This is a genomic window from Limnohabitans sp. 2KL-1 (assembly GCF_003063435.1).
In the GTDB taxonomy this organism is placed as follows: domain Bacteria; phylum Pseudomonadota; class Gammaproteobacteria; order Burkholderiales; family Burkholderiaceae_C; genus Limnohabitans_A.
Genome location: NZ_NESL01000001.1, coordinates 56,325 through 113,995, shown reverse-complemented (window position 1 = coordinate 113,995; position 57,671 = coordinate 56,325). Strand labels below are relative to the sequence as shown.

52 protein-coding genes (1 of these 52 only partly in view) are annotated in these 57,671 nt (G+C 60.7%); 23 read left to right on the top strand and 29 right to left on the bottom strand.

Going from position 1 to position 57,671, the window contains the following annotated elements; translation table 11 throughout:
* Positions 1–130: 130 nt before the first annotated feature.
* Positions 131–1,066 carry an alpha/beta hydrolase gene (locus tag B9Z47_RS00520; protein ID WP_108329317.1) on the top strand — a complete coding sequence of 312 codons (936 nt, stop codon included), beginning with the start codon at positions 131–133 and terminating at the stop codon, positions 1,064–1,066.
* Positions 1,067–1,078: 12 nt separating this feature from the next.
* On the opposite strand, the gene B9Z47_RS00515 is transcribed toward B9Z47_RS00520, so the two are convergent.
* Positions 1,079–1,678, bottom strand: coding sequence for a hypothetical protein (locus tag B9Z47_RS00515; protein ID WP_108329316.1), 600 nt, complete (start codon positions 1,676–1,678; stop codon positions 1,079–1,081).
* 239 nt (positions 1,679–1,917) lie between these two features.
* Here B9Z47_RS00515 and phaP point away from each other — a divergent pair, with 239 nt between their 5' ends.
* Positions 1,918–2,475: a TIGR01841 family phasin gene (gene phaP / locus B9Z47_RS00510; protein WP_108329315.1), complete on the top strand. Its 558-nt coding sequence runs from the start codon at positions 1,918–1,920 to the stop codon at positions 2,473–2,475.
* Positions 2,476–2,564: 89 nt separating this feature from the next.
* Positions 2,565–3,353 (top strand): enoyl-CoA hydratase/isomerase family protein, encoded by a 789-nt coding sequence (locus B9Z47_RS00505; RefSeq protein ID WP_108329314.1) that lies wholly within the window; start codon positions 2,565–2,567, stop codon positions 3,351–3,353.
* Positions 3,354–3,512: 159 nt separating this feature from the next.
* On the opposite strand, the gene B9Z47_RS00500 is transcribed toward B9Z47_RS00505, so the two are convergent.
* From B9Z47_RS00500 to sucC, 8 genes are all read right to left on the bottom strand, one after another.
* Positions 3,513–4,340 carry a DMT family transporter gene (locus tag B9Z47_RS00500; RefSeq protein WP_108330005.1) on the bottom strand — a complete coding sequence of 276 codons (828 nt, stop codon included), beginning with the start codon at positions 4,338–4,340 and terminating at the stop codon, positions 3,513–3,515.
* Positions 4,341–4,567: 227 nt separating this feature from the next.
* Positions 4,568–5,497: an OmpA family protein gene (locus B9Z47_RS00495; protein WP_158271592.1), complete on the bottom strand. Its 930-nt coding sequence runs from the start codon at positions 5,495–5,497 to the stop codon at positions 4,568–4,570.
* Between the two features lie 311 nt (positions 5,498–5,808).
* The gene (locus B9Z47_RS00490; RefSeq protein ID WP_108329312.1) at positions 5,809–6,462 is read right to left on the bottom strand and encodes a response regulator transcription factor; all 654 of its coding nucleotides are present in this window, start codon (positions 6,460–6,462) and stop codon (positions 5,809–5,811) included.
* Between the two features lie 191 nt (positions 6,463–6,653).
* Positions 6,654–8,117, bottom strand: coding sequence for a PglL family O-oligosaccharyltransferase (locus B9Z47_RS00485; protein WP_108329311.1), 1,464 nt, complete (start codon positions 8,115–8,117; stop codon positions 6,654–6,656).
* Between the two features lie 59 nt (positions 8,118–8,176).
* A complete protein-coding gene (locus B9Z47_RS00480; protein WP_108329310.1) occupies positions 8,177–8,659 on the bottom strand; it encodes a pilin in 483 nt (160 codons plus the stop codon).
* A gap of 138 nt (positions 8,660–8,797) precedes the next feature.
* Positions 8,798–9,508, bottom strand: a complete 711-nt coding sequence (locus B9Z47_RS00475) for a TerC family protein (protein ID WP_108329309.1) — start codon at positions 9,506–9,508, stop codon at positions 8,798–8,800.
* Between the two features lie 130 nt (positions 9,509–9,638).
* Positions 9,639–10,535, bottom strand: coding sequence for a succinate--CoA ligase subunit alpha (sucD, locus tag B9Z47_RS00470; protein WP_090142737.1), 897 nt, complete (start codon positions 10,533–10,535; stop codon positions 9,639–9,641).
* Positions 10,536–10,613: 78 nt separating this feature from the next.
* The gene (gene sucC, locus B9Z47_RS00465) at positions 10,614–11,774 is read right to left on the bottom strand and encodes an ADP-forming succinate--CoA ligase subunit beta (RefSeq protein ID WP_108329308.1); all 1,161 of its coding nucleotides are present in this window, start codon (positions 11,772–11,774) and stop codon (positions 10,614–10,616) included.
* 186 nt (positions 11,775–11,960) lie between these two features.
* Here sucC and argC point away from each other — a divergent pair, with 186 nt between their 5' ends.
* Entirely contained in the window at positions 11,961–12,884 is a 924-nt protein-coding gene (gene argC / locus B9Z47_RS00460; protein ID WP_108329307.1) for an N-acetyl-gamma-glutamyl-phosphate reductase, read from the top strand.
* A 306-nt stretch (positions 12,885–13,190) separates the two neighbouring features.
* Here the strand turns inward: argC and B9Z47_RS00455 are convergent, their stop codons facing one another.
* Entirely contained in the window at positions 13,191–13,751 is a 561-nt protein-coding gene (locus B9Z47_RS00455) for a YaeQ family protein (protein WP_108329306.1), read from the bottom strand.
* 188 nt (positions 13,752–13,939) lie between these two features.
* Positions 13,940–15,340 carry an adenylosuccinate lyase gene (gene purB, locus B9Z47_RS00450; RefSeq protein WP_108329305.1) on the bottom strand — a complete coding sequence of 467 codons (1,401 nt, stop codon included), beginning with the start codon at positions 15,338–15,340 and terminating at the stop codon, positions 13,940–13,942.
* A 124-nt stretch (positions 15,341–15,464) separates the two neighbouring features.
* Here purB and B9Z47_RS00445 point away from each other — a divergent pair, with 124 nt between their 5' ends.
* The gene (locus tag B9Z47_RS00445) at positions 15,465–16,079 is read left to right on the top strand and encodes a glutathione S-transferase N-terminal domain-containing protein (protein WP_108329304.1); all 615 of its coding nucleotides are present in this window, start codon (positions 15,465–15,467) and stop codon (positions 16,077–16,079) included.
* Positions 16,080–16,191: 112 nt separating this feature from the next.
* Here the strand turns inward: B9Z47_RS00445 and B9Z47_RS00440 are convergent, their stop codons facing one another.
* Complete coding sequence (locus B9Z47_RS00440; protein ID WP_108329303.1) at positions 16,192–16,878, bottom strand: FadR/GntR family transcriptional regulator; 687 nt, start codon at positions 16,876–16,878, stop codon at positions 16,192–16,194.
* 294 nt (positions 16,879–17,172) lie between these two features.
* On the opposite strand from B9Z47_RS00440, the gene B9Z47_RS00435 reads away from it, so the two are divergent.
* The 6 genes from B9Z47_RS00435 to B9Z47_RS00410 are packed head-to-tail and all read left to right on the top strand — an operon-like array spanning position 17,173 to position 23,493.
* On the top strand, positions 17,173–18,045 hold the full coding sequence (locus tag B9Z47_RS00435) for a fumarylacetoacetate hydrolase family protein (RefSeq protein ID WP_108329302.1): 873 nt from the start codon (positions 17,173–17,175) through the stop codon (positions 18,043–18,045).
* A 56-nt stretch (positions 18,046–18,101) separates the two neighbouring features.
* A complete protein-coding gene (locus B9Z47_RS00430) occupies positions 18,102–19,088 on the top strand; it encodes a tripartite tricarboxylate transporter substrate binding protein (RefSeq protein WP_108329301.1) in 987 nt (328 codons plus the stop codon).
* Between the two features lie 53 nt (positions 19,089–19,141).
* On the top strand, positions 19,142–20,110 hold the full coding sequence (locus B9Z47_RS00425) for a tripartite tricarboxylate transporter substrate binding protein (protein WP_108329300.1): 969 nt from the start codon (positions 19,142–19,144) through the stop codon (positions 20,108–20,110).
* A gap of 2 nt (positions 20,111–20,112) precedes the next feature.
* A complete protein-coding gene (locus tag B9Z47_RS00420; protein WP_108329299.1) occupies positions 20,113–20,586 on the top strand; it encodes a (2Fe-2S)-binding protein in 474 nt (157 codons plus the stop codon).
* Positions 20,583–22,790, top strand: coding sequence for a xanthine dehydrogenase family protein molybdopterin-binding subunit (locus tag B9Z47_RS00415; protein WP_108329298.1), 2,208 nt, complete (start codon positions 20,583–20,585; stop codon positions 22,788–22,790). The genes B9Z47_RS00420 and B9Z47_RS00415 overlap by 4 nt, the downstream gene beginning before the upstream one ends.
* Before the next feature lie 13 nt (positions 22,791–22,803).
* Positions 22,804–23,493 (top strand): substrate-binding domain-containing protein, encoded by a 690-nt coding sequence (locus B9Z47_RS00410; RefSeq protein ID WP_108329297.1) that lies wholly within the window; start codon positions 22,804–22,806, stop codon positions 23,491–23,493.
* Positions 23,494–23,516: 23 nt separating this feature from the next.
* Here the strand turns inward: B9Z47_RS00410 and B9Z47_RS00405 are convergent, their stop codons facing one another.
* The 9 genes from B9Z47_RS00405 to B9Z47_RS00365 all read right to left on the bottom strand — a co-directional run bounded on the left by B9Z47_RS00405 (position 23,517) and on the right by B9Z47_RS00365 (position 31,549).
* Positions 23,517–23,951, bottom strand: a complete 435-nt coding sequence (locus tag B9Z47_RS00405; protein ID WP_108330004.1) for a nuclear transport factor 2 family protein — start codon at positions 23,949–23,951, stop codon at positions 23,517–23,519.
* 19 nt (positions 23,952–23,970) lie between these two features.
* Positions 23,971–24,741, bottom strand: a complete 771-nt coding sequence (locus B9Z47_RS00400; protein ID WP_108330003.1) for an SDR family oxidoreductase — start codon at positions 24,739–24,741, stop codon at positions 23,971–23,973.
* Between the two features lie 146 nt (positions 24,742–24,887).
* Positions 24,888–25,481 (bottom strand): DUF3833 domain-containing protein, encoded by a 594-nt coding sequence (locus B9Z47_RS00395; RefSeq protein ID WP_108329296.1) that lies wholly within the window; start codon positions 25,479–25,481, stop codon positions 24,888–24,890.
* 34 nt (positions 25,482–25,515) lie between these two features.
* Positions 25,516–26,895, bottom strand: a complete 1,380-nt coding sequence (locus tag B9Z47_RS00390) for an MFS transporter (RefSeq protein WP_233253599.1) — start codon at positions 26,893–26,895, stop codon at positions 25,516–25,518.
* On the bottom strand, positions 26,892–27,530 hold the full coding sequence (locus tag B9Z47_RS00385; RefSeq protein ID WP_233253598.1) for a chalcone isomerase family protein: 639 nt from the start codon (positions 27,528–27,530) through the stop codon (positions 26,892–26,894). The genes B9Z47_RS00390 and B9Z47_RS00385 overlap by 4 nt, the downstream gene beginning before the upstream one ends.
* A gap of 5 nt (positions 27,531–27,535) precedes the next feature.
* Positions 27,536–28,795 carry a cyclopropane-fatty-acyl-phospholipid synthase family protein gene (locus B9Z47_RS00380; RefSeq protein WP_108329295.1) on the bottom strand — a complete coding sequence of 420 codons (1,260 nt, stop codon included), beginning with the start codon at positions 28,793–28,795 and terminating at the stop codon, positions 27,536–27,538.
* A 17-nt stretch (positions 28,796–28,812) separates the two neighbouring features.
* A complete protein-coding gene (locus B9Z47_RS00375; RefSeq protein ID WP_108329294.1) occupies positions 28,813–29,589 on the bottom strand; it encodes a DUF1365 domain-containing protein in 777 nt (258 codons plus the stop codon).
* Positions 29,586–30,905, bottom strand: coding sequence for an NAD(P)/FAD-dependent oxidoreductase (locus tag B9Z47_RS00370; protein WP_108329293.1), 1,320 nt, complete (start codon positions 30,903–30,905; stop codon positions 29,586–29,588). Before B9Z47_RS00370 ends, B9Z47_RS00375 begins: the two co-directional genes overlap by 4 nt.
* Before the next feature lie 20 nt (positions 30,906–30,925).
* Positions 30,926–31,549 carry a glutathione peroxidase gene (locus B9Z47_RS00365; RefSeq protein ID WP_108330000.1) on the bottom strand — a complete coding sequence of 208 codons (624 nt, stop codon included), beginning with the start codon at positions 31,547–31,549 and terminating at the stop codon, positions 30,926–30,928.
* An 87-nt stretch (positions 31,550–31,636) separates the two neighbouring features.
* Between B9Z47_RS00365 and B9Z47_RS00360 the strand changes: the two genes are divergently transcribed.
* From B9Z47_RS00360 to B9Z47_RS00345, 4 genes are read left to right on the top strand one after another with little or no spacing between them, the layout of a single operon-like run.
* Entirely contained in the window at positions 31,637–31,834 is a 198-nt protein-coding gene (locus B9Z47_RS00360) for a DUF2256 domain-containing protein (protein WP_108329292.1), read from the top strand.
* A gap of 2 nt (positions 31,835–31,836) precedes the next feature.
* Positions 31,837–33,426: a cryptochrome/photolyase family protein gene (locus B9Z47_RS00355; RefSeq protein WP_108329291.1), complete on the top strand. Its 1,590-nt coding sequence runs from the start codon at positions 31,837–31,839 to the stop codon at positions 33,424–33,426.
* A 27-nt stretch (positions 33,427–33,453) separates the two neighbouring features.
* A complete protein-coding gene (locus B9Z47_RS00350) occupies positions 33,454–33,879 on the top strand; it encodes a nucleotidyltransferase substrate binding protein (protein WP_108329290.1) in 426 nt (141 codons plus the stop codon).
* On the top strand, positions 33,876–34,199 hold the full coding sequence (locus B9Z47_RS00345; RefSeq protein WP_199226231.1) for a nucleotidyltransferase domain-containing protein: 324 nt from the start codon (positions 33,876–33,878) through the stop codon (positions 34,197–34,199). Before B9Z47_RS00350 ends, B9Z47_RS00345 begins: the two co-directional genes overlap by 4 nt.
* Positions 34,200–34,214: 15 nt before the next feature.
* Here B9Z47_RS00345 and B9Z47_RS00340 read toward each other — a convergent pair whose 3' ends face one another.
* Entirely contained in the window at positions 34,215–35,111 is an 897-nt protein-coding gene (locus tag B9Z47_RS00340; protein WP_108329289.1) for a LysR family transcriptional regulator, read from the bottom strand.
* 84 nt (positions 35,112–35,195) lie between these two features.
* Between B9Z47_RS00340 and B9Z47_RS00335 the strand changes: the two genes are divergently transcribed.
* Positions 35,196–36,203, top strand: coding sequence for a sodium-dependent bicarbonate transport family permease (locus tag B9Z47_RS00335; protein ID WP_108329288.1), 1,008 nt, complete (start codon positions 35,196–35,198; stop codon positions 36,201–36,203).
* Between the two features lie 39 nt (positions 36,204–36,242).
* Here the strand turns inward: B9Z47_RS00335 and B9Z47_RS00330 are convergent, their stop codons facing one another.
* The gene (locus B9Z47_RS00330) at positions 36,243–36,944 is read right to left on the bottom strand and encodes an SDR family oxidoreductase (RefSeq protein ID WP_108329998.1); all 702 of its coding nucleotides are present in this window, start codon (positions 36,942–36,944) and stop codon (positions 36,243–36,245) included.
* A 166-nt stretch (positions 36,945–37,110) separates the two neighbouring features.
* Between B9Z47_RS00330 and B9Z47_RS00325 the strand changes: the two genes are divergently transcribed.
* Positions 37,111–37,542, top strand: a complete 432-nt coding sequence (locus B9Z47_RS00325; RefSeq protein ID WP_108329287.1) for an SgcJ/EcaC family oxidoreductase — start codon at positions 37,111–37,113, stop codon at positions 37,540–37,542.
* A 36-nt stretch (positions 37,543–37,578) separates the two neighbouring features.
* On the opposite strand, the gene B9Z47_RS00320 is transcribed toward B9Z47_RS00325, so the two are convergent.
* From B9Z47_RS00320 to glnE, 5 genes are all read right to left on the bottom strand, one after another.
* Positions 37,579–38,226, bottom strand: a complete 648-nt coding sequence (locus B9Z47_RS00320; protein WP_108329286.1) for a hypothetical protein — start codon at positions 38,224–38,226, stop codon at positions 37,579–37,581.
* A 264-nt stretch (positions 38,227–38,490) separates the two neighbouring features.
* A complete protein-coding gene (locus tag B9Z47_RS00315; RefSeq protein WP_108329997.1) occupies positions 38,491–41,586 on the bottom strand; it encodes an efflux RND transporter permease subunit in 3,096 nt (1,031 codons plus the stop codon).
* Between the two features lie 12 nt (positions 41,587–41,598).
* The gene (locus B9Z47_RS00310) at positions 41,599–42,705 is read right to left on the bottom strand and encodes an efflux RND transporter periplasmic adaptor subunit (protein WP_233253597.1); all 1,107 of its coding nucleotides are present in this window, start codon (positions 42,703–42,705) and stop codon (positions 41,599–41,601) included.
* A 102-nt stretch (positions 42,706–42,807) separates the two neighbouring features.
* Positions 42,808–45,474, bottom strand: coding sequence for a TonB-dependent siderophore receptor (locus tag B9Z47_RS19085; protein WP_158271591.1), 2,667 nt, complete (start codon positions 45,472–45,474; stop codon positions 42,808–42,810).
* Positions 45,475–45,753: 279 nt separating this feature from the next.
* Positions 45,754–48,480, bottom strand: coding sequence for a bifunctional [glutamate--ammonia ligase]-adenylyl-L-tyrosine phosphorylase/[glutamate--ammonia-ligase] adenylyltransferase (glnE, locus tag B9Z47_RS00300; RefSeq protein ID WP_233253596.1), 2,727 nt, complete (start codon positions 48,478–48,480; stop codon positions 45,754–45,756).
* Between the two features lie 79 nt (positions 48,481–48,559).
* Here glnE and B9Z47_RS00295 point away from each other — a divergent pair, with 79 nt between their 5' ends.
* The 4 genes from B9Z47_RS00295 (at position 48,560) to B9Z47_RS00280 (ending at position 56,159) form a co-directional block, all read left to right on the top strand.
* Entirely contained in the window at positions 48,560–52,693 is a 4,134-nt protein-coding gene (locus B9Z47_RS00295; RefSeq protein ID WP_108329995.1) for a YhdP family protein, read from the top strand.
* Positions 52,694–52,865: 172 nt separating this feature from the next.
* Complete coding sequence (locus B9Z47_RS00290) at positions 52,866–54,899, top strand: sensor histidine kinase (protein WP_199226249.1); 2,034 nt, start codon at positions 52,866–52,868, stop codon at positions 54,897–54,899.
* A 49-nt stretch (positions 54,900–54,948) separates the two neighbouring features.
* Positions 54,949–55,614, top strand: coding sequence for a response regulator transcription factor (locus B9Z47_RS00285; RefSeq protein ID WP_108329282.1), 666 nt, complete (start codon positions 54,949–54,951; stop codon positions 55,612–55,614).
* Between the two features lie 137 nt (positions 55,615–55,751).
* A complete protein-coding gene (locus tag B9Z47_RS00280; RefSeq protein ID WP_233253595.1) occupies positions 55,752–56,159 on the top strand; it encodes a C40 family peptidase in 408 nt (135 codons plus the stop codon).
* Between the two features lie 10 nt (positions 56,160–56,169).
* On the opposite strand, the gene B9Z47_RS18630 is transcribed toward B9Z47_RS00280, so the two are convergent.
* On the bottom strand, positions 56,170–56,349 hold the full coding sequence (locus tag B9Z47_RS18630) for a hypothetical protein (RefSeq protein WP_199226261.1): 180 nt from the start codon (positions 56,347–56,349) through the stop codon (positions 56,170–56,172).
* On the opposite strand from B9Z47_RS18630, the gene B9Z47_RS00275 reads away from it, so the two are divergent.
* Complete coding sequence (locus B9Z47_RS00275; protein WP_233253594.1) at positions 56,348–57,502, top strand: murein transglycosylase A; 1,155 nt, start codon at positions 56,348–56,350, stop codon at positions 57,500–57,502. The genes B9Z47_RS18630 and B9Z47_RS00275 overlap by 2 nt on opposite strands.
* A protein-coding gene (locus B9Z47_RS00270; RefSeq protein ID WP_108329279.1) for a YkgJ family cysteine cluster protein crosses the window boundary here: on the top strand, positions 57,499–57,671 show its 5' portion. 127 nt of this gene lie beyond the right edge of the window; only the first 173 of its 300 coding nucleotides appear in the window; its start codon is at positions 57,499–57,501; its stop codon lies off the right edge, out of view. Before B9Z47_RS00275 ends, B9Z47_RS00270 begins: the two co-directional genes overlap by 4 nt.

The window sequence follows — 57,671 nt, the reverse complement described above, 5'->3', positions numbered from 1 at the left end:
ACACCGGGCAAAAGCTGCTGGCGGCATTCGCGCAGGCGGAGCCAACCCCAATGGGTGTCGCCCATTTGCCCATTCGGAGTCTGGGTGCCCGCCCATAATCCGCCAATCTTCAGCCCTCCCGGAGTGCCCCATGCTCGACCCACAAGCCCAAGCCCTGATGACCCTTTTGAGCGAAAAGGGCATTCCCCCGGTTTACACACAAACGCCGGTGGAGGCGCGGGCCGCCTACCGAGCGCGTCGCAGCTTCACCCAGCCCGATGCGCCCGAAGTGGGGCGTGTGCAAGACCTGCATTTCAGCCATTCGGGCGTTGACATTGGGGTGCGGGTGTACCACCCGACCGATGCCACGCAATCCCTGCCCGCGCTGGTGTACTTGCATGGCGGTGGCTGGACCATTGGCGATCTGGACACGCACGATGTGCTGTGTCGCTCGCTGTGCCAGCAAGCCGGTGGCGTGGTCGTGTCGGTGGACTATCGCATGGGCCCCGAGCACAAGTTCCCGGCGGCTTACGACGATGCGGTGGCGGCCTGGCAGTGGGTAGCGTCGCAATCAAAAGTGCTGGGCATTGACCCCGGCCGCATCGCCATCGGTGGCGACAGCGCAGGCGGCAATCTGGCGGCGGCCGCGTGTCTGGGCTTGCGCGATCTGGGCTGCAAGCCCGCCTTGCAGTTGCTCATCTACCCCAGCACCGTGATGGCCCCAGACACTGCTTCTTACAAGGCCAATGGCCAGGGTTACTTGCTCACACGCGAATCCATGGCCTGGTACTCGGGCAATTACCTGCGCAGTCCGCAGGACGCCCAGGACTGGCGCGCCTCGCCGCAGTTGGCCACCAGCCATGCCAACTTGCCTGCGGCCATGGTGCTGACGGCGGGCTTTGACCCTTTGCGCGACGAAGGCCTGCTGTACGCCGATGCCCTGAGCCGGGCCGGCGTGGCATCGCAATACATTTGCTTTGAGCGGCAAATCCATGGCTTCATCACCATGGGCCGGGTGCTGCAGGAAGCCCATGCCGCAGTGGCGTTGTGTGCCCATGCGCTGCGCATGGCCTGGGCTGTCGTCTGAGCTTGAAGATTCTCAGCCCTGCACCAAAGCCAGATAAGCCTGCCGGGTTTCGGGGCTGACGGCCTCCAGCGCCTGCTCATAACGGGTCTGGTGCTGCGCCACCATGCGGGCCGAAGCGATGGTCTTCGATTTGCAAAACCAGTGGCAGCTGTGCTGCATCAGGAACATCTCGCCCATCAGACGAAAGGCGCGCTCTTTCAGGCTCACGCCTTGCACATTGGCCACGGCCCGCTCGATGCCCTGGGCATGCACTTCCAGCATGCGGCGCATGTCGAACGTTGCTTTGGTCGAAAGTTGGTCAATGAAGGGCACCGCATATTTGAACGCCCGCGTCACGGGCGCAGGCAATTTGGCAAATTCACGCGCCAGATTCTGGAACTCGGCCGACAGTTGCTGTTCGGCCTGTGCTTGCAAGCCCAGGATTTGTTGCTGTCGCTCAGGCTGTGCCTCACCCAGCGCCCGCATGTAAGCGCCGGTGAGCTGCTCCATGTGTTTTTCGATCTGGTAGGGCCGCAATTGCTCGGCAAGCAAAGCTGTTCGTTTGCGCTGACCCAGGCCGTTGAGCCAATGGATACCGATGGCCAAAATGAACAGCAGACTGATGAATTCCATACATGCAATGTGTTCGGACCGAATTGGCCACAGTCCCAAGTGTAGTGAGCTTGGCCGCATCGGTTCCCCAAAACCCTTGTGTCAGCCGTGAATCACGAAGCGCCTGATCCACACAGCGCGCTCTCGCACACAGGCTGACCAATTGGAGTGTGGACTCTAAAGTGCTTACTTTTACTTGCCATATCACCCCCGCACTGTTCAAATTGCTGCATTGCAACAAAACTTTCCAAGGGTAAACCATGAACTTCAATACTGAACAATTCGCCGCCACTCAACAAGCCAACCTGAACGTGGCTGCTGGCTTGTCACAAACTGCTTTCGCTGGTTTCGAACGTCTGGTCGAATTGAACATGGCCGCAGGCAAAGCAGCCGTGGGTGAGTCTTTCGCCAACATGCAAGCCCTGATGGCCGCCAAAACCCCTCAAGATTTGGTGGCTGCACAAGCTGCCTTGGTGCAGCCCGCCTTTGAAAAATCGGTGTCTTATGGCCGTCACCTGACGGACATCGCCAACAGCACCGGTGCCGAATTCACCAAAGCCATCGAAAGCAAAATGGCTGAGTCCGAGCAAGCTGTCAAAAGCTTGGTTGAAAACAGCCTGAAAAACGCCCCCGCCGGTTCCGACGCCGCCGTGGCCGTGATCAAAACCGCTTTCGAAGCCAGCCAGAACGCGGCCGAAACCCTGAAAAAAGTGGCCAAACAAGCCGCTGACAGCGCCGAAGCCAGCATGAAGGCGGCCACCGCGCAAGCCGAAGCATCGGTGAAAGCCGCCATGTCCAAGGCCAAGACCAAGGCCTGAGTGACCATTGGATGAGCTGACCGCCAACCGGTTGGCTTTCTAAAATCAGGGTGTCTTTGGACACCCTTTTTTGTTTTTGGACTGCGCCCATGTCACTTGCCTCGTTACCGCCTTGCGCCCCCATTCTGCACATCGAAGGTGGGGTGGCCACCATCACCTTGAACCGGCCCGCCCAGCGCAACCGACTCGAAAACGCCGACCTCAAGACTTTGTTGGCACATTTTGAAACCGTCAACCGCACCGCTGCGGTGCGTGTCCTGGTGCTGACGGCCAACACCGACAACCAGCCCAAGCCTGTGTTTTGCGCCGGATACGACATCAGCGGCTTTGACGATCCCGGCCACGGTTCGACTTTTTTTGAAACCATTCCGGAAACTCTTGCCGCATTACGTCCTGTGACCATTTGCGCCCTGAATGGCAGCGTCTACGGAGGCGCCACCGATGTCGTACTGGCTTGTGACTTGCGGGTGTGTCTGGAAGACATCGAGTGGCGCATGCCCGCTACCGCACTGGGGCTGCATTACTACCCGAGCGGTTTGCAGCGCTATGTGGCACGTTTTGGGATGGCGGGTACCCGTCGCGCTTTTCTGACTGCACGGCCTTTCACGGCACGACAACTGGAGGCCATGGGTTTATTCGAGGCCTTGGTCAGCCCCACCCAATGGGACGCCACCTTGCAGGCGCTGGTGCGAGACATTCTGGCCTTGGCACCTTTAGCGGTCCAGGAAACCAAGAAATCTCTCCATGAAATCGAGACCGGCCAAGCCGATGTGGCCCGTTTGCGCGCGCGCGAGCACATGACGAGCAACAGCCTCGACTTCGCTGAAGGCAGGGCTGCTTTTGCGCAACGCCGTCAACCGCAATTCGAAGGCCGTTGACTGCGCCTTGCAACCAGTCACACGAGGCCGCCCCTTTCGGGGCCAATCCATGTGCAGCTGCGCCATGCACCATGAACACCAAAGGTTTTTTGCCACGAGGCTTGGTGTCACGCGCCATGACCCAGCCGATTCCACTGACACTGCTGGCAACGGGTTGCGTCAGCGCTGACCTGCCGTCCAGGCTGTGCCCATGGAAGCCATCATGACCATCACGATCGCCAAACCCTGCATGGCCGTTAGATGCTCCGCAAGCACCAGCCAGCCCGCCAATGCGCCCACAGCAGGCTCCAGACTCAGCAAAATACTGAACGTGTTTTTAGGCAGATGGTTCAATGCGAACATCTCCAAGGCATAGGGAATGGCACTCGACAACAAGGCCACCGCCAAGCCAGCCCACAGCCATTGCGGGTCTAACAAGGCGGTACCCGCATGCACCACACCGAACGGGGCCACCACGAATGCAGCCGCCAACATGCCCAAAGGGGTGGCAAGACTGCCATAGCGCAATGCCACACGTTGACCAAAAACAATGTAAAGCGCCCAACACATGCCGGCAGACAGTGCGAACAGCATGCCCCAAGGATCCAACGCCGTGGTGGCATCGGAGCCAGGCAAAGGCAACAACAAACCCAGGCCTATGGCCGCCAAGGCAACCCATAGCCAGTCACTGGGTTTTTTAGAGGTCCATACCGCAACGGCCAAAGGTCCCGTGAACTCGATGGCGATCGCCACGCCAAAGGGAATGGTCTTGATGGCGCTGTAAAACAACAGGTTCATCGCCCCCAAAGTCACCCCATAGAGTCCCAGCGGCCATGCATCTGCCCACACCCACTTTCGACGCCACGGCCTGAAAACGACCATCAACATCAGCATCGAAAACACTATCCGGTAGGCGGTCGTGCCTTCAGCACCCAGTGCAGGAAACAAGCTTTTGGCAAATGAAGTTCCCACCGCCAAGGACACCAAGCTGCCCAACAAGGCCAGCATGGCCCACATCCGCAAGTTCAAAAAAGCCTCTTTTCAATTCGATTTGGCCATGACACTTTAGCGCCTTGAGTGACGACCGTCTGTCCCGAATTTTCAAAATGCCGTTGAGCGCATGACACCGACGGGTTCACACCTCAGTTTATGCAGAAGGCAACCACTTCAAAAAGAAAGGCCGCTTGAAGCGGCCTTTCTTTCAGGTGGCACCGGAATATTCCGGCTTACCGCAATCAGCGCTTGACGCCCGTGATTTCGGCCACAACACGCCGGTTTGGCTGGTTGCAGGCAATGGCACGTGCGGTGGCGACACGTTCGCAGCCAGTCTTGACCAGTTCTTTGAAACTTCTTCCTTCAGAGGTCAGCCGTCCGGGTATTTTCATTGTTCTTTCAATGTATTGACGCACGGTATCTGCACGCTCTTTCGCAAGCCGGTCGTTGATCGCCGCAGATCCCAGTGGGTCGGTATGACCGACCAAATGAATGCGGTCTATCCGTTCATACTTTGTTTGAATACGGGAAACCATCTCGTCAATGGTGGCTTGTCCTTGATGGGTCAATCCCGCCATGTCCGATTTGGCAAATGCAAACAACACATCAACCATCAACACGTACTGATCCTGGGGCTGCATGACCGCTGCCTGCGCAGGGGCAGCGACACTGTCCACCTTGCAATCTTGCGCTTGGGTGACACGGGATACCGTGTGCACTTGCAATCTTGATTGTTTCAAGTCTTTCGACGCCTGCTCAACCGACACAGGTTTCAGGACCGGACGGCCTTCATCTTCGGTCACCAGAAGGTATTGTGTTTGTCCCTTGAGCAATCGCGTGGCTGTGACGGTGTCGTATTGATCGCGGGCTTTTCCACCCACCCGGTATTGACGGGCACCGACCTCCACTTCGCCCGTATCCAGACACAAAAAGTTGAACCCATCGGGTATCAGGGAGGTGTGGTACTGACCATTCACGAAGATGCTGGTTGCCCCTTCGAGCCGGGCGCTTTCACGGGTACGGTACATCACGATGCGGCCTTGACTTTGTCCCACGCCTTGTGACAAGGCATACAAACCCGACAGAACCTCGATTTTCGTATTGACGCCCTCTTGTTTGGTTTCAATGGTGACTTGTGCCTGCGCGGCCTGCACAGCCAACAAAGCGGCCAAGCCAAAGGCAAGCACCAGCTTGGACTTGCAAATCAGCAAGGCTGAATGCAAAGCAAGGCACGCATTTGCTCGCTGTATGACCACTGGGAAACGCGTGTTTTTGGGAGGATTGGAGTGCATGGATAAACGTCAGAATTTGGTGTTCATATTACTGAATAAAACCCGTTTGGATGCTACCCAATTGGCTAAGCCTAATGTATTTGACGTATTCAATCGTGAAAAATAGCTTTTTTGTTCGCATCAATGCCGCATGATGGGGTCATCTGCCGAACGGCTGAGTTCAGACCCGATCCAGCGGGCCTTCATGCCGTTCAGTGGTCGGCTCTTTGCACCGGTATGGATGCCATGATTTTGGGCAGATCAAGTCCTTTGCACTGACCCATGAGTTCAGCCGCATTGTTGACTGCCAACTTTTGATAAATGGTGGCTCGGTGCTTTTTGGCCGTACCGGGCTGTATGCCGGTCACTTCACCGATGGCTTTGTTGGTCAGCCCTTGAACAATCAACATGAAAACCTCTTTTTCACGTCTCGACAAGCCTGCCAATGAGCGTTTGAGGTTGTCGGTATGGATGAGTTCCTGATTTCTTTGGCTGTCAATGTCCAGTGCTTTGTCGATGACATCGCACAGCTTTTCGCGTGTAAAGGGCTTGAGCAGGAAATCCACGGCGCCCAGACGAAAAGCCTGGATGATTTCATCCCTGTCGCTTTCACCACTGATGAACACAATGGGCGTTTTTCTGCCTGCGGCGTCCAGTCGACCTTGAAGTTCCAAACCACTGAGGCCGGGCATGCGCATGTCCAGCAACACCACCGCAGGCGACATATTGCTGGATTTGTCCAGAAAACTTTGGGCGTTATCGTAATGATCGACCGTGTAGCCCAGCATGCTGAGCATGTCACTCAGGTAAAACCGCATGTCATGGTTATCGTCCACCAGATAAATGTGACCAAGCCTTTTTTTCATCGTGAATGACTTCAAAAACGGATAAATTCATCAAAATGAACAAATTTATTCGACTACCTAATTGGATAATTTTTAGTACATCATGCCACATTTTTAGACCATCATATGCATGGTTTATTTTGAATGAACTGCACGGGTTCTGTGCTGCGCAGGCACTTGACGGTCTGATCTGCAAACACACACGGTGCTGCTCAGCGTTGGCGGCTTAACCAGGCTTGGTATTTTTTCGGATCGACTTCTTGATAACGCTCTTTGTGCACGAGAAACAACTCTTCTTCTTGCAACCAGTGGGCGCTTTCCAGCAACTTTTCAATCACCCGCGCTTCGGGGGCTGTGTGCAGGGCGCGCTGGCTGGCTTCGAGCAGCCAACGGGCATTGTCCTGGCTCAAGCGGGTCGTGGTGACTTCTGCAAACAACGCCGCACCAGGGAAAAACCAGCTTCTTTGCGCTGCATCCAAAGGGTTGTCTCTCCAGACACTCCACCGTTGGTGTGCAGGCAAATAAATTTGACGCACTTGCGCATAGTCGTAAGCCACGAAAGCCAGCAAAGCCAAGAGGACCAGGGCGGTCGGACGTGGCCAGACCACATTGCGAACGGCCAAGGCCATACGCCCACCCAACAGCCACAGCGCAAGCACCACCGCCACCTGAAATGGCCCGTACCAAAGCGGGTATTCCAACATGCTGTGCAAACCGATGACCCCCAGCACCCCCCACGCCAACTGCATTTCCGTCCCTGAATGCCGCCAAGGCCGGGCGCGCAGCACGAGCCATGCCAGACCCACGAACACCATCAGGGCCGCAGGGATGCCCCAAACAAAGGCCACATGCAAGGGCAAATTGTGGGCATTTCCCAAGATGTCACAAAATCGCGGCCCCGTGTACGAGGTGATGTAGTGCGCATAACGAAGCTCATCCCAACCCCAACCCGTCCAAGGTTTTTGGTCGATCAGATGAAGCACATTGGACCAAAGAACCTGACGCTCACCACAGCCGTCCAGATTGACCATTCGGGTCAGTGCGCTGCCTGTCAATTGGCCTGTCAGATGCCCAAGGAGCTGCGGCAAGACCAAGGACGCCAGCAAATAGACCACCAACGTCGCTGCGCTCAGAATCCAAGTCGATGTGCCTGCTGGGGCCCGCCGGTGCAAAACCATCCAGAACACCAGAAACAACGCCTGAAGCAAGCCCGTGCGCGATGCAGTAGCGGCCAGCCCCAAAGCCAGCACAACCAGCATCCACAAGGCATGTTTGCGGGACAAGCCCCATGCATGCCACGCCAACACGGCGAACATGCCCATGGTCAACAAAGTAGCTTGCTGATTGCGCTGACGCAAATTACCGAATGCATCCCCTGAATAAACCGGCACATGCATGACAGATGCAAACGCATCCGCCAGCCCGAAAAACTGCACCAATCCGATCAAGCTGCTCAACAATGCGGCAATGGCCCAACTTTGAGCAACAACCCCGGAACTCAAATGACGCCAGTGCAGCATGACCAACGCCAAAGCAGCCCAGCTGATCAACCAAGGCACCAGGTTAGACAAAGGCCCAGGCGCAAAACTGTGGACCCAAGGGAACACCAAAAGCGCCACGAGCACGCGATGCTCGAATGTTGTGCTCAATACACGCAAGGGCTGCATCTGCTGCATGGGTTCAGCACGTGAACAAACGCCCGGTTAAACCGGGCATTGGAAGGCTGGAAAGTGTTTCAGCTGGCCTTGCACGAAGCCGGCAGGTATTTTTGCGGCAAGCCATTGGTGGCCGCAGGACCACAGCGCCAACTGGCAATGGCTTTGCCGCCATCGGTGCTGCCATTGATGGCGGTGTCACCCGTTTGCAGGGGCGTGAGGCTGATGGCGTTGGCTGAAGCCGATGTGCTGCCACGCAAGGCCTCATGATTGCCCACCACGGTGATGATGCCATTGCCATCCACACTGATGCTGGTGACATATTTGCTGGATTGGCTGGCACACACTTTCGGCAAACCGGCGGATACATCGGCTGAAGAGGCTGAGCCGATGGCCTCGTTGACCGCGGTTTTACAACCATTCACGGCCAACAGCATTTCGGAAACTTTGGCCCGTATGCTGTAGTCTTGATACGCTGGCAGCGCCAAAGCGCCCAAAATGCCAATGATCGCAATGACGATCATCAACTCGATCAATGTCAGTCCTTGTTGCCTTTTTTGCATGGCACTTACTCCCCTGAAGAATGGTCATTGATGGTAATCCATTCAACGATTGAACTCCAGTGCTGTGGATCGAGCCAATGTGGCGACCTCATCATGGACTGCTTTTGCGACGGCAAGCAGCCCATGATTCGGACAAGATCAGGCCGTGTCTGTGGAGGGCGTGCGGCGCGACAAGATGAATTTACCCAGCGCCAGCACCAGCAAAGCACCTGCAATGCCCAAACCGTAGCCCCAGGCCTTGTCTTGCGGCAGGTAGGCCACCAGGCCAGGATCGGTCTGGATCATGGTGCCTGCAATCCAGCCCAGCAGCATGCCGCCGGCGGTGATGATGATGGGGAAGCGGTCCATGAGTTTGAGCACCAACTGGCTGCCCCAAACGATGATCGGGATGCTGACCAGCAGGCCGAAAATCACCAAAGGCATCTGGTGGTCGGCGTTGCCCGAAGTTTGGGCGGCACCGGCGATGGCGATCACGTTGTCCACGCTCATGACCAAGTCGGCAATGATGACGGTCTTGACCGCGCCCCAGAGCTTGTCGCTGCCCTGGATGTTGCTGTGGTCGTCATCTTCATCGGGGGTCAGCAATTTCACGCCAATCCAGATGAGCAAGAGCGCCCCCACAAACTTGAGGAAGGGGATGGCCAGCAGCGTGAGCGCGAAAAAGATCAGGATGACGCGCAAAACAATGGCACCGGCAGTGCCCCACATGATGCCTTTCGTGCGTTGGTGATCCGGCAACTGGCGGCAAGCCAGCGCAATCACCACAGCGTTGTCGCCACCCAGCAGGATGTCGATCATGATGATCTGGCCCACAGCGAACCAGAAATGAGCGGTCAAAAATTCTTCCACGGTGTTCCTTTGACGCCGGTTCAGGACCAGCGAGTCATGATTTCAAAAAACGGAAAGCCGGATTGTCCCGCAGGACATCCGGCTTTGGCATTGTGGCTAACCACAGCCGCCATCTAAAGCGGCCTGAAGTTTACTTCAGCTGAGCTTTGAGCAATTTGCCCAGTTCAGACGGGTTGCGTGTGACGATGAAGCCGCACTCTTCCATGATGGCCAGCTTGGCATCGGCCGTGTCGGCACCGCCAGAGATCAGGGCACCTGCGTGGCCCATGCGCTTGCCGGGAGGGGCCGTCACACCAGCGATGAAGCCCACAACAGGCTTCTTCATGTTGGCCTTGCACCACATGGCTGCTTCGGCTTCGTCTGGACCGCCGATTTCGCCAATCATGATGACGGCGTCGGTGTCTGGATCGTCGTTGAAGGCCTTCATCACGTCGATGTGCTTCAAACCGTTGATCGGGTCGCCACCGATACCGACGGCGCTGGATTGGCCCAGGCCCACTTCGGTCAACATCGCCACGGCTTCATAGGTCAATGTGCCCGAACGGGACACGACGCCAATGCGGCCTTTGCGGTGGATGTGACCGGGCATGATGCCGATCTTGATTTCGTCAGGGGTGATCAGACCTGGGCAGTTGGGGCCCAGCAGCAGCGTGCGCTTGCCGCCAGCGGCTTCCTTGGCCTTCATTTTGTTGCGCACTTCGAGCATGTCACGGACTGGAATGCCTTCGGTGATACAGATCGCCAAGTCCAGGTCGGCTTCCACGGCTTCCCAGATCGCAGCGGCAGCACCGGCTGGTGGCACGTAGATCACGGACACGGTCGCGCCAGTTTGGGTGGCGGCTTCCTTGACGGATGCGTAGATCGGGATGTTGAAGATGGACTCGCCAGCCTTCTTGGGGTTCACACCCGCGACGAAGCAATTCTTGCCGTTCGCGTATTCCTGGCACTTTTCAGTGTGGAACTGACCGGTTTTGCCGGTGATGCCTTGGGTGATGACTTTGGTGTCTTTGTTGATGTAGATGGACATGTAGGTTCCTTGGTTGAGCGTTGGGCGTTCTGCGTTGGGCGTGAAATCACGCTCTGCGCTGAACGCTCAACCTTGAATTCACTTGACGGCTGCGACGATGGCGGTCGCGGCTTCGGCCATGGTGTCGGCAGAGATGATCGGCAGACCGGATTCGGCCAGCATCTTCTTGCCCAGCTCGTCGTTGGTGCCCTTCATGCGCACGACCAATGGCACGGACAGGTTCACGGCCTTGCAAGCGGTGATCACGCCGGTGGCGATGGTGTCGCACTTCATGATGCCGCCGAAGATGTTGACCAAAATGCCTTTGACATTCTTGTTGGCCAGCATGATCTTGAAGGCTTCAGTGACTTTCTCGGCTGTCGCGCCGCCGCCCACGTCCAAGAAGTTGGCAGGCTCGCCGCCGAACAACTTGATGGTGTCCATGGTGGCCATGGCCAGGCCAGCGCCGTTGACCAGGCAACCGATGTTGCCGTCCAGGCTGATGTAGGCCAGGTCGAACTTGGAGGCTTCGACTTCGGCTGGATCTTCTTCGTCCAGATCTCGGTAAGCCACGATTTCAGGGTGACGGAACAGCGCGTTGGCATCGAAGTTGAACTTCGCATCCAAAGCCACGACGTTGCCTTTGCTGTCGCGGTTCAGTGGGTTGATTTCGACCAACGACGCGTCGGTTTCCATGTAGCACTGGTACAGCTTCTTGAAGATGTCCACGGCTTGTGCGGTGGAGTCAGCAGGCATGCCGATGGCGTCCGAAATCTTCTTGGCTTGTTCGTCGCCCAGACCGGTCAAAGGATCGATGAACTCGGTGATGATTTTCTCGGGGGTGGAGTGAGCCACTTCCTCGATGTCCATGCCGCCTTCGCTCGAAGCGATGAAAGCGATCTTTTGGGTGGCGCGGTCGGTGACCACGGACACGTAATATTCTTTGTTGATGTCAGCGCCATCTTCGATGTACAGGCGACGGACTTTTTGGCCTTCTGGGCCGGTCTGGTGGGTCTTGAGCTGCATGCCCAGGATCTCGCCAGAAATGCGCTTGACGTCTTCAATGGTTTTGGCCACTTTGACGCCGCCACCCTTGCCACGGCCACCGGCGTGGATCTGGGCCTTGACCACCCAAACCGGGCCGCCCAGCTTCTGAGCGGCTTCGACAGCCTCTTGAACGGTGAATGCCGGAATGCCGCGTGGAACGGGCACACCGAATTGACGCAAGATTTCCTTGCCTTGGTACTCGTGAATCTTCATGAGGTCTTCTCTCAGAGGGGTGGTAATTCGACCGGTCCGCCGGGGTGCCTGAATCAAACAAGGTCCGCCAGCAGGCTCTGGACACTGCAGACAGCGACTGTATCATGCTGCATTGCACCAATCCTGAGCCTTGCGTCTTACATTGACTTGACGTTGGGCACCGGAATCCTTGAGAAAGTAATACCCATGGCCAAAATATTCATCGACGGCGAAGCTGGCACCACAGGTTTGCAAATTCGCGAGCGGCTCGCTTTGATGCCTCAAATCGAGGTGCTCAGCATCGACCCGGCCCGTCGCAAGGACCCCGAAGCCAAGCGCGAGTTGATGGCGGCGGCCGATTTGGTGGTGCTGTGCCTGCACGACGATGCGGCCATCGAGTCGGTGGCCATGATCAACAGCCTGCCCGGGCGCAAGCCGCGCATCGTGGACGCCTCCACAGCGCACCGCTGCCATCCCGATTGGGTGTTTGGCTTTCCTGAACTGGCGGCAGACCAGTTGGCCGCTGTGCGGCAGGCCGAGCGCGTGGCCAACCCCGGTTGCTATGCCACGGGCGCAATCGCCATCTTGCGGCCTCTGATTGATGCCGGGTTGTTGCCTCGGGATTTTCCGGTCTGTTTGCCATCGGTCAGCGGCTATTCCGGCGGTGGCCGCAGCATGATTGAAGACTACGAAGCGGGCCGCGCGCCCTTGTTTGAAGCCTATGCCCTGACGCTGAAGCACAAACACATCCCTGAAATCATGCGCTACAGCGGCTTGACCACGCGGCCCTTGTTTGTTCCCGCCGTGGGCAATTTCCGCCAAGGCATGCTGGTGCAATTGCCGCTGCACTTGGACACTTTGCCGGGCAAGCCGACCAGCGGTGACCTGCAGGCGGCTTTGCAAGCGCACTACGCCGCCAGCCAGGCCGCAGGCGGCTGGGTGAGCGTGGAGCCTGCCACCGTCAACCAGAAACTGGATGCCACGACCCTGAACGACACGAACAAATTGGAAATTCGCGTGTTCGCCAACGAAGAAGCACGCCAAGCCGTCGTGATCGCCCGCTTGGACAATCTGGGCAAAGGGGCCAGTGGCGCAGCGGTGCAGAACATCACGTTGATGCTCGGTTTGTGATCGACCAGCGTGAGCGGCCTGGCGTCATCAGCACGTTTGGCCTTTCGCACCACCCAAACGCCAAGGGCGCAGGGGGGTGATTCACCTTTGCAAGCGGGGTGAGCTGCCGCAAAACAGATGTGAAGCAACGCACAGTCATGGGGGCCACATGCGCCGATACTGGGGCCATGCGAAACGAAGAGCCCTCTGACGGCTCTCCCCAGCTTGATACGCTCCTTCGGGAGTCCGAAAAAGCAGGATGGTTTCCCTGGTCACAGGGAGGTTCATTGGGGGGAGCCCTCAGAGGGCTTTTTCATGCGCCCCGCGTCACTTCCAGCGGATCAACTCGATGTGCACGCTGCCCTTGTCGCTGCTGAAGGTGACGCTGCCTTCTTGCACCGTGGCCTGCAACTGCATGCTGCGTTCGGCCAGTTTGGCCAGCTCTTGTGAACGCTCGGTGGGCACGCGCCAGACCTGCAGCTTGTCCAGGCGCGTCAGCTTGGTTTCGATGCCCTTCCACCAGACTTCGGCCGCGTGGTTGAAGCAATACAGCAGCACCTCGTCGGCCTTTTGGCAGGCTTTCATGATGGGCTTGTCTTCGGGTTGACCGACTTCGATCCACATGCGGGTCTGGCCGGTGAAGTCGCGCAAGCTGACGTCCGGATCGTCCGGGTCGGACAAGCCTGCGCCAAAAGCCAGCTTGCCGTCTCCGTTGCACACCGCCTGCAATTTGTAGGCGTTGATGGCCAGCGCCAGCAGGCGGATCATCATGCGCTCGTCGGTCTCGCTGGGGTGGCGCGCCAGCGTGAGCTGGTGGTCTTCGTAATAGCTGTGATCGATGTCAGCGATCGACAGGTTGGCTTTGTAGATGGTGGATTTGAGGGCCATGAATTTCAGTCTTTGCGGGCCAACATTCGCCAACCCAACAGCTGAACACCGTTGCGCAGGACAGATGTTTCGCCGCCGTAAATCAGTCAAGAGGGCTTTGGCCCATTTCTATACAAATTGAAGATCATTTCTTCAATTTGTACAGGTCCAGAAATAGCTCTGCGAATTTTCCGTTTTGTGGGGATACCTCAAACCCGGCGGGCCAGCTCAGCGGCCTTGCCGACATAACTGCCGGGTGTCATGGCGAGCAAACGGTCTTTGTCGGCTTGCGGGATCTCCAGGCCCTGGATCAGGCCATGCAGATCGGCCGCAGTGACGGTCTTGCCCCGGGTGACCTCCTTGAGCTTTTCGTAGGCACCCTGCACGCCATAGCGGCGCATCACGGTCTGGATCGGCTCGGCCAGCACTTCCCAGGCAGCGTCCAGATCAGTGGCCAGCGCTTCTTCGTTCAACTCCAGCTTGTTCAGGCCCGTCATGAGCGAGGCATAGGCCAGCGCGGTGTAGCCCAGGCCCACGCCCATGTTGCGCAGCACGGTGGAGTCGGTCAGGTCACGCTGCCATCGGCTGATGGGCAGCTTCTCGCTCAGGTGCTTGAGCACGGCATTGGCCAGACCCAGGTTGCCTTCGGCGTTTTCAAAGTCGATCGGGTTGACCTTGTGCGGCATGGTCGATGAACCAATCTCACCGGCTTTGAGGCGCTGCTTGAAGTAGCCCAGGCTCACATAGCCCCAGATGTCACGCGACAGGTCAATCAAGATGGTGTTGGCGCGTGCCACGGCATCGAACAGCTCGGCCATGTAGTCGTGCGGTTCGATCTGGATGCTGTAGGGCTGGAACGTCAGACCCAAGCCCCACTGACTGGCCTGGGTTTCGCCCAGCTCGGGGGTCTCGACCACTTGGCGCGCAAAGGCTTCCCAGTCAAAGTCGGGCCAGGCCGACAGGTGGGCGTTGTAGTTGCCCACCGCACCGTTCATCTTGCCCATGAGCTGAACAGCTGCGATTTTTTCGCGGCAGCCCTTCAGGCGCATCACCACATTGGCCATTTCCTTGCCCACGGTGGTGGGGCTGGCGGTTTGGCCATGGGTGCGGCTGAGCATGGGCACTTCGGCAAACGCGTGGGCCATCTCGCGCAGCTTGGCGATCAAGCCATCCAGACCCGGCAGGATGACCTGGGCGCGTGCGCCCTTGAGTTGCAGGGCATGGCTGGTGTTGTTGATGTCTTCGCTGGTGCAGGCAAAGTGCACGAACTCGGCGGCTTTTTCCAACTCGGGGCGGTCCTTGAACTTGGATTTGATCCAGTACTCCACAGCCTTCACGTCGTGGTTGGTGGTCTTTTCAAATTCCTTGATAGCCACCGCATCCGCTTCGCTGAAGTTCTTGACCAAACCCGTCAGGTAGCTGCGTGCACCGGGCGACAGGGGTTTGAATTCGGCAAAGCCCGCATCGGACAAAGCGATGAACCAGGCGATTTCGACCTGAACGCGGCGGTGCATGTAACCCTGCTCGCTCATGAGCGGGCGCAGGGCATTGAGTTTGCTGGCGTAACGGCCATCCAGCGGCGACAGGGCAGAAATAGGGGAAAAATTCATCGCTCGATTGTAATTCCCGCGTCGCCGTGGCTCGACAGCAACGCACATTGGCAAAGCCACCGGCCAAGTCCTTCGGGCATCACCTAGAATCGACTTTCCGTTTTTCCTGCACTCTGCATCTGATATGAAACTCATCGGCTCCGTCACCAGTCCCTATGTTCGCAAGGTGCGCATCGTCATGGCCGAAAAGAAACTGGACTATCAGCATGTGACCGAAGACGTCTGGTCGGCTCAGACGACCATCCACCATTCCAACCCATTGGGTAAGGTCCCCTGCCTGATCATGGAAGGCGGTGAAGCCGTCTTCGATTCGCGCGTGATCGTGGAATACCTGGACACCTTGTCGCCCGTGGGCAAATTGATTCCCTCAGCCGGGCGCGAACGCGCTGAAGTCAAGACCTGGGAGGCCCTGGCCGATGGCTTGTTGGACGCCGCCTTGTTGGCGCGCATGGAAGCGGTGTGGACCGAACGCGAAGACAGCCAGCGCTGCCAAGCATGGATTGACCGCCAACTGGACAAAATTCAGCATGCACTGCGCGCGATGAGCAATGGATTGGGTGACAAGGCATTTTGCTCGGGCATTCATTTAAGCCTGTCCGACATCGCTGTCGGTTGTGCCGTCGGTTATCTGGATTTCCGCTTTCCCCAGATCGACTGGCGCACGCCTTATCCCAACCTGCACAAGCTGTACGACAAGCTGTCACAGCGCCAAAGTTTCATCGACAGCCTGCCCGGCTGATCCGGCAGCAGTGCAGCTGCTGCACATGCCCATACACATGGGCAGCCAAAGCATGCTTTCGCAGATCGGTCAGCCAAATCTTGCGCACCCAAAGCGCTCAAGCGACCGCTGTTCAGTAGTTCAACAAGTTCCGCCGCACATGGACCAAATGCTCGATCGCCAGGGCTTTGGCCTGCACCGGATCTCGGTCCTTGATGGCCTGTAGCAAGGCCCGGTGCTCTGACTGGTAAGCGAGGCGACGCTCGGGGGTGAGGCTGCGTTTTTTCAGCATGCCCCATTCGCCCTGGGCACGGGCCTGGTTCATCAGCTTGAACAAATTGGCCACAAAGCTGTTGTGCGCAGCGCGGGCGATGAGCTCGTGGAACATGCCATCCCACACCTCGAACTCTTCCACACTGGTGGCCGCTTCAGCGCGGTCGCAACAATTCCCCATCTGCTCGAAGTCGGCGGGCGTGGCATGGCCGATCACCATCTCGATGATGGCCGGCTCCAAGGCCATGCGCGCCTCCATCAGTTCAGCGGGACTGGTCTGCCAGGCGGCATCCGGCAAGGCAACTGGCTCGGTGGGGCGCACGCCGCTGAAAGCCACGGCCTTGTCCGTGACATAGGTGCCACTGCCCACGGTTTGGGCAATCAGGCCCTGGGCTTTCATGTCGGCCAAGACCTTGCGCACCGTGCTGCGGCTGATCTGGTATTGCTCGCCAAATTCACGCTCGGTCGGAAGACGCTCGCCGGCTTGCCATTGGCCGCTGTGCAGCTGATCCAGCAGGGCGGCGCGAAAGAGATAGGAGGAGTCCACGGCAATGGGTCTGGCACAAAAACCAAATCATACCAATATTGCACACCAAAGAGAAACCAGTCCGCCATCCGACAAGCGCGCCAGACCACCCAAAGGATTGACCAAAACACCGAAAAAAACCTCAAGAAAACATCACACTGAACCCTTTTAATTCGTGAAAACCCTTGGGTAGATTGTCCGGTATGCGTCTTGACTGTCTGGTCATTTTCTTTATCATGGTTCATATTGGTTGAAATTAAACCAATTTGTCATTGTCATGCGGGCGCCCGGGCGTCCCGCCCCCAGGAGAACACTTTGCGCATCGCCACTTTTGTCCACCATGGAAAACGCCACGTCGGCCAGGTCTCGGCCGACGGCCTGCAGGTCACGCCCTTTGCATTGACCGAGGCCCAAGCCGAACGCGGTGCCCAGCCACTGATCGAAGCCATGGTGGCGGGTCAGCCCTTGCCCGCTTTGAGCGGTGCCCCGCTGGCCGTGGCCTCGGTCAAGCTCGAATCGCCTTTACCGGTGCCCCGTCGCAACGTGTGGTGCGTGGGTCGCAACTACCATGCGCACGCCAAGGAGCTACAAGCTTCTGTCTTCAAGGACAGCAACAGCGACACCAAGGCTTGGCCCATCGTCTTCACCAAAGTGCCCGAGTGCGTGGTCGGACCAACCGACGATGTGCAACTGCCGGGCGCGGCCGTGTCAGAGCAGATCGACTACGAGGCCGAGTTGGCTGTGATCATTGGCCAAGGCGGCAAAAACATTTCTCAGGCCGATGCCATGAAGCATGTGTTCGGCTACACCGTGGTCAACGACGTGACCGCCCGCGATGTGCAGATGCGCCACCAGCAATGGGACATGGGCAAGTCCTTTGACACGTTTTGCCCCATGGGCCCCTGGATCGTGACTGCCGACGAGGTCGATGGCCGCAACACCCGGGTGCGCTGCTGGGTCAATGGCGAACTGCGCCAGGACGGCCCGACCGAGAACATGATTTTTGACATCCCGACCCTGATCGAGACCATCTCGCGCGGCATCACGCTGTACCCGGGCGACATCATCGCCACCGGTACCCCGGCCGGTGTGGGCATGGGCCTGAACCCACCGCGCTACATCGCCAAGGGCGATGTGATCCGCGTCGAGATCGACGGCGTGGGACAGATCGAAAACCGTTTCGTTTGACCGCCAAAGCACTGGCAGGACAAAGCCCGGCGCTGCGCCGAATGAGGAGACACCCCATGACAAAACGTCCACTGATCCAGCTGGCACTGAGCGCCACCTTGGGCGCCTGGCTTGCCTGCGCCAGCCTCGGCGCCATGGCCCAGGCTTACCCCAGCAAACCCATCACCATGGTGGTGCCGTTTCCCCCTGGTGGCGTGGCCGACACGGTGGGCCGGCCTGTGGCCGAAGCCATGTCACGCCACCTCAAGCAAAGCATCGTGGTGGAGAACAAGGGCGGTGCGGGCGGCGGCATTGGCATGGCGCAGGTGGCCAAGTCCAAGGGCGATGGCTACACCGTGCTCATGTCGCTGTCTTCTTTGGTGGTGCTGCCTGAGGCGGACAAGATCCTGCAACGTGCACCGATGTTTCAGGTCAACCAACTCAAACCCATTGCCCGCTTCACCGCCGACCCCACCGTGCTGGTGGTGCGGGCCGACAGCCCTTGGAAGACCTACGCCGAATTCATGGCCTATGTGAAGTCCAACCCCGGGAAGATTTCCTTCGGTTCGTCGGGCAACTACGGCACCATGCATGTGCCCATGGAGCAGCTCAAGGCCGCCACCTCGACCTTCATGCTGCATGTGCCCTACACCGGCGCTGGGCCTGCGGTGCTGTCCTTGCTGAGTGGCCAGATCGAGGCCTTGTCCACGGGACCGGCCAGCGTCAAGCAGCACATCGCCTCGGGCCGCCTGCGTGCCCTGGCGCATTGGGGCGAGGGTCGTTTGGCCAGCATGCCCGAAGTGCCCAGCTTCAAGGAACTGGGTGTGCCCATCCAATACTCGCAGTGGTCGGGCCTGTTCGTGCCCGCCGACACGCCGACTGCCGTGGTGGACAGCTTGCGCCAGGCCGCACGGTTTGCCGCACAAGATGCCCGCGCGGTGGCCGCCTTGACGTCGGCAGGCACCTCGTTCATGTTCCAGGACGCCCCCGAATTCGAGCGCTTTGTGCAAGCCGATGCCAAGGACATGAGCGCCTTGGTCACCCGCATTGGCAAGGTCGATTGATCCACAGAGATCAACACGCTGATGCCCTTTCCTTTACCCACCGGAGACAAGACATGATCCCCCTGCCCAACACCCTGAAACTCGCTTTGCTCACGGTGGCCCTGGCCTCTGGCCTGGCGCATGCACAAAGCTACCCCAACCGCCCAGTGAAAATCGTGGTGCCTTTTGCGGCAGGTGGACCGGCCGACAACTACGCCCGCTTCATGGCGCAGCGACTCGGTGAAGAGCTCAAGCAGTCGTTTGTGATCGACAACAAGCCTGGCGCGGGCTCGATCATTGGCACCGACCTGGTGGCCAAGTCCCCCGCCGACGGCTACACCTTGCTGATGATGTCAAACACGCACACGGTGAACGAATCACTGATTCCGAGCAAGCCTTTTGGGCTGATGAAGGACTTTGTTGGCATCGCGCCAGTGAACTACTCCAACTTGCTGCTGGTGGTGCACCCCTCGGTACCGGTCAAGACTGTGGGCGAGTTGGTGGCACTGGCCAAGTCCAAGCCAGGCAAACTCAATTACGCATCTTCGGGCAACGGCACGCCTTATCACATGGCGGGTGAACTCTTCAAGTTCATGGCCGGCATCGACATGACCCATGTGCCCTACAAAGGCAGCTCGGGTGCCCGCACCGACATCGTGGGCGGCCAGGTCGACGTGATGTTTGACGCCGAAACCACCATGGCGGCCATGTCGCGCGACAACAAGGTGCGCGCCCTGGCCGGCACCGGCCTCGTTCGCTCGGCCAACCTGCAAGACCTGCCCACCGTGGCCGAGACCGTGCCCAAATTTGAGGCCACCATCTGGCTGGGCCTGATGGCACCCAAAGGCACGCCAGCCGATGTGGTGAACAAGCTCAACGCCGAAGTGCGCAAGATCGTGAACAACCCCGAGGTGAAAGCCGCCTGGGCCAAGCAAGGCGCGGTGCCCATGTCGATGACGGTGCCCGAGTTTGACCAATACCTGAATGCCGACATCGCCAAGTGGGCCAACATTGTCAAGGTCTCGGGCGCCAAGCCCGACTGAGCATGACCGGCTCGGTGGCATTTCGCCTGAACGGGCAAAGCGTGTCGGTGCCCGATGATGCTGGGCAAACCCTGCTCGACACCTTGCGCAACACCCTGCAGCTCAAAGCCACCCGCATGGGCTGCGGGCAGGGCCAGTGCGGGGCCTGCCGGGTTCTGCTGGATGGGCATGCCGTGGCCGCTTGCGAAACACCCTTGTGGGCGGTCGAGGGCAAAACCGTGACCACCGTGGAAGGTCTGGGCAGCCGCACAGCACCCCATGCCTTGCAGACCGCCTTCATCGAGGAGCAAGCCATGCAGTGCGGCTTTTGCACCAGCGGCATCTTGATGTCGGCTGCGGCCTTGCTCCAGCGTCAACCCCGGCCCAGCCGCCAAGAGATCGTGCAAGCGATCGACGGCCATTTGTGCCGCTGTGGTGCGCACAATCGGGTGCTGCGCGCCATTGAAAAAGCCGCCGCACGGCTGGCCGCACCATGACACCGGAATCGCTCAAGGCACACCCTGTGCTGCGCCAATGGCTGGGCCTCGACGCTGCCGGGTCAGTGCAGGCCTTTTCGGGCAAGGTCGATTTGGGACAAGGCATCTCGCACGCGCTGCGCCTGATCGTGGCCGAAGAATTGCGCCTGCCTGCACATCAGATTGACATGGTGCCCGCCAGCACCCATTTCAGCCCCAACGAAGCCGTGACCTCGGGCAGCTTGTCGGTGCAGCACTCGGGCGCGGCCTTGCGCTGCGCCGCCGCGCACCTGCGCGAAAGCTGCAGGCAACGCATGGCCCAACGGCTTGGCGTCGCGCTGGAAGCCGTGCGCTGTGAAAACGGTGTGTTCACGGCCGGGCCGAACCGCGCCACCTACCCGGAACTGGCGCTTCCCCAAGTGTGGGCCGAGCTGTGGGACCGCGCCATCGACCCGACCCATGTGCAGGCAGCGCACGCACCGCACGATCTGCTCGGGACCACACCCACCGCGACCCCGGCTCGACCCGATGTGGCCGCCAAGGTCTTTGGCGAATTCGAATACATCCACGACCGCACCCTGCCCGGCATGTGCCATGGTTTGGTGTTTCGGCCGGGCACCTTGACGGCCAAGGTGATCGACAGCGACATGCTCGCCTTGCAAACCGAATTGCAGTCCACCCCCGGGGTGCTCCGGGTGGTACTAGACGGCCTCTTGCTGGGCGTGTTGACCGAGACCGAACACGCGCTGGGCCGGATCGCCCGCAAGATCGATGACGACGCATGGCAAGGGCGCTTGTGGCGCAGCCATGCACAATTGCCTGACCCGCATGACTTGCCCGGCTGGCTGAAAGCGCAAGCGCTGGAGACCACGGTGGTGGTGGACACCACCACCGACAAGCCAGGTGCTGGCACACCACACCAGCGCGTGAGCGCCGAATATCACCGACCCTTTTTGCAGCACGCCTCGATCGGCTTGTGTTGCGCTCTGGCGCAATGGTCGCCCAATCAACACCTCGAAGTCTGGAGCCACAGCCAGGGCATTTACAACCTGCAGCGCGATCTGGCGCTGGCCTTTGATATGCCTGCCGAACAGGTGCAGGTGTCGCACATGGAAGGCGCGGGCTGCTATGGCCACAACGGCGCAGACGATGTGGCTTGGGACGCCGCCTGGCTGGCGCGACAGATGCCCGGCCAAGCGGTGCGTGTGCAATGGACACGCCAGGCCGAGCTGGGCCATGCACCCCTGGCACCCGCCATGGAGGTGCACATCGAAGCGGACCTGGATGCCCATGGGCAATTGCAGGCATGGACACAAACCGTCTGGAGCCAGGGGCACGGCACACGGCCCGGGCGCGGCAAAACACCGGCCTTGCTGGGCGCTTGGCAAACTGCCACGCCACAGCCCGTGCCGCTGGCGGTCAATGCCGCCATGGCCGTGGGCGGCGGATCTGAGCGCAATGCCCAGCCGCCTTACGACATCGCAGCCGTCAAGGTGCTCAACCACCGCGTGCTGAACATGCCGTTTCGCGTGTCGGCCATGCGGGCACTGGGCGCACCGGTCAATGTGTTCGCGGCCGAATCCTTCATGGACGAGCTGGCTCAAGGGCAATCGCAAGACCCGTTGGCTTTTCGTCTGGCACACCTGCGCGGTACAGGGCACGAACGCGCCGTGGCTGTGCTGCAACAAGCGGCCGAGATGGCCCACTGGTCGGCCACGCGGCCTGCAAACAGGCCCGAAGGCTGGGGCCGGGGCTTGGCCTATGCGCGCTACAAAAACACCGGCGCGCTTTGCGCGGTGGTGGTCGAACTGATGGTGACCGACCAGGTGAGACTGCTGAAGCTTTGGGTCGCCGCCGACTTGGGCCGGGTGATCGATGCCGAAGGTGCCATCAACCAGCTCGAAGGTGGTGCCCTGCAGGCGGCCAGCTGGGCGCTGTGCGAAGCGGCGCAGCTCAGCCCTCAAGGCATCGTGTCACGCGACTGGACGCGCTACCCGATCTTGAAATTCAGCGACATGCCCGATGTGCAGGTGCACCTGATGCACGCACCCGACCAATCCTCGCTGGGCGCAGGCGAATGCAGCTCGGGGCCGACCTGCGCGGCCATCGGCAATGCCATTTTTGATGCCATCGGCGTGCGCATACGGGCCATGCCTTTCACACACGACAACTTGCTGCGCGCCATCCATGCCGATGGCGTGGCAGTCCCCAATTCAACTTCTTGATGGAAAGCACAACATGCATGTATTGAGTGGCGGCGCAGCCGCAGCGGTGGTCAAAGGCATTCAGGCCGAATTCGAAACAACCACGGGCAGCCGCATTGAGGGAACCTTCAGCGCGGTCGGCATGATGCGCGACCAACTGCTGGGCGGCGCGCCCTGCGATGTGGTGATTCTGACAAAGCCCCTGATCGAGCAGCTGATCGCTTCGGGCCATGTGGAACCCGGCAGCGAACGCTCGCTCGGCCTGGTCAAGACCGGTGTGGCCGTGCGCAGCGGCACGCCACACCCGCCCGTGCGCACTCGCGCCGAATTGCACGCCGCCATGAGCGCCGCGCAAGGCATTTACTTTCCAGACCCCGACAAGGCCACGGCCGGCATCCACTTCATGAACGTGCTCAAGACGCTGGGGCTTCATGAAAGCCTGCGCAGCAAATTCCGCGTGTTCCCCAATGGCGCCACCGCCATGGGCGAAATGGCCAAAAGCCAGGAAAGCGGTTTGATCGGCTGCACGCAGGTGACCGAAATCAACTACACCGAAGGCGTGGACCTGGTGGACGTGTTGCCTGCGGAGTTCGAACTGAGCACCGACTACACGCTGGGCATTTGCACCCAGACCAAAAACCTTCAACAAGCCCAACTGTTGGCAGATTTGCTCAGTGGGCCTACATCCGAAGCCGTGCGCAAACACGGTGGCTTTGAATTTTGAGCACCCGGACTTTCTGAACAGCTTCAGGTGTTAGCGCGTTTCTTGAGCCAACGCATCACGCCGCCCACCACCGGCAATTTCTCATACAGTTCTTCTGCCGCATCCCAGTAGTCACGGTGCAAGGTCACCAAGCCTTGTTCATTGAACACCACGTGGCTGCCGCCGCGCACGGCTTGCAAAGTGGTGGTGTCAAACCGCTTGAAGCGAAAACGGAACTCCCAGGTCAGGAAGGCTTGCGCACCATCGACCAACTGGCCGGTGATGACGAAGTGCGGCTGGTCGAGTGCCTCGTACATGTGCCGAAAAATGCGCTCGATCTCCGGCAAGCCTTGCACCTCGTTGAACGGGTCCTTGAAGCGCGCTTGTGCATCGTAGAGCGTGTGCAGCTGCGACACGCTTTGCGGGGACAGGGTTTCAAAAAATGCGGCCAGCTGTTGCGTGGCTTGTCGGGTGTCCATGGTGGCTTTCAATGCAGTCTTACAAACCGGTGAACTTGCGCACCAGCGGAAAGTAAAGGCGGTAGGGCAGCAGGCGCAGCAGCTTGAGCCACAGCGTGAAGCGCTTGGGGAAATGGATGTCGAACTGACCTTGCGCCCAGCCCTTGAGCATCTCGCGTGCGGCTTGCTCGGGGCTGATGAGGGCGGGCATGGTGAACTGGTTTTGCGCGGTGAGCGGCGTAGCCACAAAACCGGGGTTGACCACGCTCACCCCGATGCCCTGGTCTTGCAGGTCCATGTAGAGGGTCTCGGCCAAATGGGTCAGGGCGGCTTTGGTTGGGCCATAGGCCAAGCCATTGGGCAGGCCACGCCAGCCGGCCACGCTGCTGAGCAGGCTGATGTGCCCACTTTGGCGCGCCAGCATACCGGGCAGCACCGCATGAATGACCTGCAAGGCACCCTGGTAGTTGACCTTGTCGTGCTGCAACAAGTCATCGATGTCCATGGCCGTGGCGCGTTGAGCGCGGTAGTAGCCGGCCGCATACACCACCATGTCGAGTGGGCCTTCGGCCAGCAGGGCGCGGACCGTGGCCTGCACCTGGGCCGGGTCGCTCACATCCAGCGCACGCCATTGCACGCCTTCATCCTGTAAGGCCCAGTCCTGCACGCCTTGCGGGTTACGGGCCGATACCACCACCTGGGCCCCGGCTGCACGCAGCGCCCGCGCACAGGCCAGACCAATGCCCGTTGACGCGCCGACCAACCAGACCCGGCGGCCCTGCCAATGGGTCATGGGCGTGTTCAATTGCAGCCAACGGCGGACCTGCGCTTTGGCTTGGGGGGCGTAAGTTTGCGGGCCCACTTTGGGCATGGCCATGTCGGCCGAAGGCCTTGCATGGGCAAGCACCGTAGCCGCAGTATTCAGACTCGCATGGGATGTGTTGGGTGCCATGCGCATCAACCCGACTTCGCCGCCAAAGGCGTGCGGCGCGTGAACGACAAAGTGACCTCGCCCAGCTTCACGCCCCATTTGCTCATGGTGGCTTTGTTGAGCATGACGCGCTCGTCCATCAGGTACATCCAGTCATCAAAATCAACATGCCAGACACGGCCATCGACTGGCAGCGCCAGCGTATAGCCCCAGCGGAAAGCGTTGCCGCTGACCTGGCCCGAGGCCTCGCCCACCACGTCGTCGGCGCGGCCGGTGTAGACACCGTTCGGCCCAGCCTTGAGTTTCCAGATGCGGCGCTGCTTCGTCCCGTCTGAGTAGACAAAGGCTTCGTCCAGCACGCCTTCGTCACCATTCCAGTTGCAGTCCATGACCACCGTGAAGCGCTTGACGACTTGGCCACTGCGGTCGGTGAACACACCCCAGGCATCGATGGTGCCGTTGAAGTAAGTACGCAAGTCCAGTTGCGGTTTTTCTTGCGCGTAGTTTTGCACCTGCGGCCCGGCGCAGCTGGCCAGGAATGGCGTGGTCGCCACCACGGACAAAGCGCCCAGACGGGTCAGAGCGGTACGGCGGTGGATCATGGCGTTGTGTGGGCTCATGGGGAGGCTCCCGTTGTCGAATGTCAAAGCGGCTTCATGCCGAAGGGTGGGCCGTGTCGGGCCCCGAAATCAAATCAGGCCGACGCATCAGGCCTGCATACAAAACCAGCCCAGCCAGCAACTTGAACACGCAAGGCAGCAAGCCATAGGCCAAGCCCAGTGCCAGCACGGCATCGGCGTCTTGCCGTCCCGGGGCATAACCCCACAGGCCGAGCAATGGCAAGGACAGCCCAGCGGCCAAAGCCAGATTGAGTTTGGTCGCCAAATTCCACCAGCCCATGAACGCACCGTCTGTGCGGCCCCGCTCGCCGCAGCGGTCAATGAGCTGGTTGAGCAGGGCACCGGGCACGGTGAGATCGGCACCCAGCGCCATACCTGACAAGGCGCAAACCACCAAAAAGCCGATGGTGTCACCCGCGCCCAAGGTGACCACGCTGACAAAAGCCAACACCGACAAAGCCATGCCCGTGGCCCAGGTGCGCAATAGCCCGATGCGGTCGATCACCTTCAGCCACAGTGGAAACGACAAGGCCCCGGCAGCGAAGTACAAACCCAGAAACAATGGCTCCATGGCCTTGGGCGCTTGCAACAGGTCTTGTACAAAAAACAGCACCAACGTGGCGGGCACGGCGCTGGCCAGGCCGTTGAGCATGAACACCGTCAACAGGCGACGAAAGCCTGCATATTTCCACGGCTGCCAGAGGCTGCTGGCCGCAAGCCTGGCCTGCGCTTGCGCATCCGCATCCGCATCCAGTGTCCAAGCAGATTGAGCCGTGCGCTGCCAGGCGAACAAACCGAGCGCCAGCATCACGACCAGCAAAGCAGTGGTCAGCCCCCAGCCCCACAGTGCGGGCAAAGCCGACGCCAGCAACACCCCCACCAGCGCAAAGCCTTCGCGCCAGGCGACCCAACGGCTTTGCGCGAGACCGCCCCCGCCCTGCAGCGCTGCCCAGGCCTGGTGCAAGATGCCCAGCCCGCTGTAGGCCAGGTGGCTGAGCGTCAGCGCTGCACCCACCCACACCAGCAAACCCATGGGCGACAAAGCCGCTGCGGGTGGAAAAAACAAGGCCGCAAAACCCAAAGCGACGGCCAGCGCCAGCAACAACGCAGCCAGCCAAACAGCCCGCCACGAATGTCGGTACAACCGGTCACCCCAGCGACCCAGCCACGGATCCACCACCGCGTCGATGCTGCGACTGAGCAGCAGCACACCGCCCAACGCCGCCAGCGGCACGCCATATTGCTGGGCGTACAAATTGGGCAGATGCACATAGACCGGCAACGCCACAAAGGCCAAAGGCAAACCCAACACGCCATAAGACGCGACCGTGGAGACGGTCACCCTGGACGGGGACTGCGACGGGGCCGTACCGGGATTGCGCAGCGGGGTCAGCAGTGCAGGCCCGTCACTCATGGCGTCAGGCCTTGCAACAACTGGCTGCGCATCTTGGGCTCGGAGGTACGTTCATCCAGCCAGATGCCAAAAAACAGGCGCGCAAAGTCGCTGTCATTGACCGTGCCCACGCGCTGGCCATTGACCCAGAACTCGGCCCCCACGCCCGGCAGGTTGATGCCCGTGATGCGCTCGCCAGCGCCCACGTTGGGAAACAGTGCCCGCATGGCCGATTGCCAGATTTGGGCCTGGGCTTCAGTGAATTTGCCCACACGGCGCATTTCGTCGATCGAGCGACTGGCAATGGCTGCGCCTTCCAGCCGCCGCAGGTACTGCAACTCCAGCGCAAAGGGGTGCTGCGCATATTGGCTGTGCCGAAAGGTCGCAGGCGTCCACAAGCGCGCGTCGTACACCTCAAAACCCCAAACTCGCAAACGCACAGGTGCCGTTGGCACGGCCCCAGACAAGGCGCTGACTTCGGGGCGCTTGAATTCGGCAATCGGGCTGTTGGGCGCAGACGCCAGAGCTTGAGCCTGCAAGGGCGCGGCACCGAACAACAGCGCGCTCAGCCCACAGCACAGACACCAGCCCCGCCAACCGGGGCCTGTGGCCCGCTGGTTGGTCAAAGCCATCGGCGTGCAGGTCATGGCGCGCATGAAGATCAACCCGGTTTGGCCAAAGTGAACTGGATCACGTCGATGTTGGCCTCATCGAACGCGGCTTCGCAGTACGCCAGGTAAAAAGCCCACAAGCGGATAAAGCGCTCGTCAAATTTCAAGGTCCGCACCGTGCCCAGTTGCGCCATGAAACTCTCGCGCCAACGGCGCAGCGTCTCGGCGTAGTCGGGACCGAAATTCAGCTCATCCACCACCTGCAACCCCGCAGCCTGGGCCTGCTTGCGGAACTCACTGGGGCTGGGCAAGCAGCCGCCCGGAAAGATGTACTGCTGGATGAAGTCGGTGGAATTCAAATAACGCTCGAACAGTGCGTCGTCGATGGTGATGCTCTGGATACAAGCACGGCCACCGGGCTTGAGCAAACGGCTCACCGTCTGGAAGTAGGTGGGCCAATATTCTTGCCCCACCGCCTCGATCATCTCGATCGAGCAGATCGCGTCGTACGGGCCGTCGTTGATGTCGCGGTAGTCTTGCAAGCGCAAGTCAGCGCTTTGCTGCACGCCATGCGATTGCATGCGGGTCTGGGCAAAAGCCAGCTGCTCGGTCGACAGCGTCACGCCTGTGATGTGGGCACCAAATTCGGTGGTGGCCGATTCGGCCAAAGCACCCCAGCCGCAACCGATCTCCAGCACGCGGTCACCCGGCTGGGCATTCACCATGCGCAGGGCGCGGCGCACTTTGGCTTTTTGAGCCTCGGCCATGTCTTGCGTATGGTCGCCTTCAAACCAGGCCGACGAATAGTTCATCGTGCCGTCCAGCCACAGCTCGTAAAACGCATTGCCCAGGTCGTAATGCGCGTGAATGTTCTTGCGGCTGTTGCTGCGGTTGTTGCGGTTGAGCAGGTGCTTGACGCGGTAGAGCAAACGCCCGAGCCAATGACCGTAAATCGCGCCCTCAATTTGCGTGCGGTTGGCGATCAACAGGCGCAGCAAACCTGCCAGATCGGGTGTGTCCCAGTCGCCTGCCATGTAGCCTTCGGCAAAGCCGATGTCGCCCGACTTGAGCACCTCGGCGCAGACCGACCAGCGGTGGATGTGCAGGGCCGCAAACGGGGCCTCGTGCGTGCCAAACACCTGAAAATTACCATCGGGCGCGTGCAGGGTGAGGGTGCCGATTTTCAGGCGTGCAAGCAATCCCAACAAACGTGTGGCGGCTTTGGGCAAGCTCGCGTGCGGGATCTGCGCTGCGGCGCTGGATGCACCCAAAGCAGTGGCAGGGTTGGCGGTCTTCATCGTGGTGGGCATCCGGTGGGGTCCAGTGTTCATCGGGTCACAAAATCGCGAGGGGGTTCGGGCTTGCGCCAAAACGGTACTTTTTTCAGCCACAGCAAAAGCGCATGCCAATGGATGCGGGCCACCACGCCAAAGGTCAGCAGCGGAAAGCGCCACATCACGCGGCGCAAGGCGGCTGCGGTGGCGGGTTCCAGCACGCCGCTCCAGCTGGTGTCGATCAAGGGGCCGTCGGCATCGGCGTGGTCCACACGCGCCACGATGCGGTCTTGGCCATTGTGTTGCGTGCGCATGAAGCGGAAACGGTACTCGCCTTGCACATCGCAAAAGGGCGAGACGTGGAACACCTTATTGGCGAGGATCGTTTGGCCGTAGGGCGGTTCGGGCAGCAGGTAGCAGTGGCGCTCACCAAAGGTGTTGTTCACCTCGGCCACGATGGCGGCCAGGCTGCCATCGGCGCGGTGCGCGTACCAAAAGCTCACGGGCTTGAAGGCATGGCCCAGCACCCGAGGAAAGGCCTGCAGCCAGACCTCGCCTGTGGCGTCATGGATGCCTTCTTTTTGCAGCAATTCGTCCAGCCAGGCCAGCGCCCCGCCTCTCTCGGCCGGGCGGCCATCCCCGTGGTCAGCGTCATGGAAGGCGAACCAGGCGCTGCGGTTGATGGCCAGATCGGTGCGGCACGCGCTCGCCTGCACGCTGCGCATGGGCAACATCAAAAACGCCGTCGGGTAGACGAAGGCGTGGTGCGCGGGACGATGCCGCGTGTGCCGCACCTGGCCCCAGCCGATGAGCGCGGTGACAGGCTTCATGCAGCCAGTCTGTCCTGAACAGGGCTGGCCTGTTCGTGAATGAGTTTGAGCAGGGCGCGGCCCACTTGCAGGCCCGACTTCAGGCCGTCTTCGTGGAAGCCATAACCTGTCCAAGCCCCGGCATACCAAGTGTGCTGCTGGCCTTGCAGCAAGGGCAGGCGCTTTTGCGCCTCGATGGCGGCCAGGTCAAACACGGGGTGCGCGTAGTCGTATTCACCCACGATGGTGGCCGGGTCAATGGCCTGCAGCGGGTTGAGCGAGACCACCACGGGCTGGGCAAACGGGATGCGTTGCAAACGGTTGAGCAGGTAGTGCAGACACACGCGCGAGGATTCGCGCTCGCTGCTGGCGGCGCGTTCGTAGTTCCACGCGGCCCAGGTCTTGGGGTTGGCGGGCAGCACGCTGGCATCGGTGTGCAGCACGGCGCGGTTGTCCTGGTAGCGGATGGCACCCAGCAGGCTGCGCTCGTACGTGCTGGGTGCGCGCAGCAAACTCAAAGCCTGGTCGGTGTGGGTGGCAATGACCACTTGGTCAAAGCGCTCGGCATGGCCGTCGGTGATGATGCGCACGCCTTGCGCATCGCGCTCGATCAGGCGCACGGGGGTGTTCAAGCGTTTGTCGTGCACGCCCGCCAAAATCTTCTCAACGTAGTTGCGGGCACCACCCACCACACTGAACCACTGCGGGCGGTTGGTCACTTGAATCAAGCCGTGGTTGTGGCAAAACCGGATCATGGTGGCCACCGGGAACTGCAGCATCTGATCGGTCGGGCAACTCCAGATGCAGCCCAGCATGGGCAGGAAATACCAATCTCGAAACGGCTCGCTGAATTTGTGCGTTTTCAAAAATTCGCTCAGCGGCTGCTGCAATTCTTTCTCGCGCTGCTCTTTGGCGATGCGGGTGCACAGGGCGTTGAAGCGCATCACATCGGCCAGCATGCGCCAAAAACGTGGGTTGACCAGGTTGCCGCGCTGCGCGAACACGCTGTTCAGGTCGGTACCACTCCACTCCAGGGTTTTGCCGTTCAGAGCGCCCGGCACCTTGACCGAAAACGACATGTCCGACGGCGCGGTTTCCACACCCAACTCGGCAAACAGGTTGATCAGGTTGGGGTAGGTGCGTTCGTTGAACACCAAAAAGCCGGTGTCCACGCCGTGCGTCACCAGGCCCTGCGGCGTGGGCAGCGTCACGTCCACCGTGTGGGTGTGGCCGCCGAAATAATCGCCCGCCTCGAACACGGTGATGTCGGCGTGGTCTTTCAGGGTGTGGGCCACGGCCAGGCCGGAAATGCCCGAACCCACGATGGCCAGTTTCATGCGCGGCTTTGTCGTCGGGCTCATGGCTTGGCTTTCAGGGCTTTATCGATGGCCGACACCAGGGTTTTGCTCTCCGGGCCAATCATGCTGTTGTATTGGTCAATCACCTTGCCGTCACGGCCGATCAGGTATTTGTGAAAGTTCCAACGCGGCTTCTGGCCGGTTTGTACGGTGAGCTGTTTGAACAAGGGCGCAGCGCCATCGCCGGTGACCTGTGTTTTGGTGAACATGGGGAATTTCACGCCAAAAGTGCTTTCGCAAAAGTCAGCGATCTCTTTGTTGCTGGCTTTTTCCTGCGCAAAGTCATTCGACGGGAAGCCCAGCACCACCAGGCCCTTGTCTTTGTATTGGGTGTTCAGCGCCTCCAGCCCTTTGTACTGCGAGGTGAAACCGCAAAAACTGGCGGTGTTGACCACCAGCACCACTTTGCCCGCGTACTGACACAGCGACTGGGGCTTTTCATCCTGCAAACGCTCAAACGTGTGGTTCAGAAGGGTGGGGCAAAGGGCTCCACTGGGGGTAGCGCTGGTGGACGGGGCTGCTGATGTACTGGCCTGAGCCGCTTCCAAGCCCAGGCCCAAAACAGCCGCCAACAGCGCCAAAATCAGGCGACCGCCCCAGTGATTTACCCAAGAGTGATTCATTTGCACTTCAAAATTCATTTTGTGACTGATCAGTTTAAACTTGTTTGTGCGGATTGTCACGCCGCCCCATTTTCATTGGAGAACCGCATGCCCAAACCCTCGGGTTTTAAAGGGAACAAGCAGGATTTGCCGCAAAAACCTTGCGCGGTCTGTGGCCGCGCCATGAGCTGGCGCAAAAGCTGGGCCAAAAACTGGGACAACGTGTTGTACTGCAGCGACCGCTGCCGCGCCGCCAAATCCAAAGCCGCCCCTTCAGCGCCACCCCAACCCCGCACCGAGCGCTGAGCATGACACACAAAACGGACACTGCAGGCCTGCCTGCACCCCAAGCGCTCACGCCCTGCCGCCATCTGGTGCTGGTGCTGGGCGATCAACTGGGCTGGGACAGCCCGGCGCTCGATGGTTTTGACCCGGCCCAAGACCGGCTTTTGATGATCGAGGCCGACAGCGAAGCGGGTGAAGTCTGGAACCACCAGGCCCGCATTGCCATCTTCTTATCGGGCATGCGGCATTTCGCCAACGAAGCCCACCGCCGCCGCTGGCCTTGTACTTATATGAAGGTGGACGAATCAAGCCTGCCCGGCGACTTTGCCGGACGGCTGGCGCACGCGCTGAACACCCACAGGCCCAAGGCACTGGTGGTCATGGAAACCGGGGCCTGGCGCATGGAGCGGCTGATCGAAGACGCCGCAGCGCAGGCCCAAGTGCTGCTGCGCTGGGTCAATGACACGCACTTTTTGTGCAGCCGCGCCGAATTCGCCAAATGGGCGGGCGACAAAAAAGAGCTGCGCATGGAGTTCTTTTACCGCGAGATGCGCAAACGCCACGGTGTGCTGATGGAAGGCAAAGAGCCCATCGGCGGGCAATGGAATTTTGATGCCGACAACCGCAAAGGATTTGGGGCCAAAGGCCCCGGCACCGTGCCCCCGCCTGCGCGCTTTGCGCCCGACCGCGTGACGCAAGACGTGATCACCCTGGTGCAAACACGCTTTGCCGGGCACCCGGGCACGCTCGATCACTTCGCTTGGCCCGTGACCCGCAAAGACGCGCTGGTCGCCTTGCAGCACTTCATCGACCAGCGGCTCGAAAACTTTGGCGCCTGGCAAGACGCCATGTGGACCACGCTGCCTTTTGGCTGGCACGCGCTGGTGGGCAGCAGCCTGAACCTGCATTTGCTCAACCCGCGCGAAGTCATCGAAGCGGCCGAGCAGGCCTATCACACGCGGGGCTTGCCGCTGGCGAGTGTGGAGGGCTTCATCCGCCAGGTGCTGGGCTGGCGCGAGTTCATTCGCGGGGTTTATTGGCTGGACATGCCGCACATGGCCGAAGCCAACCACTACGGCCACACCCGCGACCTGCCCAAGTGGTACTGGACGGGCGACACCCACATGGCCTGCATGCAAGCGACCATCGGCCAAAGCCTGCAGCACGGCTATGCCCACCACATCCAGCGGCTCATGGTCACGGGGCAATTTGCGGTGCTGGCGGGCTTGTCACCCCAGCAGGTCAGCGCTTGGTACCGCGCCATGTACGTGGACGCGGTGGAGTGGGTGGAAACGCCCAACACCTTGGGCATGGCCCTGCACGCCAACGGCGGACGCTTCACCAGCAAACCCTATGTGGCCAGCGGCCAATACATCAGCCGCATGAGCAACTACTGCAAAGGCTGCCGGTACCAGCCCGAAGTGCGCACCGGCCCCAGCGCCTGCCCGATGACCACGCTGTATTGGGATTTCCTGATCCGCCATGAGCAAGACTTTGCCGGCAACCCGCGCACCGCGCTCATGGTCAAGCATGTGGGCAAGATGAGCGAGGACGACAAAGCAAAGATCAGCCTGCAAGCAGATGCCACACGGGCGGGGCTGGATCAGGTTTGAGTCTCAAGGATTGGTTACCATTCGGCCATGACCCAAGACATCCGCTGGCAACAACGTTTTGCCAATTACGGCCGCGCCATGCAAAACCTTGGCGAGGCTGTTGCTTTGGCCACAGAACGACCTTTAAGCAATCTGGAACAACAAGGCCTGATTCAGGCTTTTGAATTCACCCATGAATTGGGCTGGAACGTGCTCAAGGATTTTCTGGAGTTCAAAGGCATCACCGGTCTGATCGGTTCACGCGATGCCAGTCGCTCAGCCTTCAAAAACGAACTGATCACGGATGGCGAAGCCTGGATGGACATGATCAAGGCACGCAACCAAACATCACACACTTACAACCTGGATGTGGCCAACGACGTAGCGCACGCGATCTTGACCCGCTTTTACCCTGCCTTCGTGGCTTTGCGCCAAACCTTGAGTGCGCACCTGGCTGAAAGCGACCCGGCATGATGCCAAAGAACGGTGCAACGGCTTTCGGCCTGAGTGATGACACCTGGCTGCAAATTCGGCAAACCTTGGCGCAGTACCCGCAAATAGAACAAGCGATTCTTTACGGCTCACGGGCCAAAGGCAATTACAAGCCAGGATCCGATATCGACTTGACACTCAAAGGTGCCCAACTCGACATGGGCTTGCTGGGCGATATTGAACAAAGCCTGGACGATCTGCTGCTACCTTATGAAATCGACCTGTCGCTGTACGCACAACTCAACCACGCCGAATTGACCGATCACATTGACCGGGTGGGGCAAGTCATTTACCAACGGTAAGCGTCTGTGCACCGGTCATTTGCGCCGACTGATCTGCTTGAGCACATGCTGCTTGAAGGCCAGCGCCAGCGGTGACAGTTTTTTGCCCGCCGGGTAGACGATGTGCCAGGCCGAGGGCAGGGGAAAGCCGGCCACATCGATCACGCTGACGCCATTTTCTTTTTGATGGCCATGCAAGGCGTGGCGTGAGACCACGCCCACACCCAGCCCCCCGGCCACCGACTCCTTGACCGCCTCGTTGCTGCCCAGCTCAAGGCGCACATCGGGGCGGAACTTCATGGACCGGAAAAATTGGTCAGCGGCCATGCGTGTACCCGAGCCTTTTTCGCGCAAGATGAAGCGGCGCTCTGCCAACTCGTGCAAAGGCACGGCGCTGCGTTTGGCCAGCGGGTCGGACGTGGGGGCGATCACCACAATCGGGTTGGGCATGAAGGCCTCGTCGCCCAGGTCCATGTCTTTGGGCGGCATGGACATGATGTACAGGTCGTCGAGGTTGTCACGCAGGCGTTGCACCACGCCGTCGCGGTTCAGGATTTCGAGCGACACATCGATGGCCGGGTGCTGCTTGCAAAAGCTGCCAATCAGGTGCGGCATGAAGTACTTGGCCGTGCTCACCACCGCCACCCGCAACTTGCCGCGCGACAAGCCCTTGGCCGCGTCCACGTTCTGCTCGAAGGCGTCCCAAGTCTGCGCCACAGCGCGCGCGGTCTGCGCCAGCTCTTGGCCCACCTCGGTCAGGTAAAGCTTTTTGCCCACCAGCTCGTACAGCGGCAAGCCCACCGATTCGCTGATGTCCTTGAGCTGCATCGAGGCCGTGGGCTGGGTGACGTGCACCACCTTGGCCGCAGCGCTCACACTGCCAGTTTCGGCCAGCGCCAGAAAAAGTCGCAATTGGCGGAAGCTGACGTTCATAGATTTTTATCTATATTCAAGGTTTGAAGAATCGATTTTACAAGTGCCTTGCCCATTTCTATGATCGGCGCAAGGAACACAAGCATGCACAACCTGATCGATCCCGCCATCCTCTTTTTCATCTTTGGTGTGCTGGCAGGCACCGTCAAATCCAACCTCGAAATCCCGCCCGCCATCTCCCGCTTTTTGTCGCTGTACCTGTTGATGGCCCTGGGTCTGAAGGGCGGTTTTGCGCTGTCGCAGTCGGGCCTAACGGCCAGCGTGGGCATCAGCCTGGCCGCCGCGGTGTTGCTGGCCATCGTCATCCCGCTCATCGGTTACGCCGTACTGCGCCGCTTTGTCTCGGGTTTTGACGCAGCGGCCGTGGCCGCCACATATGGCTCGGTGAGCGCGGTGACCTTTGTCACGGCCGTGCAAACGCTGGAAAACCAGGGCGTGCCTTATGGCGGACACATGGCTGCAGCCATGGCCTTGATGGAGTCGCCCGCCATCATCTTGGCGGTGGTGCTGGCCAATTCATTGCGGCAAAAACAGGCCTCGGGCGTGGTGCTGCAAGCGGGCGGCGGGGCCGCACTGGGTGGGCCTGCCACGCCTCATGGCGCGTCGGTGGGCAAGATCCTGCACGAGTCCTTCACGGATGGCGCGCAGTTGCTGCTCTTGGGGGCCATGGTCATCGGCCTGGTCACGGGCGAAGCGGGCAAAGAGGCGATGGCCCCCTTTTCGGTGGACCTTTTCAAAGGCATGCTGGCCTTCTTCCTGCTCGACATGGGCTTGATGGCGGCGCGCAACCTGCCACAAGTCAAGGGCCAGTCGCCCATGCTGATCGCTTACGCGGTGATCGGGCCGCTGGTGCATGCTGCGTTGGCCCTGGGCCTGGCCTTCCTCTTGCAACTGAGCGCAGGCGATGGCGCCTTGCTCATGGTGCTGGCGGCCAGTGCGTCCTACATCGCCGTGCCCGCCGTGCTCCGCACCGCCTTGCCCGAGGCCAAACCCGCGCTGTATTTCGGGCTGAGCCTGGGCTTGACCTTTCCCTTGAACATCGTGCTGGGCATCCCGGTCTATTTGGCGGTAGCGCAAGCCATTCTGGCCTGACGGACAGGGGCTTGCCGCCCTGGGTGTCGCAACAAGGCCCTAGACCGAACGCATCAAACCGCCATCCACACGGATGTTCTGGCCTGTGATGTAGGCAGCACCTTGTGACGCCAAAAAGGCGATGGTCGCGGCCACCTCTTCACTGGTGCCGTAGCGCTGCATGGGCACGCTTTCGCGGCGCTCTTCTTTGGCGGGCAAGCTGTCGATCCAGCCGGGCAAGACATTGTTCATGCGCACATTGTGCGAAGCGTGTTCGTCAGCAAACAGTTTGGTGAAAGCGGCCAGGCCTGCGCGTGCCACCGCCGAGGTCGGGAACATCGCGCTGGGCTCAACCACCCAGGCGCTGGAGATGTTGACGATGGCCCCCGCTTTTTGCTGGACCATGATGGGCGTCACCAAACGCACGGCGCGCACCACGTTCAGAAAATACATGTCCAGGCCCAAATGCCACTGCGCATCGGTCAGCTCCAGCACCGGGCCCTTGGGGCCGTGGCCCGCGCTGTTGACCAACACGTCGATGCGGCCCCAGCGCGCCATGGTTTGATCGACCAGCTTTTGCAGGTCTTCGCTCGACTGGTTGGAGCCTGTCAGCCCCAAGCCGCCCAACTCGCGGCCCAGCGCCTCGCCCTTGCCGGACGAAGACAAGACCGCCACCTGAAAGCCATCTTGCGCCAGCTTGCGTGCTGCAGCTGCGCCCATGCCGCTGCCGCCCCCCACCACCATTGCCACCTTGTTGCCCATGTGTTGCTCCTTTGTCTTGTGGTCAGGGTCGTTGCCCCCCAGCACCTGGCCCCGGGCTGAGTCACGACCTTGAATGCACTGTACCCAAAGGCAGGCCATGTCACTGTCACCCGCGATGGCCTGCCGCGCTAAAGTCGGGCCTGAATGCCACTTATTTGCGCCATCCATGACACTCGCCCACACCCCCGACACCGCACAACAAGCGCTTGAACGCGTACAACACGCGTGGAGCCAGGCCGCCGCATCATGGGACGTCGACGCGCTGGCCGCGCTCTACACCGAAGACGCCTTGTTCATGGGCGGTCGACCCGGGCACCAGATCGGCCGAACAGCCATCCGCGACTATTTCGCGTCCTACACCGGCACCATCCTGTCGGCCAGCCTGACACTGAGCGACTTTTCAGCGCAACAGATCGACCCCGGCTGCGTGATGGGCCAGGGTTTCGTGAACTTCAAGTTTCACCTGAAGGGCGATGAACACACGACCTCGCGCTTGCGCGGCGCTTGGGTGCTGCAAGCGCATGCCGAGGGCTGGCGCATCCGCCTGCACCATTTCTCCACCGAGCCTGTGCAGCCACCTTTGGGGTCATCGCGCTGAAGGCTTGTGGGCAAACCCTTGGAAGCCGGGCGTTGTTCAGGGCTTGAGGGACGGGGCTGAAACCAGCTCGCTTTGCTGGGTGCCCGCACCAAACGGGCTCTTGGCGGTGCGTTTCAAATCGGTCTTGACAAATACGCCTTGGTCAAAATTGATCCAGTAGGTTTCTTCGTTGCCGATGTTTGTGCTGCAAACGATCTTGAAGGCATCGAAGGTGCCTGCCTTGACCGTCACTTTTTCATGGCTTTGCACCGTGCAGCTCAGGTCATAGGGCAAGGTTTCACCCTGAGCCCCAAAAGTCATGCGGTAAGCCTTGACCCAGGATTTGCCCACTGTGATGGGGTACTCGAATCCCAACGGCGGGTCCCAGCGCGTGAGGGTTCGGCCATCCCGACCCACGATGGCGATCCAGTGGCCTGTCGGCGTGATGACGGTGTTGATGCCTTGTGAATTGACGAGCGTCATGACCGGCCGCCCTTGCCAGATCCCGTCGCCCCGGGTGATGCGCAACACCATGTCCTTGCCATAGCTGCCGGTGTTGCGCTGGGCCACCTCCCAACTCGCACCCGCGGTTGGCGCCCGCCAACGCTCTGCGCGAGGCCCCCAAACGGCGCAAGCCGTAACGGTCAAGGCCACGGCCAGCCCAGCGAATGGGGTGCGGTGCGTGCGCAGGTCAACGGGTTTCATGTGACACCTCCGACGATGAGGGGGCGAAGTTAGGGACCCCATGAGGAATGTGACCTGCCAGAGCGCATTTGACAAGGCCACGAAGCACCACTTTGTGACCAAGATCAAATTTTGTGACGCGTTTTTTCAGCCAGGGAAATGCCCCACGCTGCCATGTGAGATGGATCACCCTCGAAATGAGGGTCTGTGTTCGCGTGCACGGAACGAAGGCATCGCGCGGGCACACCCCGTTATCACGGGGCATTCACCACCCGCCCGGCGATGTCATCCACTACGCGTCAACTTCCTGTAAATGCGTGCCGACCATTGCCCCAGATCGTCCAGGTAGGTGAACACCACCGGGATCACCAGCAAGCTGAGCACCGTGCTGGTGAGCAAGCCGCCGATCACCGCAATCGCCATGGGTGAGCGGAAACTCGCATCGGCCGCGCCCCAGCCCACCGCAATCGGCAGCATGCCAGCGCCCATGGCAATCGTCGTCATGATGATGGGGCGTGCACGTTTGTGGCAAGCGTCCAAAATCGCATCCCAACGGCTCATGCCAGGCACGGCGGGATGGTCATCGGTCGCGGGATGACCACGCCGCGCCTCAATCGCGTACTCCACCAGCAAGATCGAATTTTTGGTGGCGATGCCCATGAGCATGATCAAGCCGATCAGCGAAGGCATCGAGAAGCTCTTTTGCGCGATCAGCAGGCCCACAAACGCGCCACCCAGCGACAGCGGCAGCGCCGCCAAAATCGTGATGGGGTGCAAGAAGCCTTTGAACAGCAGCACCAGCACGATGTAGATGCACAGCACACCGATCATCATGGCCAGGCCAAAGCTGGCAAAGAGTTCGCCCATGACTTCGGCGTCGCCCACTTCCACCACCTTCACGCCCAATGGCAAGCTTTGCAGGGCAGGCAGCTTTTGCACTGCCGCCGTCACGTCGCCTAAGGGCATGCCTGAGAGTTCGATCTCGAAGTTGATGTTGCGCTGGCGGTCATAACGGTCAATCACCGCCGGGCCGCCCGCCACCTCGATGCTGGCCACCTGACCCAGCATGACGGGGCCACGGCTGCCGGGCACCATCAGGCGCTCAAGCGTGGCCAGGTCTTGCCGGGACTCGTCACCCAACTTGACGACGATGGGCACCTGCCGCTCTGACAAATTGAGCTTGGGCAGGGCCGCGTCGTAGTCGCCCAAAGTGGCCACACGCAAGGTGTCGCTGATGGCCGCGCTGGTCACGCCCAAATCGGCGGCTTTGGCAAAGTCGGGGCGCACCGCGATCTCGGGGCGCACCAGGCTGGCCGTCGATGCAATTGAGCCCAGGCCTTGGATGGTGCGCAGGTCACGCTCCACGGCCATGGCGGCGGTTTGCAGGGCCTGCGGGTCTTCGCCGGTGAGCACCAGCACGTATTTCTCGCCCGAGCCGCCCAGTCCCACCTTGCTGCGCACACCGGGCAGCTGTTGCAACGCGGTGCGGATGTCGTTTTCAATCGCTTGCTTGCGCGGGCGTGTGCCGCGCTCACTCAACTGAATGGTGAGCGTGGCCTTGCGCACCTCGGCCGCGCCACCGCCCGCAAACGGGTCACTGCCAGCGCTGCCGCCACCGATGGTGGTGTAGACGCTTTTCACGTCGTTCACCGTCATGAGCAGCTTGCGGGCGTGTTCGGCGCTGGCCTGGGTTTGGGCAAGCGTAGAGCCAGGGGGCAGCTCCACATAGACCTGGGTTTGCGAGTTGTCGTCCGGTGGAATGAAGCCCTTGGGCAACAAAGGCACCAGCATGATGGAGCCGATGAAAAACAAGGTAGCCAGGACCATGGTGACCAGGCGATGCTTCATGCACCAGGTGGCCCACACCATGTAGCGCTTGAGCCAGCCCGGCTCGTGCGCGGCCGTGACGATGGGCTTCAAGATGTAAGCGGCCATCATGGGGGTGAGCACCCGCGCCACCACCAGCGAAGCGAACACCGCCAGCGACGCGGTCCAGCCAAACTGTTTGAAGAACTTGCCCGGAATGCCGCTCATGAATGCCGTGGGCAAAAACACCGCAATCAAGGTGAAGGTGGTGGCGATCACGGCCAGCCCAATCTCGTCGGCCGCTTCCATCGCCGCTTGGTAAGGCGACTTGCCCATGCGCAAATGGCGCACGATGTTTTCCACCTCGACAATCGCATCGTCCACCAGCACGCCAATCACCAAAGACAGCGCGAGCAAGGTCACCACGTTGATGGAAAAGCCCAGATACGCCATGCCGATGAAGGCCGGAATGACCGACAGGGGCAGCGCCACTGCGGTGACAAAGGTGGCGCGCCAGTCTCGCAAGAACAGCCACACCACCAGCACCGCCAAAATCGCACCTTCGTACAGCAACACCAAGGAGCCGTCGTATTCCTCTTCCACGGGGGTCACGAAGTCAAAGGATTCGGTGATCTCGATGTCCGGGTTTTGCAAGCGGTATTCGGCCAGCGCCTGGCGCACCAAACGGCCCACGGCCACCTCGCTCTCGCCTTTGCTGCGCACCACCTCAAAACCGACCACGGGCACACCGTTGAGGCTGGCTGCTGAGCGGGCATCGGCCAGCGTGTCACTCACCGTGGCCACTTGGTCCAACCGAACACGGCCACCACGCGATGTGGCCAACTCGATCTGGCCCACCTCTTGCGCCGTTTTGACAGTGGCCAAGGTGCGCACAGGTTGCTCTCCCGCGCCCAGCGCCATGCGCCCGCCCGAGCCTTCTTGCTGTACCTGCTTGAGTTGGCGCGAGACTTCGGCCGCCGTGATGCCCAGCGATTGCAAACGGTTCACATCGAGCGCCACACGCACTTCACGCGTCACGCCGCCCACGCGGTTGACGGCACCCACACCGCGCAACGACAAAAGCTTGCGGGTGATGTCTTTGTCCACCAACCACGACAAGGCCTCGTCGTCCATGCGCGATGAGCGCACGGTGTAGGCCAACACGGGCGAGCCGGCCAGGTTGAGCTTTTGCACCACCGGGTCACGCAGGTCACCCGGCAAGTCGGCCCGCACACCCTGGATGGCCGAGCGCACATCGTCCACCGCTTCTTGGGTGGGCTTTTCCATGCGGAACTCGGCGGTGATGGACACCACACCGTCTTGCACCTTGGTGGTGATGTGCTTCAAGCCTTGCAGCGGGGCCAGCGCGTTTTCGAGTTTGCGGGCCACATCGGTTTCAAGCTGCGAGGGCGCGACACCGGGCAGGCTGGCGGTGACCGAGATGGTGGGCACATCCAGGTCCGGAAAGTTTTGCACCTTCATGGACCCAAAGGCGATGAAGCCCGCCACCGTCAGCAGCACAAAGAGCATGACGGCCGGGATCGGGTTGCGGATCGACCAAGAAGAAACGTTGATCATGGCGTGTCTTTACTTGGCAGCGGGCTGGGTCGTGGACGCGGCAGCCTCCACCACGCGCACCGTGTCGCCGTGGTTCAGGAACGCACCGCCACTGGCCACCACCCGCGCATCGGCTTTCAGGCCGCTGGTCACCTCCACACGGCCTGCGCTTTGGCGTCCGGTTTGCACCTTGAGTTGGCTGACTTTTTGGTCCGCCCCCACGGTGTAGACATAGCTGAAACCATCGCGCACCACCACCGCGCTTTGAGGCACGGTCAGCGCCTGGCTCTGGCCCAGCGCGATCTCGCCTTGGGCGTACATGCCTGCGCGGGCGCTGCCGGTTTGCGCGGGCAAGTCCACATACACCAGTGCGTTGCGGGTTTGCGCATCGACCGAGGGCGCGACCATGCGCACCTTGCCTTGCAGCAACTGGCCGCTGGCCGCTTTGACTTGCACGGGCGCACCGACCTGGATGCGGCCGATCTCGGCCGCGGTCACTTCAGCCCGCCACTCGATGCGGCCCTGGCGAATCAAGCGGAACAACTCGGTGCCTGCACCCACCACACTGCCCACCGAGGCCTGCCGGGCTGAGATGATGCCCGCATCGGGCGCACGCACCTGGGTTTGCGACAGGCGCACGTTTTGCAGCTGCACCATGGCGCGGGCGGACTGCACGCGGGCCACGGACGAAGCCTCTGCAGCCAGCGCTTGGCTCAATTGCGCGTTGCTGAAAAAGCCTTGCTGCTGCAGGCTGCGGGCACGTTCGGCCTGGGCTTTGGCTTCCTGCGCACTGGCGGTGGCTTCGGCCAGGGCGGCTTCGGCTTGCGCCAGCTCGGCCCGCAGCGTGTCGGCCTGCAAGACTGCCAGCACGTCGCCGCGCTGCACGCGGTCGCCCACATTCACCCGCACCTCACTGATCTTCAGACCATTGGCTTCCGCGCCAATGACGGCCTCTTGCCAAGCGGCCAGGTTGCCGTTGGCTGAAATGCGCTGCGCCAGGTTTTGGCTTTGGGGGGCGACAGTGGTCACTGTCAGTGTCGCTTTGGCAGGCCCCGGGGGTGCTTGGTCAGCAGCCCCTGCACCCCATATGACCGTCATGCTGGCCATGACCCCGAACCACCATCCCATTTTTTTCATGCCGCTTCTCTTCACTGACCGCCTCATTGGCGTATGGTGAGTTTAGCGATATGAAAATTCCGACCGGCAAGGTGGAAATGAGATATGGCTCAGTGGCTCATGTCAAAACTTGTAATCCATTTTGACGCGCAGGTTGCGACCCAGATAGTTGGCATAACGGGTATCCACACCGAGCAGGACATTGACCTGCATGGCCATCCTTAAAGGCGGCAAACGGTTGGTCAGATTGACCACGCTGGCACTCAGCTGCCATTGGGGCTTGATTTGCCATCGACTTGCAACATCCAATGTCCAGTAACCCGGTACACGGCCTGTGTAATCCAGCTGCTGACCGTCCGCGTCGATCAACACCGTTTTTTCTTGTTCGCCCGACCTGTAATGCAACGATGCACCGCCGGTCCAATCCGCACGCTCAAGTTGCGAACTCAAGGTCCATTGGTTGCGCGCCACAGTCGTTGTCCACCCATCACCCGACCGCGCCACGTTGGACAACATGGCACCCGTCACCGCATCCTGGTTGACGGACTTGAGCATGTGAGTTCCTCTGAGCGTCACCCTCAAACGTCCGATGTCTGTAGGCTGGCGGATCTGCACGTCATAATCCAGGCCGCGCTGTATGCTTTTGCCCAGGTTCTGATTGGGCTGCAATATTTCTCCATCCACCACGTAGCGCAATCTGTTTTCCGGATTGTCCAGAATTTGGCGGACTGACAAAACGCCAAAAATATCCTGGATGTTCAGTTGCCACAAATCTGCCCCCATGGTCAGGCGTTGGTCGGGCTCAAACCTCATGCCCCAAGTGGTTTGCATGGATCTTTCGGGTTTTAACAGCGGATTTCCTTGATTGGCAACAGCCAACCAATCGTTGGTGACATAGTCGAAGGTATCGTAAATCTTGGTTTTATTGGGCAGCAATTGCCCCAGGCTGGGTGCCCTGAAACCCGTTCCCAGTGAGCCTCTGAACAGCCACGATCTGTGGGGTTTCCATTTCCATCCGGCTTTGCCCGTCTGGACACTGCCAAAGTCTGAATACTGGTCATGGCGCAAGGCGGCGGTGATTTCACTGTCGGGCCCAACGGGCGCTGTGATTTCAAGGTGCGTGGCCCAATTCGAGCGCCGTGCATCAAAGTTGGGACGGTAACTCCTCTGGTAAGCCTCACTCGCATTGTTGTATACGGGTGCCTCATAAAAAACAGCTTCGCGTCTCACATCCAGGCCCACACCCACGCCCACCGGACCATTTTCCGTCTCCATCCATTCTCGGCTTGCCAGAAAATTAAAACTGTCCAACTGCGTCCAGCCTGTGTCCATGACCCGCTTCTCAGTTCTTCTGTACGGTTCTATCGCCGACAGGTTAGCGGCTGAGTATTGCGCTGGCTCCTGACCGATGACCTCTGGCGGCAGAGACAAAGTAGTCAAACGGCTCAGCAACAACCCTTCTGTATACGATCGCACGACATGGTGCTTGCCCGATGACACCGAAGTCACAAAATCCCAGCCCGACTGCTCACCCCTCAAGCCCAGCACGGCGTTATGGATTCGGTTGGCGTATTTTTGCTTTACCAATTGCAATGGAACGATGTCCAGTAAATATTGGCGGGACCCGTCTTCATTGGGCACATCCTTGGACCAGTAGGACCCATTGGGGACGGTGATCTGGTCGTATCGGCCAACCAGCCCTTCTGCAAACAACACCCATCGGTTGTTCAACACTTTGTCGCCCTGAACGTAGAGCAGTTGCTTGTCGGTTTTGGGGTACAGCGTCATGTTCCCCTGGGTGTTTTTGTCACATTCCCCTCTGTACAACTCGTACCAACCCGTTTCGCATTGACCCGTTCGTAAAAAGTAGTCGTTGCGCAGCACACCCTGTGCATCCCGGTAATTTTTGGCAGGCGCGCTGTATTGACCGTAGTTGGCTTTTTGCCACCACGTGTTGCCGTCGATCTGCAACGAACGTGCGCCTTGGCTTGACACCTCACGGTGTTTGGCCAGCACAGCCTCTGTCGTCTCGGCCACAAAGTAGGCGCGCAAGTTGTAACCATCACGTTGCAAACGCCCTTTTCCCCACGACAAATTCACCGATTGATTGAGACCATGACCGCCTTGTGGGAGGGTCCCCCCGACTTGGATGCCGACGCCTTGTTGTTCTGATTTGGTGATGATGTTGATCACACCGGCCACGGCATCCGAACCATATCGGCTGGACGCCCCATCGGTGAGGATTTCGATTTTTTCAACGGCCACCAAGGGCACGAAGTTCAGGTCCACCACCGCACGTTCACCCACGATCGTCTGGCTGCCGTAATAGGGCAATCGTCGGCCATTGAGCAAAACCAGGGTCCCGCTCTGGTTGCCGTGGATCGCGGCCGTTTCGGGGCCACCGGACAAAGTTCCCGTCACAGAGCCCAACTCAGAAAAATTGCTCATGACAGGCAAGCGCTGAATCAATTCGACCAAGTTTGTCGCGCCACTGCGTTCAATTTCCCGCCGATCAATGATCTGCAAGGGCAGCGCCTGCTTCGCTTCTTTGGCCAGAATGGCAGAGCCCGTGATCTCTACCCTTTCAAACTGGCGGTATTCAAGCGGGGTGTCCACGACTTGCACGGGAGGGTAAGTCTTGTCGGCCAAAGCCTCGGATGTGATCGGCTTGTCCTGATCGGAAGCCGTGGTTTGTGCCATGGCCTGGTTCCAGGGGGTCAGTATCAAACTCACGCCAAGGGCCGTTACTTTGGCCCAAGGCCGGGTATGCCGTAGAAAGGATTGCTTCATGGGTTTCACCCTTGGGCCAAAGGCCATCTAGATGGAAGGAAGGGATGGGTTCAGAACATTTCCAATTTCTGGAAATTCATCGAATCCATGTTCAAAAACGGTGATATTAATACTTTTATGCTCAATTGATGCAGCAACCGTCCAGAGCCCTTCGCCTAAGCTCCCACCCTCCAGGCCCCAAAAACCCACACAAACAACACATCTCCCGGGAAAACGCGTGTTTTCTGCGGCGCTGCAAGAGCTGCACGCCGCACATTGACCCCAATAGCGTCGGGGTCTTCAGCCCATCACCCACCGCCACAGCGCCAGCACCGCATCGCGCTCCACGGCCAGCGTGGCCGGGTCCACCTGGGTGGGTTCTTCGTTCAGGCGGGCGCGGTGTTGCAGGCGGCGCATTTCGCGGTAGGCATTGGCCGCTGCCTGGCCCACGCCCGCTGGCAACAGTCCGGCTGTTTCGGCGCGTTGCAACAAGGCGATGTTGCCCACGTTGTCGGCCAGCGCCGGGTGGGCGGCGGTGTGCAGCAGCACCAAATACTGCACGGCAAACTCGGCGTCCACCATGCCACCGGGGCTGTGCTTCACGTCAAAGTGCCCGGCCTTGACCGGGTGGGCTTCGCGCACGCGCTCACGCATGGTGGTGATTTCGGCTTTCAGGCTGGCCGCATCACGCGGCGCGCAAATCACGGCGCGGCGCACCGCGTCAAAGCGCGTGGCCAGCGTGTCCAGACCCATCGCAAAGCGGGCCCGCGTCATGGCCTGGTGCTCCCAGGTCCAGGCGGTGTTGCTGCCGCGTTGCTCCTGGTAGTCGGCGTAGGCCTCAAAGCGGGTGACCAGCAGGCCCGAATTGCCGTTGGGGCGCAGCGCGGTGTCGATCTCGTACAGATCGCCTTCGCTGGTTTTGACCGTCATCCAGTTGATCAGCTTGCGCACAAAGGCGGCATAGACCTCTTGGGCCCGCTCGTCTTCGTCGTCATAAACAAACACGATGTCCAGATCGCTGCCGTAGCCCAGTTCCTTGCCGCCGAGCTTGCCGTAGGCGATCACGGCAAAGCGGGGTTCGTCGCGGTGGCGGGTTTTCAGGCGGCTCCAGCACCAGCGGGCGGTCACGCGCAGCACCGCATCGGCCAGCGCGCTCAGGTCGTCGGCCACTTGCTCCACGGTGAGCACGCCTTCCACGTCACGCGCCAGCGTGCGGAACTGCTCGGCATGGTGGGCGCGGCGCAGCAAATCGAGCAGGCTTTCTTCGTCGTCCTCGCCGGTGCGCTTGAGTGCGCTCAGGCGGGCTTCGAGTTCGCCCTCAAATTCTGCCGGGTCAAAACGGCTGTCAAACAGGTTGCCCCCGGCCAGCTCATCGATCACGCCGGGGTGCTGCACCAGATAGCGTGCTGGCCAGCGGGCCGCACCCAGCAGGCGCAGCAGGCGCTCGTGCACCGAAGGGCGCTCCAGCAGCAGCGACAGGTAAATCTCGCGGCGCAGAAGCGGCTCGATCCAGTCGGCCATGCGCAGCACGGCGGTGTCGGTGATGCGGCCTTCGGTCAGCCACTGCGCGGTGCGCTGCAACAGGCGCATCAGACGCCCGCGAGACTCGTCGCGCAGCGCCTGCACCACCGGGTTGTCGGCCCACAGGGCCAGGCGCTCGCGCACCGCGCCCGTGAAGTCGCCCAGCACCTTGTCCAGCTCAGCGTGTTCCCGGCCGTTTTGCCCGTTCTTGCCGTTACAGCCTTTGCACTCGCGGTCGCCGCCCAGCAAGGTGTCGAACTCCTGTGCCACCAGTTCACGGTGCGCGTCGAGTTCGCTCAAAAAGCTGCAGGTGTTGTCATGGCCCAGCGTCTGGGCAATCCAAGCCAGGTCGTCGTCGCGGGTCGGCAGCACATGGGTTTGCTGGTCGTCCAGGTACTGGATGCGGTGTTCCACCTGTCGCAAAAACACATAGGCCGCACTCAAGGCGTCGGCCGTGGCCTGTGGCATGAGCCCGGCCTTGGCCACGCGCTGCAGCGCGTCCAACGTGGGGCGGGTGCGCAGTTCGGGAAACTGCCCGCCGCGCACCACCTGCAAGAGTTGCACCGTGAATTCGATCTCGCGAATACCGCCGCGCGAGAGTTTCACGTCGTTGGCGCGTTCGGGGTGGCCCGCGCTGCGCTTGGACGCATGGTCTCGGATTTGCTGGTGCAAGGTGCGCAGCGACTCGAACACGTTGTAGTCCAGATAGCGGCGGAACACGAAAGGCAGCACCACGCCGCGCAAGGCCTGGGCTGAGCCGTTGACCACCGCGCTGCGGGGCGCAACCACGCGGCTTTTCATCCAGGCAAAACGCTCCCATTCGCGGCCTTGCACCAGCAAATACTCTTCCAGTGCGTCGAGCGAGACCACGCTCGGGCCAGAGTTGCCATTGGGGCGCAGCGCCAGGTCCACCCGGAACACAAAGCCGTGTTCGGTGGTGTCGCCAATCAGGGCGTACATGCGCTTGACGGCGCGGCTGAAGTACTCCTGGCACGAAACCTTGTTGCGGCCCTCGCTGTTGCCCAGCGTTTCGCCGTTTTCGTCGTACACATAAATCAGATCGATGTCGCTGGACACATTGAGCTCACGGGCACCCAGTTTGCCCATGCCAACGATCCACATTTCGGCACGCTGACCGTCGGGCTTGGTCGGCACGCCGTGCAAGGCATCCAGATCGCGGGTGACTTGCTGCCAGGCCATGTCAAGCGTGACTTCGGCCAACCAGGTCATGCCATGGGTGACGGCCTGCAGCGAAGCTTGCCGGGTGCAGTCCAGGTGGGCCAGACGCTCCAGGGTGAGTTGGCGCAACACGCGCAAGGCGGCGCCGGTGTCCAGGCCCGTGGCCTGCAGGGCGATAAAACACGAATTCAGGCTGTCACGGGTGGGGGCACCGGGGGGCAGCAAAGGCAACACATCGGCATAGCGGCGGTGCAGGCGCTGTACAAAACGCGAATAGGCGGGCAATTCGGGCGGGATGGCAGCGGGGGCAAGAGGGATTTCATCCATGGGCTGGCTGCGGGTCATAATTCCTGCTTACTTTCTGGTTCTAACGTTTGTGCTGTCTTCGCCCGCTGCGCCCCTGCTCATGACCTGGCTGACCCGACTCGCACGGGCAGTTTTATGGGGCTTGCTGATCGCCGGACTGTTGCTGGGCATGGCTTGGGCATGCTTGCATTTTTGGATTGTGCCGCGAATCAGTGAGTTTCGCCCTGCGCTGGAAAGCCTGGCCCGTCAATCCCTGGGTGTTCCGGTGCGCATTGGCGTGCTGTCAGCGCGATCAACCGGCTGGATACCGTCTTTCGAGCTGCGTGAGATCGAATTGCTGGACAAACAAGGCCGACCGGCCTTGCTTTTGCCCAAGGTGGTGGTCGCCATCAGCCTGCGCTCGGTGCTGCAGCTGCGGCTGGACCAGTTGGTGCTGGACACGCCCGAGCTGGATGTGCGTCTGAACGCCGATGGCCGGTGGCAAGTGGCCGGACTCGATTGGCCGCAGACACCCCAGGGCGATTCGACCGCCGCAGACTGGTTGTTTTCGCAACGCGAAGTGGTGATTCGGGGCGGCACTTTGCACTGGCATGACGAATCCAACCGCCATTTTGTGGTGCCGGGGCCCGGTGCAGCCGCTGCTGACACGGCGCTGTCCTTGCGCGATGTGGACGTGGTGATGCGCAATTCGGCCCGTCGCCATGACCTTCGGCTGGACGCCACGCCGCCGCCTGGGTGGGGCGATCGGTTTGTGGTGATGGGCAAGTTCAGGCGCAGCCTGCTGTCGGTTCATGCCGGACGTTGGCGTGATTGGTCGGGCCAGGCCTATGCCTTATTCCCGCACATCGACATGGCGCAACTGCACATGCGTGCACAGCCGCATGTGCCCACCACGCTGACCTCTGGCCTCGATCTGACGCAGGGTCAAGGGGCTTTGCGTCTATGGACGGATGTGGACAAGGGTCAATGGCGCGGCGGTGTCGCGGATGTGGCCCTGAAGGCGCTGCACCTGCGGTTGGGACCGCAAAGCCCGGCTTGGGTACTGCAGCACCTGACGGGCCGCCTGGGTGTTCAAGTGCGCCCCGACGGTTTTTTGGTGTCTACGCGTGGGCTGGCTTTTGTGACCGATCAGGGCCTGGTCTGGCCCGGCGGCAATCTGGCGCTGGACTACACCCATGCGCAAGGCCTCCGGGCGGCCAAAGGCCATCTGCAAGCCGATCAACTGGACCTGCAAGCACTGCGTGAGCTGACACTGCGCTGGCCTGCAGCGCAAGCGCTGCACCCAGCCTTGCAGACGCACGAGGTCGCAGGTCGGGTGAGCTCTTTGCAAATGCGCTGGCAAGGCCATGGGTTCCCCCCCGAAAAATACGACCTCCAGGCCAGCGTTCAAGGCTTGAATTGGTTGCCTCAAGCCCCTGTCACCACCGCTTTGCCGCCATCTTTTTCACCAGCCATGCCAGGCGTGCGCGGGGCAGACCTGAAGGTCGACATGAACGAGGCCACAGGCCGGTTGACATTGCAGATGGACAAGGGCAGCGCTTTGTGGTTCCCGGGCGTGCTCTCACCGGCTGAAGTGCCTGTGCACAGCGTGCAAGCCCGTTTGCGGTGGGAACGCGAGACGCACGCCCAAGGCACACACTGGCGTGTGCCGCAATGGCACCTGAAACTGGCCAATGCCGATTTGCAAGGCGAATGGCACGGTCAATGGCAGGCCTTGCCGGGCGGCGCAGGCCCGGGTGTGCTGGACCTGCAGGGCAGCATCACACGCGCCGATGTCACGGCCGCGCACCGCTACCTGCCCCTGAGCTTGCCCGAATCGGTTCGGCATTACGTGCGCGATGCGCTGGTGAAAGGACAGTATTCGGACGTCAAGGTCAAAGTGCAGGGCAACTTGTCCAAACTGCCTTTTGCCCACCCAGAAGAAGGCGAATTCCGGTTTTCTGGTCGACTCAAGGATGTGTCATACGACATGATGCCCGCGTCTTTCATGTCCAAGGGGGCTGTTCCCTGGCCGCGTTTACAGGGTTTACAAGGACAACTCACGTTTGACCGCTTGGGCATGAAACTCACCGATGCCACAGCGCGAACGGGTGACGCCAGCAATGGGTTTGTGCTGAGCGCACCGATGACCGAAATCGCTGACATGGCCCACCAACCCCTCCTGCAAGTGAGCGCCGAGAGCCGGGCCAGTGCCCCGCAGGTGCTGAACTTGATCCGGCAATCCCCACTGAACGCCATGTTGTCAGGCGTGCTGCAAGAGGCCCAAGGGACGGGCCCGCTGCAAACCCGCTTCAAGTTGAACGTACCCTTGCTGACACCAGAAAGCACGCAGGTACAAGGCAGCGTGCAATTCAATGGCAACGATCTGCGCATCACATCGGCCACCCCTTGGCTGGAAAAAATCCAGGGCACGCTGCAGTTCCATGAAGGGGGTTTTGGCGTCAACAAATTACAGGCCCAGATGTTGGGCGGCCCGGTACAGATCGAGGGGGGCCTGCGCGCCACAGGGTCGCACGCCGGAGCGGCTGCAGCTTCGGGCACCGTTGCGGCATCGGGGGCCGAGCCTGCGGTTCTTTTTCATGCACAAGGGCGAGTGAGCGCGACCGCCTTGCGCGCCGCACGCGAGTTTTTCCCGATAGATGGCCTGGCACAGCACGCTGGCGGGTCCACGGCCTACAGCGCACGGCTGGGCTGGCAACAAGGCCAGCCCGATCTGAGCCTGCAAAGCACACTGGAAGGCTTGTCTTTGCAGCTGCCTGCCCCTTTGGGCAAAACAACCAACAGCGCCATGCCCTTGTCCATTCGCATCCAGCCACAAGGTGACCCACCCGGGCTGCAAGACCAGATTCAGGTGACCTTGGGTGATGTCGCGCGGGTTCACTATGTGCGCGATGTATCGGGGGCCACACCCCGGGTCTTGCGTGGCAGCTTGAGTCTGGGTGTGGCGGGCGAAAAATTGCCGACACTGTCCGAAACCGGGGTCACCGCCAACGTGGTGATGGACCGACTGTCCCTGGACGAATGGCGAGACTTGGTGCCTGCGCTCGCATCCTCGACCAGCCCGGGTCATCCAGCCGCCGCTTGGTCAGCCTACCTGCCAACGCGCATCGGCCTGAAAGCCAACACCTTGACCGCTGAAGACCGCACCTTGCACCAGGTGGTGGCCGGTGGCACCCGCGATGGCAGCCAGTGGCAAGCCAACATCGACGCGCAAGAACTGAGCGGGTATTTTACTTTTCGGCCATCCCTGAACAATCCGCCCGGCCAATTGTTCGCTCGCCTGAGCCGGCTCAACCTGCCGCCGTCCAGTGCGGCCGAAGTGGAAACCTTGCTCGAAACCCCATCGGCAAAATTGCCGGCACTGGACATCGTGGTCGACGAACTGGAGCTGCGCGGCAAGAAACTCGGTCGCATCGAGATCGAAGCCATCAACACCGACACCCCCGCGCCCTACAGCCCGAACACCGCTGAATGGCAGCTTAAAAAATTCAACATTCAGTTGCCCGAAGGCAGCTTGCGCAGCACGGGCCGGTGGCTGGCCGCACGCGAAGGCAGTCCCTTGCGTAAAACGGAAATGAACTTCGTGCTGGACGTGAACGATGCCGGGGCCCTGCTGACGCGCCTGGGCACCCCGGATGCCTTGCGCAACGGCACCGGCAAACTCGAAGGCACCGTGAGCTGGCAGGGCTCACCCCTGAGCCTGCATTACCCCAGCATGAATGGCCACTTTGAGGTGAACATGGGCAAAGGCCAGTTTCTGAAAGCCGATGCCGGTGCCGCCAAACTGCTGGGGGTGCTGAGTCTGCAGGCCTTGCCCAGGCGCTTGTTGCTTGACTTTCGGGACGTCTTTTCCGATGGCTTTGCCTTTGATTCGGTACACGGCGATGTGACCATCGTGCACGGCATGGCAAGCACGCGGAACCTTCAAATCAAGGGGGTCAATGCCGTGGTTCAACTCGACGGGTCGGCCAACCTGGCCCAAGAAACGCAAAGGTTGCGGGCGGTGATTTTGCCCGTGGTGGACGCCGGCACGGCCTCATTGTTGGCTGGACTTGCGCTTAACCCGATGGTGGGTTTGACCACTTTTTTGGCGCAATGGTTGTTGCAAAACCCCCTGTCACAAGCATCCACGCAGGAATTCATGATCGATGGCAGCTGGACAGACCCGCGGGTCACACGCATCGACAAACGCGCCACACCCGGACCGAGCAGCGGGCCAGCTTCTTCGCCTTGATGCGCGGTCGTGGCCCATGACCTGAGCGGGTATTGCTCACCACCACGCTCGCTCGCCCAATGCAAAATCCACCCAAGGCTTTCCGTGCCGCTCCCTTTCGCGCATCCACGACAATGCCGGCATGACAAACGATGCCTTGCGGGACCTGTCCCAAACGCTCAAAGCGCGTGCCATGGCCTGGTGGCAGGCCGTCGAAGATGCATTTCCAGGAGGGCGTGGTCGACGTTCTTTGTGGAGTGCCCTGATCACTTTGGTCATCGCCGTGCTGATCACCCTGGTCTGGCTTGCCGGGCGCTACGAAGCCAGCCAGCTACAGGCCGAACTGGAACGGGACACGGCCGACGCGGTCAGTGATTTGCGCACCCAGCTGTCGCGGCACGTGCAAGCGCTGCAAGGCTTGCAATCCACCCTGGCTTCCGAGGCCTTCTGGTCGGTCGAGGCCCATGCCTTGTTGCGTGAGAACCGCGATTTGTTGCGCATCGAATGGCGTGACAAGGACCTGATTCTGAAAAACTTTGTCGATTCGCCCTTGCGCGCCCCGGTGTTTGAACGTTCTCCCCGTGCAGACACCCTGAACGAAACGCTGCAATCTTGTTTGCGCGCACGGCGCTCGAGCAGTGCCGCGTATTCCAGTTCTTATTTCCTGCCCCAAAACGACGGACAGGGCTTTGAAGTCATGGAGTTGTGTTTACCCAACATGCAGGCGGGTGAACTTGTGGGGTTCACGGTGGTCACCTACAGCCTGCAAGAGTTGCTCAATGCGCGTCTGGGCAACAGCTTTGGCCGCCGCAATGAGGTCTCGTTCACCGAACCTGATGGCACGCGCCTGGCCATCGCAGGAAGTCAACGCCGTGGCCTGCGTGTCTTCACCGCACAGCAATTGGTGGACCTGCCCGGCAACACCCTGGTCTTGCGCATGGATGGTCGCCGCAGCGAGCCGGATCTGTTTCCCAACGTATTGACCGCGCTGGTGACAGGCATGTCGATTGCCTTGGTGACCGTGATGGTGTTGCTGGCCAAAGACTCGCGCCGACGCCTGAAAGCCGAGCGCGATCTGGCCGAAGCACTGGCTTTTCGCAAAGCCATGGAAGACTCTCTGGTCACAGGCCTGCGCGCGCGTGATTTGGAAGGACGCATCACTTATGTGAACCCGGCCTTTTGCCAAATGGTCGGACTCCATGCCGAGATGCTGATCGGACACAATGCCCCCATGCCCTATTGGCCACCGGAGATGGTGGACGAATACCAGCAACGTCAGGCCATCCGCCTGGCGGGCAATGTGCCACCACGCGAAGGTTTTGAATCGGTCTTCATGCGCCAGGACGGCACGCGCTTTCCGGTCCTGATCATCGAGGCACCACTGATCAGCGTGCAAGGCCAGCAAACCGGCTGGATGGGCGCGGTGATCGACATCAGCGAACAACGCCGCATCGAAGAACTCTCACGCGCCAGCCAGGAACGCCTGCAAGCCACCGCCCGACTGGCTACCGTGGGCGAAATGGCCTCCTTGCTCAGCCACGAGTTGAACCAACCCCTCGCCGCTATTGCCAGTTATGCCAATGGCTCCTTGAACTTGCTGAAAAACCCTGGTGCCGAGCCGCAAACGCTGGACGATGTACACATGGCCTTGCGCCGCATTGCCGAGCAGGCCGAGCGCGCGGGACGCGTGATCAACAGCGTGCACGACTTTGTGCGCCGCCGTGACCAGACCCGCGAAGCCGTACCGCCCCAAGCGCTGCTGGATGCCATCGCCCCCTTGGTGAACTTGCAAGCGCGCAAACTGCAAGTACGGGTGCACACCCGCGTCGAGCCCAAACTGTCCCAGGTGGTGTGCGACCGCACCATGGTCGAGCAAGTGCTGTTGAATCTGGCACGCAACGGCATGCAAGCCATGGACTGGCCCGATTGCCGGGAACGCGTGCTGGTGCTGCAGGCCCGGCGCGCGGCCTCCAATGCCGAACAAGGGTGGGTCGAATTTTCTGTCACCGATCTGGGTGTCGGTGTTGCGCAGGATGTGGCCCAGCAATTGTTCACGCCCTTCTTCACCACCAAACCCGAAGGCATGGGTTTGGGCCTGAGTTTGTGCCGCACCGTCGTCGAGCAACATGGCGGCCATCTTGAATTTGAAGCCCTGCAGCCCAAAGGCACGGTGTTCCGTTTCACCTTGCCCACCGAATCCTGTGGCAGAACAGACGCCGTGCTGTGATGCGACCGCATGAATGCGCCATGCGCGCTGTTTTGGATAAGATGCCCCCATGAACCTGACCGACACGCCCACCGTTTTCATCGTGGATGACGATGCCAGTGTCCGCGAAGGCATGGCCTGGTTGCTGCGCACCCGACGCTTGCTGAGCGAGTCTTTTGACAGTGCAGAAAAATTTCTGGACATGCTCACACACAGCGTTCAAACATTGCCCATTGGCCCAACAGCTGCACCCTCGTTGCCGCGACAAGCTGGCTGCGTGTTGCTGGATGTGCGCATGCCGGGCATGAGCGGTCTGGCCTTGTTTGAACTGCTCTTGAACAACGGCATCGCCCATGCTTGGCCCGTCATTTTTCTGACTGGCCATGCCGATGTGCCCACGGCGGTGGACAGCGTCAAGCGTGGGGCTTTTGATTTTTGTGAAAAACCCTTTTCGGACAACGCCCTGGTAGACCGGGTGGAGCAGGCACTGGCCTTGTCGCAAGAACGGTTGTTCATTCGTCAACAACAGCAATTGCTTCAATCACGTTTGGCCGAATTGACCGAACGGGAGCGCGATGTGATGCGTCTGGTGGTGGAAGGCTTGCCCAACAAACTGATTGCGGACCAACTTGACATCAGCGTGCGTACGGTCGAAGTCCACCGCGCACGCGTATTCGAGAAAATGGATGTGAAGTCCGCCGTGGAACTGGCCAATTTGCTGCGCTCACTGGCATGAAAAGCGCTGCCAAACCCCAAACTGTTGGACCTTTCTCACAGGGGCGGTTGGTCCGAGGCCTGACGCTGTGCACAACGTTGGCGTTGTCACTGGCACTGGTGGCCTGTGCATCACGGACTAAACCCCCAGCAAAACCATTGTCTGCTTCTGCCGCCGCCGCTTACAACCCCGTGCGCAACGACCTGGCACTGGTCGCCATGGGGCTGCTGGACACCCGATACACCTCGGGCGGACGCGGTCCGGCCACCGGTTTTGATTGCTCGGGATTGGTGGCACACGTCTACAAGGAAGGTGCAGGCATCCCCGTCAAAGGCAGCGCCGCCGATCTGGGCCGCCAGTCCAGGCCCATTGATCCTGCACAACTTTTGCCAGGCGATCTGGTGTTTTTCAACACCCTTGGTTCACGGCATTCCCATGTAGGCGTGTACGTGGGCGAGGGCCGCTTCGTACACGCCAGCAACCCGCGCACCGGGGTGCGCATGGACAGCCTGAGCAACCGCTATTACGCGCAACGCTTTGAAGGTGCGCAATCGATGTTGGACTGAACCCGTCACTTCAGTGAGGTTTGTCATCGGGCGATTTTTGAACCGAATCAGGTACCACGGGTTCAACGGGTTCTGCATCCTGTCGGCTTGACGGCAATTCACCTTTCTTTCGCCCTGAAAACATCGTCCACCAGACAATGGCGACGAAGATCAACAAGGCCAGCAAAGCTTCCAGCAAAATCAGACCCATGCAAAAACCCCGTTTCTTGACCCGCCACCCGCAGCGGATCGGCTTCTTGTTGGCCGCGATTGTAGGCATGATGACCGGTTGCTCATGGACCCCGGTGGTCCAAACCCCTGCACCAGAAGCCCCCATCGTGGCGCCTGCGGACAACAGCCCCTTGCCCCCCGCCATCACCCAAGCCCAAAGCCGCTGGGTGCCGGTGCGCTGGACCGAGCTGCCCGGGCTGGAGACCGATGCGGTGCAAGACGCCTGGCCCGCCTGGCTGCAAAGCTGCCAACGCCCCGCAGCCGCATGGAAAGCGCTGTGCCCCGAGGTGCAGCGCCTGGCCAGCGCCTCGCCCCAGGCGCAGCGCAGCTGGATACGCCAGAACCTGCAGCCCTACCGGGTCGAATCGAACGAGCAACGCAGCGAAGGCCTGCTGACCGGCTATTACGAGCCGGTGATGGACGCCTCACGCCTGCCGCGCAAGGGCTTCGTGGTGCCACTTTACGCCCCGCCCGCCAGTCTGGCCCAGCGCAAGCCCTGGTACAGCCGGCAGGAGATGGAGACCGTGTCCGCCGCCCGCGCCGCCTTGCGCGGCAAGGAGCTGGTTTATCTGGCCGACCCCGTGGACGCGATGGTGCTGCACATCCAGGGCTCAGGGCTGATCAACGTGACCGAGCCCGATGGCCGCCAGCGCATGGTGCGCCTGGCCTTTGCCGCCACCAACGACCAACCTTACAAAAGCATCGGCCGCTGGCTGCTCGACCAAGGCCAGATCCGCGACGCCAGCTGGCCCGGTATCAAGGACTGGATCAGCCGCAACCCGTCTCGCGTGAACGAGCTGCTATGGCAAAACCCCCGCGTGGTGTTCTTCAAGGAAGAAGCCCTGCCGCCCGGCGTGACGCCCCCTGGCCCCAAAGGCGCACAAGGCGTGCCGCTCACGGCCGGGCGCTCAATCGCGGTGGACCGGGGCAGCATCCCTTATGGCACGCCGGTCTGGCTGCAATCGAGCGGACCACAAACCACGCTCGACCGGCTGGTGCTGGCGCAAGACACCGGCACCGCCATCGTGGGCGCGGTGCGAGCCGACTACTACGCGGGCTCGGGCACCGCCGCAGGCGAGCTGGCCGGGCGGCTCAAGCAGCCGCTCAAACTCTGGGTGCTGTGGCCGAAATGAACACAGCCCTTAAATTGACTTGCCGCCCCGGCTGCGCCGCCTGCTGCACCGCCCCGTCCATCTCCTCGGCCATTCCCGGCATGCCGCAGGGCAAACCGGCGGGCGTGCCCTGCGTGCAGCTGGACGCACAAGGGCGCTGCCAAATCTTCGGCCTGCCCACGCGCCCGGC

Coding starts and splice junctions, on each gene's coding strand:
- B9Z47_RS00325 (WP_108329287.1), top strand. CDS start 37,111: ATGACACTCGCCCACACCCCCGACACCGCACAACAAGCGCTTGAACGC.
- glnE (WP_233253596.1), bottom strand. CDS start 48,480: ATGGATGAAATCCCTCTTGCCCCCGCTGCCATCCCGCCCGAATTGCCC.
- B9Z47_RS00390 (WP_233253599.1), bottom strand. CDS start 26,895: ATGAGTGACGGGCCTGCACTGCTGACCCCGCTGCGCAATCCCGGTACG.
- B9Z47_RS18630 (WP_199226261.1), bottom strand. CDS start 56,349: ATGGGTCTGATTTTGCTGGAAGCTTTGCTGGCCTTGTTGATCTTCGTC.
- B9Z47_RS00480 (WP_108329310.1), bottom strand. CDS start 8,659: ATGCAAAAAAGGCAACAAGGACTGACATTGATCGAGTTGATGATCGTC.
- B9Z47_RS00395 (WP_108329296.1), bottom strand. CDS start 25,481: ATGAGCCCACACAACGCCATGATCCACCGCCGTACCGCTCTGACCCGT.
- B9Z47_RS00515 (WP_108329316.1), bottom strand. CDS start 1,678: ATGGAATTCATCAGTCTGCTGTTCATTTTGGCCATCGGTATCCATTGG.
- B9Z47_RS00275 (WP_233253594.1), top strand. CDS start 56,348: ATGCAAAAACCCCGTTTCTTGACCCGCCACCCGCAGCGGATCGGCTTC.
- B9Z47_RS00345 (WP_199226231.1), top strand. CDS start 33,876: ATGATGCCAAAGAACGGTGCAACGGCTTTCGGCCTGAGTGATGACACC.
- B9Z47_RS00425 (WP_108329300.1), top strand. CDS start 19,142: ATGATCCCCCTGCCCAACACCCTGAAACTCGCTTTGCTCACGGTGGCC.
- B9Z47_RS00505 (WP_108329314.1), top strand. CDS start 2,565: ATGTCACTTGCCTCGTTACCGCCTTGCGCCCCCATTCTGCACATCGAA.
- B9Z47_RS00350 (WP_108329290.1), top strand. CDS start 33,454: ATGACCCAAGACATCCGCTGGCAACAACGTTTTGCCAATTACGGCCGC.
- B9Z47_RS00370 (WP_108329293.1), bottom strand. CDS start 30,905: ATGAAACTGGCCATCGTGGGTTCGGGCATTTCCGGCCTGGCCGTGGCC.
- B9Z47_RS00430 (WP_108329301.1), top strand. CDS start 18,102: ATGACAAAACGTCCACTGATCCAGCTGGCACTGAGCGCCACCTTGGGC.
- B9Z47_RS00335 (WP_108329288.1), top strand. CDS start 35,196: ATGCACAACCTGATCGATCCCGCCATCCTCTTTTTCATCTTTGGTGTG.
- argC (WP_108329307.1), top strand. CDS start 11,961: ATGGCCAAAATATTCATCGACGGCGAAGCTGGCACCACAGGTTTGCAA.
- B9Z47_RS00320 (WP_108329286.1), bottom strand. CDS start 38,226: ATGAAACCCGTTGACCTGCGCACGCACCGCACCCCATTCGCTGGGCTG.
- B9Z47_RS00330 (WP_108329998.1), bottom strand. CDS start 36,944: ATGGGCAACAAGGTGGCAATGGTGGTGGGGGGCGGCAGCGGCATGGGC.
- B9Z47_RS00490 (WP_108329312.1), bottom strand. CDS start 6,462: ATGAAAAAAAGGCTTGGTCACATTTATCTGGTGGACGATAACCATGAC.
- B9Z47_RS00360 (WP_108329292.1), top strand. CDS start 31,637: ATGCCCAAACCCTCGGGTTTTAAAGGGAACAAGCAGGATTTGCCGCAA.
- B9Z47_RS00445 (WP_108329304.1), top strand. CDS start 15,465: ATGAAACTCATCGGCTCCGTCACCAGTCCCTATGTTCGCAAGGTGCGC.
- B9Z47_RS00375 (WP_108329294.1), bottom strand. CDS start 29,589: ATGAAGCCTGTCACCGCGCTCATCGGCTGGGGCCAGGTGCGGCACACG.
- sucC (WP_108329308.1), bottom strand. CDS start 11,774: ATGAAGATTCACGAGTACCAAGGCAAGGAAATCTTGCGTCAATTCGGT.
- B9Z47_RS00385 (WP_233253598.1), bottom strand. CDS start 27,530: ATGCGCGCCATGACCTGCACGCCGATGGCTTTGACCAACCAGCGGGCC.
- B9Z47_RS00520 (WP_108329317.1), top strand. CDS start 131: ATGCTCGACCCACAAGCCCAAGCCCTGATGACCCTTTTGAGCGAAAAG.
- B9Z47_RS00500 (WP_108330005.1), bottom strand. CDS start 4,340: ATGCTGGCCTTGTTGGGCAGCTTGGTGTCCTTGGCGGTGGGAACTTCA.
- B9Z47_RS00420 (WP_108329299.1), top strand. CDS start 20,113: ATGACCGGCTCGGTGGCATTTCGCCTGAACGGGCAAAGCGTGTCGGTG.
- sucD (WP_090142737.1), bottom strand. CDS start 10,535: ATGTCCATCTACATCAACAAAGACACCAAAGTCATCACCCAAGGCATC.
- B9Z47_RS00380 (WP_108329295.1), bottom strand. CDS start 28,795: ATGCCCACCACGATGAAGACCGCCAACCCTGCCACTGCTTTGGGTGCA.
- B9Z47_RS00485 (WP_108329311.1), bottom strand. CDS start 8,117: ATGCAGCAGATGCAGCCCTTGCGTGTATTGAGCACAACATTCGAGCAT.
- B9Z47_RS00365 (WP_108330000.1), bottom strand. CDS start 31,549: ATGAATCACTCTTGGGTAAATCACTGGGGCGGTCGCCTGATTTTGGCG.
- B9Z47_RS00285 (WP_108329282.1), top strand. CDS start 54,949: ATGAACCTGACCGACACGCCCACCGTTTTCATCGTGGATGACGATGCC.
- B9Z47_RS00290 (WP_199226249.1), top strand. CDS start 52,866: ATGGCCTGGTGGCAGGCCGTCGAAGATGCATTTCCAGGAGGGCGTGGT.
- B9Z47_RS00295 (WP_108329995.1), top strand. CDS start 48,560: ATGACCTGGCTGACCCGACTCGCACGGGCAGTTTTATGGGGCTTGCTG.
- B9Z47_RS00405 (WP_108330004.1), bottom strand. CDS start 23,951: ATGGACACCCGACAAGCCACGCAACAGCTGGCCGCATTTTTTGAAACC.
- B9Z47_RS00455 (WP_108329306.1), bottom strand. CDS start 13,751: ATGGCCCTCAAATCCACCATCTACAAAGCCAACCTGTCGATCGCTGAC.
- B9Z47_RS00310 (WP_233253597.1), bottom strand. CDS start 42,705: ATGAAAAAAATGGGATGGTGGTTCGGGGTCATGGCCAGCATGACGGTC.
- B9Z47_RS00340 (WP_108329289.1), bottom strand. CDS start 35,111: ATGAACGTCAGCTTCCGCCAATTGCGACTTTTTCTGGCGCTGGCCGAA.
- phaP (WP_108329315.1), top strand. CDS start 1,918: ATGAACTTCAATACTGAACAATTCGCCGCCACTCAACAAGCCAACCTG.
- purB (WP_108329305.1), bottom strand. CDS start 15,340: ATGAATTTTTCCCCTATTTCTGCCCTGTCGCCGCTGGATGGCCGTTAC.
- B9Z47_RS00355 (WP_108329291.1), top strand. CDS start 31,837: ATGACACACAAAACGGACACTGCAGGCCTGCCTGCACCCCAAGCGCTC.
- B9Z47_RS00410 (WP_108329297.1), top strand. CDS start 22,804: ATGCATGTATTGAGTGGCGGCGCAGCCGCAGCGGTGGTCAAAGGCATT.
- B9Z47_RS00415 (WP_108329298.1), top strand. CDS start 20,583: ATGACACCGGAATCGCTCAAGGCACACCCTGTGCTGCGCCAATGGCTG.
- B9Z47_RS19085 (WP_158271591.1), bottom strand. CDS start 45,474: ATGAAGCAATCCTTTCTACGGCATACCCGGCCTTGGGCCAAAGTAACG.